This window comes from Bacillus sp. 22483 (genome assembly GCF_052044605.1).
Taxonomy (GTDB): Bacteria; Bacillota; Bacilli; order Bacillales; family Bacillaceae; genus Bacillus; species Bacillus altitudinis.
Window position 1 is genome coordinate 1 of the sequence record NZ_JBQENU010000001.1, and the last position, 45,929, is coordinate 45,929.

At 42.1% G+C, this 45,929-nt stretch carries 42 protein-coding genes and 2 pseudogenes; 18 read left to right on the top strand and 26 right to left on the bottom strand.

What is annotated here, in order from left to right; all coding sequences use genetic code 11:
* Together ACTJJQ_RS00005 and ACTJJQ_RS00010 are read right to left on the bottom strand one after the other, a co-directional pair.
* Positions 1 to 543: T7SS effector LXG polymorphic toxin (locus tag ACTJJQ_RS00005; RefSeq protein WP_440599937.1), on the bottom strand; the 543-nt coding region annotated here is incomplete at its 3' end.
* Between the two features lie 168 nt (positions 544 to 711).
* Positions 712 to 1,131 (bottom strand): MarR family winged helix-turn-helix transcriptional regulator, encoded by a 420-nt coding sequence (locus ACTJJQ_RS00010; RefSeq protein WP_046527668.1) that lies wholly within the window; start codon positions 1,129 to 1,131, stop codon positions 712 to 714.
* Positions 1,132 to 1,301: 170 nt separating this feature from the next.
* Here ACTJJQ_RS00010 and ACTJJQ_RS00015 point away from each other — a divergent pair.
* Positions 1,302 to 2,823 (top strand): annotated as a pseudogene (locus tag ACTJJQ_RS00015) (MDR family MFS transporter); the annotation flags it as partial.
* Between the two features lie 43 nt (positions 2,824 to 2,866).
* Here the strand turns inward: ACTJJQ_RS00015 and ACTJJQ_RS00020 are convergent.
* From ACTJJQ_RS00020 to ACTJJQ_RS00040, 5 genes are all read right to left on the bottom strand, one after another.
* Positions 2,867 to 3,736: a class II fructose-bisphosphate aldolase gene (locus ACTJJQ_RS00020; protein WP_440599837.1), complete on the bottom strand. Its 870-nt coding sequence runs from the start codon at positions 3,734 to 3,736 to the stop codon at positions 2,867 to 2,869.
* A 2-nt stretch (positions 3,737 to 3,738) separates the two neighbouring features.
* A complete protein-coding gene (locus ACTJJQ_RS00025) occupies positions 3,739 to 4,197 on the bottom strand; it encodes a PTS sugar transporter subunit IIA (RefSeq protein WP_254001286.1) in 459 nt (152 codons plus the stop codon).
* 15 nt (positions 4,198 to 4,212) lie between these two features.
* Positions 4,213 to 5,628 carry a PTS fructose transporter subunit IIC gene (locus tag ACTJJQ_RS00030; RefSeq protein ID WP_039167833.1) on the bottom strand — a complete coding sequence of 472 codons (1,416 nt, stop codon included), beginning with the start codon at positions 5,626 to 5,628 and terminating at the stop codon, positions 4,213 to 4,215.
* Positions 5,629 to 5,640: 12 nt separating this feature from the next.
* Positions 5,641 to 6,555, bottom strand: coding sequence for a 1-phosphofructokinase (gene pfkB / locus ACTJJQ_RS00035; RefSeq protein WP_217967094.1), 915 nt, complete (start codon positions 6,553 to 6,555; stop codon positions 5,641 to 5,643).
* Between the two features lie 130 nt (positions 6,556 to 6,685).
* Positions 6,686 to 7,462 (bottom strand): MurR/RpiR family transcriptional regulator, encoded by a 777-nt coding sequence (locus tag ACTJJQ_RS00040; protein ID WP_007499235.1) that lies wholly within the window; start codon positions 7,460 to 7,462, stop codon positions 6,686 to 6,688.
* A 160-nt stretch (positions 7,463 to 7,622) separates the two neighbouring features.
* Here ACTJJQ_RS00040 and ACTJJQ_RS00045 point away from each other — a divergent pair, with 160 nt between their 5' ends.
* Positions 7,623 to 9,029 (top strand): phospholipase D-like domain-containing protein, encoded by a 1,407-nt coding sequence (locus tag ACTJJQ_RS00045; RefSeq protein WP_024718279.1) that lies wholly within the window; start codon positions 7,623 to 7,625, stop codon positions 9,027 to 9,029.
* A 12-nt stretch (positions 9,030 to 9,041) separates the two neighbouring features.
* On the opposite strand, the gene ACTJJQ_RS00050 is transcribed toward ACTJJQ_RS00045, so the two are convergent.
* The 3 genes from ACTJJQ_RS00050 to ACTJJQ_RS00060 are packed head-to-tail and all read right to left on the bottom strand — an operon-like array spanning position 9,042 to position 10,674.
* Positions 9,042 to 9,527, bottom strand: coding sequence for a DMT family transporter (locus ACTJJQ_RS00050; RefSeq protein ID WP_024718278.1), 486 nt, complete (start codon positions 9,525 to 9,527; stop codon positions 9,042 to 9,044).
* Between the two features lie 21 nt (positions 9,528 to 9,548).
* A complete protein-coding gene (locus tag ACTJJQ_RS00055) occupies positions 9,549 to 10,235 on the bottom strand; it encodes a Crp/Fnr family transcriptional regulator (RefSeq protein ID WP_041092782.1) in 687 nt (228 codons plus the stop codon).
* Positions 10,236 to 10,248: 13 nt separating this feature from the next.
* A complete protein-coding gene (locus ACTJJQ_RS00060; RefSeq protein ID WP_008343684.1) occupies positions 10,249 to 10,674 on the bottom strand; it encodes a DMT family transporter in 426 nt (141 codons plus the stop codon).
* A gap of 212 nt (positions 10,675 to 10,886) precedes the next feature.
* Here ACTJJQ_RS00060 and ACTJJQ_RS00065 point away from each other — a divergent pair, with 212 nt between their 5' ends.
* Positions 10,887 to 12,314: an aldehyde dehydrogenase family protein gene (locus tag ACTJJQ_RS00065; protein WP_217967093.1), complete on the top strand. Its 1,428-nt coding sequence runs from the start codon at positions 10,887 to 10,889 to the stop codon at positions 12,312 to 12,314.
* Between the two features lie 65 nt (positions 12,315 to 12,379).
* Here ACTJJQ_RS00065 and ACTJJQ_RS00070 read toward each other — a convergent pair whose 3' ends face one another.
* Together ACTJJQ_RS00070 and ACTJJQ_RS00075 are read right to left on the bottom strand one after the other, a co-directional pair.
* Positions 12,380 to 13,252, bottom strand: coding sequence for a trypsin-like serine peptidase (locus ACTJJQ_RS00070; RefSeq protein WP_440599838.1), 873 nt, complete (start codon positions 13,250 to 13,252; stop codon positions 12,380 to 12,382).
* 163 nt (positions 13,253 to 13,415) lie between these two features.
* The gene (locus ACTJJQ_RS00075) at positions 13,416 to 13,793 is read right to left on the bottom strand and encodes a DUF3221 domain-containing protein (protein ID WP_061419260.1); all 378 of its coding nucleotides are present in this window, start codon (positions 13,791 to 13,793) and stop codon (positions 13,416 to 13,418) included.
* A 299-nt stretch (positions 13,794 to 14,092) separates the two neighbouring features.
* On the opposite strand from ACTJJQ_RS00075, the gene ACTJJQ_RS00080 reads away from it, so the two are divergent.
* Positions 14,093 to 15,904, top strand: a complete 1,812-nt coding sequence (locus ACTJJQ_RS00080) for an assimilatory sulfite reductase (NADPH) flavoprotein subunit (RefSeq protein ID WP_440599839.1) — start codon at positions 14,093 to 14,095, stop codon at positions 15,902 to 15,904.
* A 33-nt stretch (positions 15,905 to 15,937) separates the two neighbouring features.
* Positions 15,938 to 17,656 (top strand): assimilatory sulfite reductase (NADPH) hemoprotein subunit, encoded by a 1,719-nt coding sequence (gene cysI, locus ACTJJQ_RS00085; protein ID WP_440599840.1) that lies wholly within the window; start codon positions 15,938 to 15,940, stop codon positions 17,654 to 17,656.
* A gap of 223 nt (positions 17,657 to 17,879) precedes the next feature.
* Here cysI and ACTJJQ_RS00090 read toward each other — a convergent pair whose 3' ends face one another.
* The 10 genes from ACTJJQ_RS00090 to ACTJJQ_RS00135 all read right to left on the bottom strand — a co-directional run bounded on the left by ACTJJQ_RS00090 (position 17,880) and on the right by ACTJJQ_RS00135 (position 30,086).
* A complete protein-coding gene (locus ACTJJQ_RS00090) occupies positions 17,880 to 19,814 on the bottom strand; it encodes an AMP-binding protein (RefSeq protein WP_440599841.1) in 1,935 nt (644 codons plus the stop codon).
* A gap of 14 nt (positions 19,815 to 19,828) precedes the next feature.
* Positions 19,829 to 21,352 carry an acyl-CoA carboxylase subunit beta gene (locus ACTJJQ_RS00095; RefSeq protein ID WP_268391074.1) on the bottom strand — a complete coding sequence of 508 codons (1,524 nt, stop codon included), beginning with the start codon at positions 21,350 to 21,352 and terminating at the stop codon, positions 19,829 to 19,831.
* Positions 21,353 to 21,370: 18 nt separating this feature from the next.
* Positions 21,371 to 22,153: an enoyl-CoA hydratase gene (locus ACTJJQ_RS00100; RefSeq protein ID WP_056703166.1), complete on the bottom strand. Its 783-nt coding sequence runs from the start codon at positions 22,151 to 22,153 to the stop codon at positions 21,371 to 21,373.
* 15 nt (positions 22,154 to 22,168) lie between these two features.
* Entirely contained in the window at positions 22,169 to 23,074 is a 906-nt protein-coding gene (locus ACTJJQ_RS00105; protein ID WP_057079455.1) for a hydroxymethylglutaryl-CoA lyase, read from the bottom strand.
* Between the two features lie 12 nt (positions 23,075 to 23,086).
* On the bottom strand, positions 23,087 to 23,302 hold the full coding sequence (locus tag ACTJJQ_RS00110) for an acetyl-CoA carboxylase biotin carboxyl carrier protein subunit (protein ID WP_008346646.1): 216 nt from the start codon (positions 23,300 to 23,302) through the stop codon (positions 23,087 to 23,089).
* Entirely contained in the window at positions 23,299 to 24,648 is a 1,350-nt protein-coding gene (locus ACTJJQ_RS00115; protein WP_440599842.1) for an acetyl-CoA carboxylase biotin carboxylase subunit, read from the bottom strand. The genes ACTJJQ_RS00110 and ACTJJQ_RS00115 overlap by 4 nt, the downstream gene beginning before the upstream one ends.
* Before the next feature lie 8 nt (positions 24,649 to 24,656).
* The gene (locus ACTJJQ_RS00120) at positions 24,657 to 26,294 is read right to left on the bottom strand and encodes an AMP-binding protein (RefSeq protein WP_440599843.1); all 1,638 of its coding nucleotides are present in this window, start codon (positions 26,292 to 26,294) and stop codon (positions 24,657 to 24,659) included.
* A 42-nt stretch (positions 26,295 to 26,336) separates the two neighbouring features.
* Positions 26,337 to 27,479: an acyl-CoA dehydrogenase family protein gene (locus tag ACTJJQ_RS00125; RefSeq protein ID WP_024718287.1), complete on the bottom strand. Its 1,143-nt coding sequence runs from the start codon at positions 27,477 to 27,479 to the stop codon at positions 26,337 to 26,339.
* Positions 27,480 to 27,638: 159 nt separating this feature from the next.
* Positions 27,639 to 29,174, bottom strand: coding sequence for a glycoside hydrolase family 10 protein (locus ACTJJQ_RS00130; protein ID WP_440599844.1), 1,536 nt, complete (start codon positions 29,172 to 29,174; stop codon positions 27,639 to 27,641).
* Positions 29,175 to 29,198: 24 nt separating this feature from the next.
* On the bottom strand, positions 29,199 to 30,086 hold the full coding sequence (locus ACTJJQ_RS00135; RefSeq protein WP_440599845.1) for a tyrosine-protein phosphatase: 888 nt from the start codon (positions 30,084 to 30,086) through the stop codon (positions 29,199 to 29,201).
* Positions 30,087 to 30,176: 90 nt separating this feature from the next.
* On the opposite strand from ACTJJQ_RS00135, the gene ACTJJQ_RS00140 reads away from it, so the two are divergent.
* Together ACTJJQ_RS00140 and ACTJJQ_RS00145 are read left to right on the top strand one after the other, a co-directional pair.
* Positions 30,177 to 30,929 carry a DeoR/GlpR family DNA-binding transcription regulator gene (locus ACTJJQ_RS00140; protein WP_017359514.1) on the top strand — a complete coding sequence of 251 codons (753 nt, stop codon included), beginning with the start codon at positions 30,177 to 30,179 and terminating at the stop codon, positions 30,927 to 30,929.
* 121 nt (positions 30,930 to 31,050) lie between these two features.
* Positions 31,051 to 31,440, top strand: coding sequence for a tautomerase family protein (locus ACTJJQ_RS00145; protein ID WP_024719417.1), 390 nt, complete (start codon positions 31,051 to 31,053; stop codon positions 31,438 to 31,440).
* Positions 31,441 to 31,472: 32 nt separating this feature from the next.
* On the opposite strand, the gene ACTJJQ_RS00150 is transcribed toward ACTJJQ_RS00145, so the two are convergent.
* The gene (locus ACTJJQ_RS00150) at positions 31,473 to 32,027 is read right to left on the bottom strand and encodes a branched-chain amino acid aminotransferase (protein WP_440599846.1); all 555 of its coding nucleotides are present in this window, start codon (positions 32,025 to 32,027) and stop codon (positions 31,473 to 31,475) included.
* Between the two features lie 125 nt (positions 32,028 to 32,152).
* On the opposite strand from ACTJJQ_RS00150, the gene ACTJJQ_RS00155 reads away from it, so the two are divergent.
* From ACTJJQ_RS00155 to ACTJJQ_RS00180, 6 genes are all read left to right on the top strand, one after another.
* Positions 32,153 to 33,286 carry a CdaR family transcriptional regulator gene (locus ACTJJQ_RS00155; protein WP_440599847.1) on the top strand — a complete coding sequence of 378 codons (1,134 nt, stop codon included), beginning with the start codon at positions 32,153 to 32,155 and terminating at the stop codon, positions 33,284 to 33,286.
* 77 nt (positions 33,287 to 33,363) lie between these two features.
* Positions 33,364 to 34,773, top strand: a complete 1,410-nt coding sequence (gene glcD, locus ACTJJQ_RS00160; RefSeq protein ID WP_217967083.1) for a glycolate oxidase subunit GlcD — start codon at positions 33,364 to 33,366, stop codon at positions 34,771 to 34,773.
* The gene (locus tag ACTJJQ_RS00165) at positions 34,770 to 36,110 is read left to right on the top strand and encodes a (Fe-S)-binding protein (RefSeq protein WP_440599848.1); all 1,341 of its coding nucleotides are present in this window, start codon (positions 34,770 to 34,772) and stop codon (positions 36,108 to 36,110) included. The genes glcD and ACTJJQ_RS00165 overlap by 4 nt, the downstream gene beginning before the upstream one ends.
* A 78-nt stretch (positions 36,111 to 36,188) precedes the next feature.
* Positions 36,189 to 37,676 carry a spore germination protein gene (locus ACTJJQ_RS00170; RefSeq protein ID WP_440599849.1) on the top strand — a complete coding sequence of 496 codons (1,488 nt, stop codon included), beginning with the start codon at positions 36,189 to 36,191 and terminating at the stop codon, positions 37,674 to 37,676.
* A gap of 12 nt (positions 37,677 to 37,688) precedes the next feature.
* Entirely contained in the window at positions 37,689 to 38,789 is a 1,101-nt protein-coding gene (locus tag ACTJJQ_RS00175) for a GerAB/ArcD/ProY family transporter (RefSeq protein ID WP_440599850.1), read from the top strand.
* Positions 38,786 to 39,886: a Ger(x)C family spore germination protein gene (locus ACTJJQ_RS00180; RefSeq protein WP_440599851.1), complete on the top strand. Its 1,101-nt coding sequence runs from the start codon at positions 38,786 to 38,788 to the stop codon at positions 39,884 to 39,886. The genes ACTJJQ_RS00175 and ACTJJQ_RS00180 overlap by 4 nt, the downstream gene beginning before the upstream one ends.
* A 43-nt stretch (positions 39,887 to 39,929) precedes the next feature.
* Here the strand turns inward: ACTJJQ_RS00180 and ACTJJQ_RS00185 are convergent, their stop codons facing one another.
* Complete coding sequence (locus ACTJJQ_RS00185) at positions 39,930 to 40,160, bottom strand: excisionase family DNA-binding protein (protein ID WP_008346618.1); 231 nt, start codon at positions 40,158 to 40,160, stop codon at positions 39,930 to 39,932.
* 167 nt (positions 40,161 to 40,327) lie between these two features.
* Here ACTJJQ_RS00185 and ACTJJQ_RS00190 point away from each other — a divergent pair, with 167 nt between their 5' ends.
* Genes ACTJJQ_RS00190 through ACTJJQ_RS00200 form a run of 3 tightly spaced genes read left to right on the top strand, consistent with a single transcriptional unit; the run spans position 40,328 to position 42,277 of the window.
* On the top strand, positions 40,328 to 40,735 hold the full coding sequence (locus ACTJJQ_RS00190; protein ID WP_039167903.1) for a GtrA family protein: 408 nt from the start codon (positions 40,328 to 40,330) through the stop codon (positions 40,733 to 40,735).
* Positions 40,736 to 40,739: 4 nt separating this feature from the next.
* Entirely contained in the window at positions 40,740 to 41,621 is an 882-nt protein-coding gene (gene galU / locus ACTJJQ_RS00195; RefSeq protein WP_440599852.1) for a UTP--glucose-1-phosphate uridylyltransferase GalU, read from the top strand.
* A gap of 53 nt (positions 41,622 to 41,674) precedes the next feature.
* Positions 41,675 to 42,277, top strand: coding sequence for a DedA family protein (locus ACTJJQ_RS00200; RefSeq protein ID WP_007499192.1), 603 nt, complete (start codon positions 41,675 to 41,677; stop codon positions 42,275 to 42,277).
* 39 nt (positions 42,278 to 42,316) lie between these two features.
* Here ACTJJQ_RS00200 and ACTJJQ_RS00205 read toward each other — a convergent pair whose 3' ends face one another.
* Complete coding sequence (locus ACTJJQ_RS00205; protein ID WP_440599853.1) at positions 42,317 to 43,138, bottom strand: uroporphyrinogen-III synthase; 822 nt, start codon at positions 43,136 to 43,138, stop codon at positions 42,317 to 42,319.
* A gap of 148 nt (positions 43,139 to 43,286) precedes the next feature.
* Here ACTJJQ_RS00205 and ACTJJQ_RS00210 point away from each other — a divergent pair, with 148 nt between their 5' ends.
* Positions 43,287 to 43,907, top strand: a complete 621-nt coding sequence (locus ACTJJQ_RS00210) for an acetate uptake transporter (RefSeq protein ID WP_007499188.1) — start codon at positions 43,287 to 43,289, stop codon at positions 43,905 to 43,907.
* Between the two features lie 38 nt (positions 43,908 to 43,945).
* Here the strand turns inward: ACTJJQ_RS00210 and ACTJJQ_RS00215 are convergent, their stop codons facing one another.
* The gene (locus tag ACTJJQ_RS00215) at positions 43,946 to 44,965 is read right to left on the bottom strand and encodes an LLM class flavin-dependent oxidoreductase (RefSeq protein ID WP_024719427.1); all 1,020 of its coding nucleotides are present in this window, start codon (positions 44,963 to 44,965) and stop codon (positions 43,946 to 43,948) included.
* A 174-nt stretch (positions 44,966 to 45,139) separates the two neighbouring features.
* On the opposite strand from ACTJJQ_RS00215, the pseudogene ACTJJQ_RS00220 reads away from it, so the two are divergent.
* A pseudogene (locus tag ACTJJQ_RS00220) lies at positions 45,140 to 45,929 on the top strand (BclA C-terminal domain-containing protein); the annotation flags it as partial.

Below are 45,929 nucleotides of genomic sequence, written 5' to 3' on the forward strand. Positions count from 1 at the left end.
CTTCTCCTCAGTCTCTGACAAAGCATATTCATCTTTTAGATTTTGATCAAGTTCTATTAAATCTTTAACCGTTTTCTTCCGTTCACCTTCCGCATCTGCAATCTTTTCGTCAAAGGTTTTACTATCAAATACCTCCAGAGAAATGAGGTCGTCAATATCTTGAAAAATCGTTTTGAGTGCCTTTTTTTGATCCTTCACGATGCTTTTGGCATTCTTGATTCCCATATGTACAGCGTTGTCTAAAAAGTGTTCTTCTACAAAGGTGTCGCCGCCAAAATTTGTATCATCAAGTGTCCCAGAAACACCTTCATGAAAGGCTTTTTGTTTATCAATGAAACTAATAAACATGTCCACATTTCCGGCGAGTTCTTTGTAGAAGCTTTTAATGTTATCGGCACCTTTTCCAGTGAAGTCGTCACCGAGATTGGCAACACCTTGAAGTGCCTTTTTTAAATCTATCATTTGTTCACGGAGTTCCTGATAGTGTTTTGCCCTTGTATCCATGGCACTGGTTAGTGCTTGTGCATCAAGTATCTTGCCCAGAAGAATTCACTCCTTCCTATTCATTGACGAGGTCAATTTTACCAACACGAAGTTTGTCATTAAATAGGAATATAGATACAAAAACAGTACTTAATATGTAAATGATCAGAAGCATATCCTCACTATTTTATTTTTCAAAGAAAAGCACTCCCTTAACATTGTGCTCTCTTAAGACTTAGACTTAAGCAATTGTAGCTCTTGGTCCATAATATCTGCTGCTTCGTTAATAAATTGAATGATCAAGTCTAAATCTTCTCGTTTGTATTCGTTTGTGAGCTGTTTAGTTGATGCCGATAAAGATTGAAAGAGTTCCTTCACTTGTGATTTCCCCGCTGTTAATGGAACAATGATGACCCTTCGCTTGTCTTTTGGGTCCTTCTCCCTTTTGACGTAGCCTGCTTTTTCTAACCGGTCAATGAGAGCTGTGACCGCACCTGAGCTAAGACCGGTTTTTTCACTTAATTCTCCTGCTGTGAGAGGACCAAGTTCGTTTAATAAATCGGCTGATTTGAGATCTGTTGGGAAAAGGCCGAGCGATTGAGCGGCTGCTTGGTGAAATAGGACTGTTCGTGTAGCAAGGCGTCTCATCGTATGAATGATCAGGTCTGCTTTGTCTTCTGCGTCGTTCTTTATTGACAACTTGTTCTCCTCCCTTTAAAATCAATTTATCTTGATCATCAAGATAAATGTTCTCTTACTTTATAATTAACTTGATCATAGCAAAAAAGTGAAGAGAACGTAAGCAGGAGGTAAATGAAATGAATAACGTGGATCATAAAGGCAAGGCATCCACTCGCTTTGTTGTCATCGGTTTGCTGTTAGGGATTTTTATGGCAGCGATGGACAACACCATTGTCGCAACAGCAATGGGAAGCATCGTCGCCGATTTGGGCAGTTTTGATAAATTTGCTTGGGTGACTGCTTCTTACATGGTGGCAGTGATGGCCGGTATGCCGATTTATGGAAAGCTTTCAGATATGTATGGTCGAAAGCGTTTTTTTCTGTTTGGACTTATTTTCTTTTTAATTGGATCTGCGCTGTGCGGCATCGCACAAACAATGGATCAGCTCATTATTTACCGTGCGATTCAAGGACTTGGAGGCGGTGCTCTTCTTCCGATCGCTTTCACAATTATCTTTGATATCTTCCCGCCAGAAAAGCGCGGGAAAATGTCCGGTATGTTTGGTGCAGTTTTTGGTCTATCCAGTGTATTAGGCCCGCTGTTAGGAGCGATTATTACGGATTCGATCGGCTGGCATTGGGTGTTTTATATTAACGTACCAATCGGTATTGTCAGTGTGTTCTTGATCGCCAAATTTTATCAAGAATCGCTCGAGCATCGTAAGCAGAAAATTGACTGGTCAGGTGCCATTACACTTGTCGTTGCGGTTGTCAGTTTAATGTTCGCCCTTGAGCTTGGCGGTAAATCGTATGCATGGGATTCTGTTCAAATCTTGACACTATTTGCTGTGTTTGTTGTCTTCGGAACCATCTTCTTCATTGTTGAACGAAAGGCCGAAGAACCGATTATTTCTTTTTGGATGTTTAAAAATCGTTTGTTTGCGACATCTCAAATTTTGGCGTTTTTATATGGCGGGACGTTTATTATTCTAGCTGTCTTTATTCCTATCTTCGTCCAGGCGGTGTACGGTGAATCTGCAACAAGTGCCGGGTTCATTTTAACACCGATGATGATTGGGTCTGTGATTGGCAGTATGATTGGTGGAACGATGCAGACGAAAGTACCTTTTAGACGATTAATGACGATTTCTGTGATTTCATTTTTTGCTGGCATGCTGCTGCTTGCCAATATGTCGCCTGATACAGCAAGATTGTGGCTTACGCTCTTTATGATGATTTCAGGTTTTGGCGTTGGATTTAGCTTCTCCCTTCTGCCATCTGCTTCAATGAATGATCTCTCTCCGCGCTACCGCGGCAGTGCTAATTCTACCAATTCATTCATGAGATCACTTGGGATGACTTTAGGCGTGACGATTTTTGGAACGATTCAAACCAATGTCCTGACAAATCGTTTAGCAGATGCTTTTAGCGGAATGAAAGGAGCTTCTTCTCAAGTTGGTGACCCACAAGCCATTTTCCAAGAGGGGGCACGCTCACAAATTCCGCCTGATATTTTAAATAAAGTGATTGATGCGATGTCACAAAGTATTACGTATGTATTTATGATTGCTTTATTCCCGATTGCACTTGCGGCGATTACGGTCGTATTTATGGGAAATGCACGAGTACGTACATCAAATGAAATGAAAGAAAGCGAATAATGTAAAAAAAGCAGAGCGATGCGGCTCTGCTTTTTTTCATCTTATTGATATAAAAGTTGGGCTTTTCCTTCACTGCCAACGATCTTTATTTTAGATGTGACCATGTCTTTGGCTGCTTGTTTTGCTTTTTGTAAATACATACGCGGATCTAAGCTTTCAGGTTCGTTTGAGAAATGATCACGAATCGCTTCAGAGTATGCATTTTTCAGTTCAGTGGACACATTGACCTTTGCCATACCGAGTGCGACACATCTTTTGACATCCTCATCTGGTACAGCTGAACCACCATGAAGGACAAGTGGCACTTCGACAAGCGCTGCAATTTGTTCAATGCGGTCAAAGTCGATATCCGGCACCCCTTTATAGATGCCGTGGGCCGTGCCGATCGCAGGTGCTAAAGTAGGTACACTAGTTTCATCTACAAATTGACGGCATTCTGATGGAATGGCTTTTTGAGCATCCTTTTCATCCACGACAATATCATCTTCTACCCCGCCTACCTTGCCTAACTCGGCTTCTACATTCACACCTACTTTTAAGGCAAGGTCCACCACTTCTTTTGTGCGGCGTACATTTTCTTCATATGAATGCATGGAAGCATCGATCATCACGGATGTATATCCCGCTCGTATACAAGTAAGAATCACATCAAAATCAGTGCAATGATCGAGATGAAGGCCGATTGGTATTTGGTATTGATCAGCTGCCGCCTTTACTGTATCTGCAATGGCTTTTGCGCCAAGCGATTGGACCGTGCCAACCGTTGTTTGCAAAATGACAGGTGATTTTAATTCAGCTGCCGTTTCAAGTACCCAGTAAATACTATCAAAGGAATGTACATTGAATGCGACAATTCCGTATTTTTCTTTTTTTGCTGCTTCAAGCATGGGTGTTGTGGAAAGTAAAGGCATAGTCAAACATCCTCTCTTGTCAAAATCTCTGTTTTTAATAAAGTGAGCATTTCTTCATTTGTTCTTGTTTCGAGCAGTTTTTGCCGTTTCGTTTCATCCATTAATCCTCGTGAAAGAGCAGAAAGTGCTTGTAAGTGAGTAGTTCCTGCTTCACTTTTTGGAATGAGTAAGGATAAGAAGAAAAAGCAAGGCTTCCCATCAAAAGCGTCCCATTCGATTCCGGTTTCTGTACGGACGATGACGAGTGCCGGTTTTGTGATGGCGTCTGACTGTGTATGCGGAATGGCAAATCCATCTTGAAAGCCGGTTGTACTCAGAGCTTCTCTTTCAGCTAGTCCTTTTTTGACTGCCTCAGGAGATGTACAAATACCTGCTTCAGCGGCAATGTCAGCTATGGCTGCGAAAACGCCAGCCTGTGAAGAAGCCGTTTCATGTAGATTCATATAAATATGTTCCATCATTTCTCTTCCTCCCTATTAAACTGCGGGTTTGTCTATTTTCTTGCGGTAAAGTCCGTATAGAATCGCACCTACAAGTGATCCGATGAGTATGGAAAGCACCCACTGAAATGCCCCTGTGACGACTGGTAAGACAAGGAATCCACCATGCGGAGCAGGAACCTGTACGCCAAACAGATAGGTCAAAATGGCAGAGATGGCCGAGCCAAACATGATAATTGGCAGGACAACGACTGGGTTTTTTGCTGCAAATGGAATGGCTCCTTCGGTAATATGAGTCGCTCCGAGAATATAGTTGATCATCCCAGCATTTCGTTCTTGTGGTGTAAAATGTTTTCGGAAAATCGTTGTGGCAATCGCAATGATAAGCGGTGGTGTGATACATGCTGCTGACACCCCTGCCATGAAGTAAAGGTTACCTTCTGCGAGTAAAGCCGTTCCTGTGACATAGGCTGCTTTGTTAAAAGGTCCTCCCATATCAAATCCACACATGGCTCCAACAATTAAACCTAAAAGCAATGGATTTGTGGATTGAACTGATGAGAGAAAATCCATTAATGAATTATTTAGCCCTGTGATTGGAACTAATAGCGGGGTCATGACAGCCCCAATTAAGAAAATACCAATGACAGGATAGATGAAAATTGATTTTAATCCGTCAAGTGATGCTGGTAATTTTTGAAGCAGGAATTGAAGAAGTACGATGATATACCCTGCTGCAAAACCAGCGATAATACCACCTAAGAATCCAGCGCCTCCATCGTTTGCAAGCAAGCCACCGATAAATCCGACAACCATCCCTGGGCGTTTGGCGATTGAATCAGCGATAAATGCTGCTAAAATAGGTACCATTAAGCTAAAGCCGAGTCCGCCAATGTTTTTCAAGTAGGCAGCAAACGGATGATACGTTTCATGCTGAGGATCAGCTGAGTAAATACCGAATAGAAAAGATAAAGCAATTAAGACCCCGCCTCCAACAACAAATGGAAGCATGTGTGATACACCGTTCATTAAATGTTTGTAGATGGTGTGTATCCACTTATTCGCTGACTTTTGTTGAGCTGATGAAGGCGCAGATGTTTTTTCTGTTCCAGAAGCTCTTCCTTTCACTTGATGAACGGGAGCTTCTCCATTGATAATGCCTTGAATCAGTTCATTTGGTGTGCGAATCCCCTTTGCTACAGGCACTTCAATGAGTGGTTTGCCGTGAAAACGATCTGTATTCACATCTTTGTCAGCAGCGACAATGACCCCATCGGCCTCCAAAATGTCTTGATCCGTTAAAGCGTTTTCAATTCCTACTTGACCATGCGTTTCAACTTTGATGTCGACCCCTAATTGCTCAGCTGCGATTTTTAATGCCTCTGCTGCCATAAATGTGTGCGCAATGCCTGTTGGACAGCCAGTGGCAGCGACAATTTTCTTGCGGCTCATGTGAACTCCCCCTTATATGTTCTGAATGTGTATTTGCTCAATTAATGAATCAATGTCATGTAAATCACTTAACCCTTTTGAAAAGGCGGTAGATGCCCCTGTTGCAATGCCGTAGCGTAAGCATTCTTCATGAGGTCGTCCTTCCAGCTGTTTACTTAGGAATGCAGCGAGCATGGCATCACCAGAACAAGCCGTGTTTACGACCGTTCCTATTGGTGCATTTCCTTTTAATACGGCTTCGTTTGTAAGGAATAGTGCACCTTCTCCTCCTCGGGAAATGAGTACTTGCTCTGCACCCATCTCGATCAGCTTTCGTCCTGATTCAACGAGTTCTGTTTCTGATAAATGGTGGGTTTTTCCAAAAAATGCGGCAATCTCTTCTTCATTTGGTTTTAGTAAATATGGTTTGTATTGAAGTGTTTCTAAAACCGCTTTAGAACTTGTGTCTAAAATAAATTTCACGTTGTTTTGATGACAAATAGCGGCTATCTCTGAGAAAATGCTAGCAGGAACGCCTTTAGGCAGACTGCCTGACATAATGAAGATGCTGCCTTTTGGAATGGTCGAGATTTTTTCGCGAAAGGCATCAAGCGCTTTTGCCTCAATAGCAGGTCCTTGATTCACAAGCTTGTATTCTTCCGTTGTGTTAATAAATACATTAATGCGTGTAATCCCATCCACTGGGATAAAATCAGTTTGAATGGAGAGATCGTTTAACGATTGTTCAATATATGAACCTGAAAACCCAGCAATAAATCCTAATGCAGTGCTGGTGAAGCCATATTTCTTTAGCATAATGGAGACATTAACACCTTTTCCATTCGGCTGATAATCCTCATCTTCCGTGCGGTTGACTGTATCTGCCCGCATTTCTTTTAATGCAATATATAGGTCAATAGCAGGATTTAAGGTGCAGGTATAAATCAATTGGTTTCACCTTCTTTCTTTTCTCTAAAGAAAGTATCTCATACGATTCAGTGAAAATGTTTTCAGATTGTGTAAAGGTTTTCACGGTAAAAAGCCCCCCATCATAAAGTGTGGAAGGCTTTTTGAGTGTTTATTTCATCCGAATCACATAGGCGTCTAGTAAAATACGGGCAATGACATGAAGCGACAGGCGGGACCTGACTTCATAATCTGGGAAGAATGATTGTTCCCCTTTATATCCGACGAGTGTCATATCTGATATTTTACTTAATGTAGAATCAATTCTAGTTGTGACCGTAATGGTCGTGACCTGCTTCATACTGAGGTTTTGGCAGGCTTCCACTAGTTCTGAGGTTTCTCCATTTAATGAAACAAAGATGGCAAGCTCGTTTTTATCAATGTCACGCGATTTGAGCCGAATGATATTCGGGTCGTCATGAACTTCACATGTTTTTCCGATGAGCTGCAATTTGATGGTCATCTCTTTGGCGATCATCTCTGAAAAGCCTCTGCCAAAAATATAAATTTTGTCTGCATCATGGATCTTTTGAACCGCATCCTCAATTTGCCCAATACTTTGCAGTTGAATCGTCTTTAAGACCTCTTCTTCATTTTTTCGAATGGCTAGTTTGATGTCTTCGTCAATATTTTTTAGTTGATCACTATCATCTGTCATTTTCTTTTCTTGTTTCAATCGATATTTAAAGGATGTATAGCCATTGTATCCGATTTTCTTCATCAGTCTGACAATGGTCGCCGTCGACACATTGGCTCTTTCACTTAATGTGACGATGGATAAGGTGGAGATATCCTCTAAATGCTGGTGAATATAATGCAGTAAATAACGTTCTGTTTCACTTAACGTTTGATACACATCACTTGGTATATTAAATAATGGTTCATTCAATGCGATTCCCCCTTACTCATTTCATACTATAATTAAATGCCCTATGAAAACAAGGTGATTCTTTTATCCTGTATTTTTCATTAGAAAGCTGGATGAGTGAAATTTTGTTTTTAACATAAGCTAAGAAAAAGAACGGTTTGTGTGAAAGGAGTTGATCACTGTGCTTCAATTCTTATTTTTTCTGATCCTTTTATATGTGGTGTATGTATTTTTGACCGCATTTGTCTTGTTTTATTTACCGTTTCAAAAAACATGTAAAGAACATTGCATCTATAAAGCCTCTTCCATCTCAGGAGACGACCAAGGCATAAATCAAGTCATGCTGCTTGATGACGGGTTTGAATCAGGTCAAGTGAGAGTTCAAATGATTCGAGAGGCTAAAAAGAACATTCGTTTGAGTTATTATTCCATTCAAAAAGGAAAAACCGCCGAATGGGTGCTTGGTGCTTTAATTGAAGCTGCTGATCGAGGAGTAAAAGTTCAGCTGTTGTTAGATGGCATTTGCCATAGCCTGCGTGGACCGCTGAAGCATTTGCGTTATGCTGTGGCGAATCACCCGAATATGGCGATTCGTTTTTATGAGCCTTTTCGTTTGTTCAAGCCATGGACGTGGCATAACCGCCTTCACGATAAGCTTCTTTTGGCAGATGGCAGGGTCGCTGTCATGGGCGGCAGAAATATTGGTGATAAATACTTTGCAGATCAGCCGCCGAAAGACTTTGCATATGACCGAGATGTGCTGCTCTACAACGCCAAAAAAGGAAAAGTATTAGATGAAATGGAACAGTATTTCGTTTATTTGTGGAATCATGATTTTACGAAAAGAACAAAAGATGTATTTTCCAAGGCAAAAGCGAAAAAAGGAAAAAAGCTAAGAAAACAGCTGCTTCGATCTTATCAGGAAGCCATTCGTACAAAAGAACCCTTTGTCACGTCCACATATGATTGGGCAAAAGACGCCATTCGTGCAAAACAGATTGCATTTTTCACAAATCCAGTGGAACGCTTAAATAAACGTCCGCTCGTCTTGAAAAAGTTAAACGATCTCGCACAGCGGTCAAAGCGTTCGGTTCTTATCCAGACGCCTTATGTCATACCGACACGGCCAATGAAAGACGGACTCACGCCATTACCAAGTGATATTCAAACGACGATCGTGACGAATTCTCTTACAGCGACACCAAACCCTTTAGCATTTGCAGGATATTTAAGCACGAAAAAGGAACTCATGAAAACAGGTGTTCATTTGTATGAGTATCAAGGTCCGTATTCAATTCACGCGAAATCAATGGTCATTGATGATAACTTAAGTATTATTGGAACATATAATCTAGATGCAAGATCCAGCTTTTTAAATACTGAATCGATTTTGGTGATTGATAGTGCACCATTTGCGTTATCTCTTACGGAAGCAATCGAACGAAAAATCGCTTATAGTGTTCTCGTAGCGAAAGATCGAACAGAATATAAAGCAAGCGACTATGGACAGAAAAAAAAGCCTTTCATGAAAAGGCTCCTTTTAACTGGTTTATCTACCATAACGGTTTTATGGCGGCGGTTGATTTAAATAAAAGGGCAGCTACTTTTGTGGCAGCCCTTTTTCTCTTGACTGCTCCTCTTCTACTGGTTCCAGCTTGGTTAACTTAAATACGAGGATTCCTGCCACAATGACAAGTACACCTAATAATTTTGTAAAAGAAAATGTTACTTTTTCTAACCCAAGCCAGCCAAGCGAATCAAATAGAAGCGCACAACCTAGCTGGGAGGTGAGAACAATCGAGATTCCATAAGTGGGACCGAGACGTTTGATGCTCTGAACAAGACAGATGACAACGCCTACCCCGATGGCCCCGCTTATCCAGTACCAGGCTTCCATATGCCTTAATTGAAACATGCCGGTTCCTTCTAACAAAAGACCCATCAAAAGTGAAGCGATAAATCCCATTCCTAGAACTAGCGTCGTTGTTGACCAAGAGCCTGTATGCTCATTGACTTTACTATTAAAAATGGTTTGTAAGCTGACAAGTGCCCCAGCAGTGACAGCTAATATTATTCCTATGATCATATATAAGTCCCTTCGTTTCTTCTATTCATAAATGTTGTGTTCTGCTATTTCTAAAAGCCCTTTTTGATCACAAATCGTAATCTTTCCTCTTCGTCTTTCAATCAGCCCTTTTTCTTGGAACTGCTGAATGACCCGATTAATATGGCGGTAGCTTGTTCCAATTAAGCTCGCTGCATCCGTGAGGCGAAGCGTGCGTGCGTGCGCGTCATCATCACCTGTTAAAACAGACAATAAATAGCTTGCTAGCCTGACCTCTACAGGGTATAAAAGGTGGAAGCTTAAATCATTTGATTTTGTATAAAATTTGTTTGTGATGCCCTTGAGCAAAAAGGTTAAAACTCGAGGATCGTCCTTTGCATGCCGCATGAGGGCTTGATGAGAAATCCTCAGCATATGTACTTCTGTAACGGCTTCAACTGTATTGACCATATCTGTCTGCTGAACGTATTCAATATCTCCAATCGCTTCAAGTGGGTTTTTAAAGCAAAGAATAAATGTTTTTCCTTCCTTTGTGGTGGTGAAAATCTTTAATTTTCCTTTCACCAGCAAGTACATATACTCCCTTTTATCCCCTTTTGAACAAATCAGCTCACCTTGCTGATAGCGCCACAAGCTCACATGTGAGATGAGTTTTTGATGAAAGACATTCTGTAACTGATGCGTCTTCATATAAGAGGAAAAAAGAGATTCATCATGCAACTCCTCCATCTGATGCCCTCCTTTATAGTTTTAAGATGATGACGCCTGCAATCATTAAAAAGATGCCTGCATAATGGGGCCATTTCATTTTTTTCTTCTGAACACCAAACCATCCTTTTGCATCGATGGCAAAGGTAAACGCAAGCTGTGCGATAAGTAAAGCAGCGATGGTGAGTGTCACGCCAATGATTTGAATGGCAGTGACCTCATTAAAGATAATAATGGCTGCAAATGCACCTCCAATTAAATAAAGAGGCTGCACTTTTTTGTATTCCTTAAAGTGGCCATCCCGTACGATGAGTAAAATGACGAGAGAGATGATAAACCCTGTCAGCTGCGTGATCGTTGCCGCCTGCCACGTCCCGATATCTTGACTAATTCTGGCGTTGGCTACGCCTTGCAGTGTAATACAAGCGCCTCCTAATAATGCGAAAATAACACCTTTCATTCGTTCAAAAGCTCCTTCTTTTTTCAGTCTAGTTCCATTAAATGATAGATGCCCTCATGTTGAAAAGGACATATGTCCCACTTTGCGTATTATATCAGAAACTTTTTCTCATGCAGTTTCTCTGTTTTAGATTTTTCATAGTGGGTACAGTTTTATATCAGCTGAAAACAGAATATTGGATTGAATCACATATAAAAAGGAGACATGTCAGAATGAGAAATCAAGAGAAACACTTTATTAATGGAGAATGGGTCGCATCAACAGGAAACGAAACGACGGAGGTCATTAACCCTGCGACAGAGGAAGTCATTGGCACCATTAGTTTAGGAACGAAAGAAGATTTAGATCAAGCTGTCAAAGCAGCTCGAGCCGCCTTCCCTTCTTTCTCAAAAACATCTCGAAATGAACGAGTAGAAATGCTGGAAAACATTGTGCGCGGGTACGAAAAACGCAAGGATGAACTTGTAGAAGTGATGACACAAGAACTTGGTGCACCGCTGAAAGTGTCCGAAGAAGTTCATTACAAAATGGGTTATGAACATTTTTCTAAAGCAGCGGAAGCACTGAAATCTTATACATTTACCGAAGACCGCGGTGGACATACGATTATAAAAGAGGCGATTGGTGTCAGCGGATTGATTACACCGTGGAACTTCCCGACGAATCAGACATCTCTTAAAATTGCGGGTGCCATTGCGGCAGGTTCACCAGTTGTCTTAAAGCCAGCGGAAATTACCCCTTTTGCTGCGATGATTCTTGCAGAAATTATTGATGAAGCAGGTGTACCGAGAGGAGTCTTCAACTTAGTAAACGGAACGGGTGACGTGATTGGTGACGGCATTAGCTCACATCCTGATATTGACTTCGTTTCATTTACAGGATCAGGTGCCGTCGGCTCTAAAATTATGGAAAACGCAGCGGACAATGTGAAGAAAGTAGCACTTGAGCTTGGCGGAAAATCCCCTCTTATCGTCTTAGACGATGCAGATGTGGACGAAGCAGCAGAAACAGCCATTCATCATATTGCGATGAATACAGGTCAAGTGTGTTCTGCAGCTACACGTGTGCTAATTCCAGAATCAATGAAAGACAAGTTTGAAAAAGCGCTGCTGAACGCCCTGCCGAAGTTTACAGTTGGTGATCCGAGAGAAGATCACGCTACTGGCCCGCTTGTTTCTAAAAAGCAGTGGGATACAGTGCAATCTTATATTGAAAAAGGAATCGAAGAAGGTGCTACCCTTCTTGCTGGGGGAACTGGAAAGCCAGACGGAATCGATAAAGGATATTTCGCCAAGCATACCATTTTCACTAATGTGAAAAATGATATGACCATTGCGCAAGAAGAAATCTTTGGGCCAGTCATGAGTGTGATCACGTATCAAGACCTCGATCATGCCCTTGAGATCGCCAACGATACAGTGTATGGTCTTGCCGGGTATGTTGTTGGTCAAGATGAAAAAACATTAAAATATGTCGCTGAACATATTCGTGCCGGTCAAATCACCATTAACAATGCAGAAACAGATTACTTTGCCCCATTTGGAGGCTTTAAGCAATCAGGTATCGGAAGAGAATGGGGAGACTTCGGTATCGAGGAATATTTAGAAGTGAAAGCTGTGATGGGACTTCCAACGGCGTAATTTGAGAAGGGAGAAAAACACTGAAGTGTCTTTCTCCCCTTTTTAAGAAGTTAACAAAAAAATTTCTATCCTTTACCGTAAGATACAAAGGTCATAACCGCAGAAGTCATTTTAGGTCCCCCATTTTCACCTGAAGAATAAGCTGCATTATGGACTCCTACGATTCTATTTTTTGTATTTAACATTGCTGACCCCGATTGTCCTCCTGCTGTATCTATTTTATAAAAAGCTAAATCAGAACTTTCGGATGTCACTTTTCCTGACATTGTATATTGAGATATTTTTCCTTCTTTTGTGTTTAAGTCTCCTGGATAACCCGTAATACTTATTGTTGATCCTTTTAATTTTGAAACTTGTGATATTCCAAAGCTTCCTGTTTTATCTGCAATATTGTATCCAGGCATTGATTTTAACTTAATAATAGCATAGTCATAAATTGATTTTCCTTCTTTGATATATCCACCTGGTATTAAATAGTCTTCTACCTCATAAGCACCTAAAGAATAATGAGAATCTTTCATTTCTGGAATAGCGAATCCATATTTAATGTATTCTTTTCTATCTGAATCGTAAACACAATGAGCATTGGTTAAGATTTTATTTTTTGCAATGACGTTTGCTGTACATGAATAACCGTACTTACTGTTTTCACCATAAAAATAAGCAATTTTGTTATAAGGAGAAACTAGTGTATTGCTAACTTTTTTCCTGCCGTCTCCACCAATAACCGCAAATGGTTTTATTGTATTAGAATAATCATTTTTTAATGGTAAAAATGTATTTTTATCATAAATTTTTTCTGGTTTTAATTTGCTGGGTGTAAAATCTGCGATGTCGGATTCTTTCAATGTAGTTGCTGTTATAGGAGGAGTTCCTTCTTGATGGGAGAGATCTTTCTTATCTACCTTAGTTTTATATTCTGAAAATGGAATTTCCACTCCACCTTTGGATATTATGTCATAGGGGCTATAGGATTTTGCATTAATAGGCAGCAACAATAAACTTAAAAGGCTTACAAAAAACAAAACAAGTTTTTTATATCAATACCTCCAACATAACATTTACTATATAAAATTATGATAATTGGAAGTTTAATGGAAATCAAGAGATAGTTTTGTATTTCTTCACTGTAGTTTTTGGAGGATTAGATTCTTTTAGTTCTTCAAACCAAATTTCTATTTTTTGTCCCGGTTTCAATTTCTGCTTATTTACTTTTGATAGATCAATCACTATAAGATCAGAACTATACTTATCAACAAGAGTAGCCGATTCCAATAGATAATCATTTTTTTTAGGGGTTTTATTGTTAATAAGAAGTAAACCAACGTTCTTTTCTTTGTGTAACAGTATACCTTTAGCAGAGAAAAGCGTTTCTTTTTTTTCACTACTAGGTTCCGTATTAATTTTTTTTTCATTGACGTGAACACAACCTACTAAGAAGAGAGTAAAGATTAAGATTGAAACTTTATAAATATTCAATGTTACTTACAGCTCCTATGATTTAATAAAACTTTGATATTAACATTTTAATCTATAAAATCAATTTTTTGTTAAAAAATTTAAAATGAAGATATTAAAATCACGTTCTTTTTAGCGCCCAAGCTTTTCGAAAATTAAAAAGCTTTATTCATTTTTAAGAGTATTAGAAATCTTAATCATGACAATCAATATTATATATTTTACTTAATGGCAAACTTTCGGTAAAGTTCAAATTGAACCTATATATATAATTCCTATCGAATTAATCTATGTTTATATTCCTTGTGAGGTGGATATTGTTGCAACTTCATGTATTGAACAGTCCGTTTAGCCAGGAGCAGGCAGAGTTACTCAATCAGCTGCTTCCGACTTTAACAGATCAGCAAAAAATTTGGCTTACTGGTTATTTATCAGCGCAGGCAGCGCTTGCCGGCTCAGAAGCTGTCACTCCGGCGCCTTCTGCCGCAGCATCTGCCCAGCCTGTGAGCAAAGATGTGACCGTGCTTTATGGGTCGCAAACAGGCAATTCCGAAGGGTTAGCAAAAAAGACAGCCCAGCATCTTGAAGAGAAAGGCTTTCAAGTGACGCTCTCTTCTATGTCCGATTTTAAACCGAATAATCTGAAAAAAATAAACAATTTACTGGTCATTGTCAGCACACATGGCGAAGGAGATCCGCCGGATAATGCCCTTTCGTTCCATGAATATGTTCACGGCAGACGAGCGCCAAAGCTCGATCATTTAAGCTTTTCTGTCCTTTCATTAGGTGACAGCTCATACGAATTCTTCTGTCAGACAGGAAAAGAATTTGACGAACGCTTCCTAGAGCTTGGCGGTACTCGCCTGTTTGACCGAGTGGATTGTGACCTTGATTATGATGAGCCGTTTTCAGAATGGCTTCAAGGTGTTGCCTCTTCTTTGAGTGAAGGTGAAGCTGTATCACTGCCGCAAGAATCAGCGGGAGCCAACAGTACGGCCGTTTCTGAATATTCCAGAACGAATCCTTTTTATGCTGAAGTTCTTGAAAATATCAACTTAAATGGGCGTGGATCTAATAAAGAAACACGTCACTTAGAGCTTTCGCTTGAAGGTTCAGGTCTCGTGTATGAGCCAGGTGACAGCCTTGGCATTTATCCGACAAATGATCCTGCGCTTGTCGACGAACTGATTCAAACATGCGGGTGGAATGCAGAAGAATCCGTCACCGTTCATAAAAATGGAGACACTCTTCCTTTAAAAGAAGCACTCACCTCGCATTTTGAGATCACGGTTTTAACAAAACCACTTCTTCAAAAGATCGCTGAACTGACAAAAAGTGAATCCTTGCATGCCCTTTTAGAAGAAGGAAACGAAGAAAAACTGAAAGAATATATCGCAGGCCGGGACTTAGTAGATGCAGCTCGTGATTTCGGTCCTTTTGAAGGAACCGCCGCAGACTTCACGTCCATTTTAAGAAAAATCCCTGCACGCCTTTATTCCATTGCAAGCAGTCTCAAAGCAAATGACGAAGAGGTTCATTTGACGATAGGTGCTGTTAGATATGATGCGCACGGAAGAGAACGCCAAGGTGTCTGCTCGATTTTATGTGCAGAGCGCTTGCAGCCAGGTGATACGTTACCTGTTTATATTCAGCACAACCAAAACTTTAAGCTTCCTCAAGATCCAGATGCACCGATCATTATGGTAGGACCAGGCACAGGCATCGCCCCTTTCCGTTCATTTATGCAGGAGCGTGAGGAAATGGGTGCAAACGGAAAGTCATGGTTATTCTTCGGTGATCAGCATTTTGTGACGGATTTCTTATACCAAACGGAATGGCAAAAGTGGTTAAAAGATGGCGTCTTAACGAAAATGGACGTGGCTTTTTCAAGAGATACTGAGGAAAAAGTATATGTCCAGCACCAAATGAAGAAACAAAGCAAAGAATTATTTGAATGGCTTGAGCAAGGTGCTTACGTGTATATTTGCGGAGATGAAAAGCATATGGCGCATGATGTCCACAATACCCTTCTATCCATCATTCAAGAAGAAGGTGCGATGAGCAAAGAAAAAGCAGAAAGCTATCTTGCCAACTTACAGCAGCAAAAACGCTATCAGCGTGACGTTTATTGATTTGATGCTTGAAAGAAAGGAGCTTTTACTTACATGGTGAAGACAGCATTAACAGCGCCGGATGGACCTCCGAGCGACGTAGAGGAAATCAAAGAAAAAAGTGATTATTTACGGGGTACGTTAAAAGAAGTGATGCTTGATCCGATCTCAGCGGGAATTCCGGATGATGACAACCGTCTGATGAAGCATCACGGCAGCTACTTACAAGATGATCGTGATCTGAGAAATGAACGACAAAAACAAAAGCTTGAGCCTGCCTATCAATTTATGCTGCGTGTCCGTCTGCCTGGCGGAATCGCCACATCTAAGCAGTGGCTTGTGATGGATGAGCTTGCTCACAAATACGGAAACGGTACGTTAAAGCTGACTACTCGTGAAACCTTTCAGCTTCACGGTATTTTAAAATGGAATATGAAAAAAACCATTCAAGACATTCATTCTACTATGCTTGATACAATCGCTGCTTGCGGAGACGTGAACCGGAATGTCATGTGTACATCAAACCCCTATCAATCAGAAGTGCACCATGATGTATACGAGCTGGCGAAAAAATTAAGTGATGACCTGCTCCCGCAAACAAGAGCTTATCACGAAATTTGGCTTGATGAGGAAAAGGTTGCGGCAACGCCAGATACGGAAGTTGAACCGATGTATGGTCCGCATTATTTGCCAAGGAAATTCAAAATTGGCGTGGCGGTCCCTCCTGCTAATGACATTGATGTTTTTTCGCAGGATTTAGGCTTTATTGCCATTATCGAAAACGATCAACTGGTCGGTTTTAATGTCGCAATTGGCGGCGGAATGGGTATGACGCATGGTGATACAGCGACTTATCCGCAGCTTGCAAAGGTCATCGGCTTTTGTACACCTGAACAGGTCGTAGAAATTGCCAAACAAGTCATCACCATTCAGCGTGACTACGGAAACCGTTCCGTGCGAAAAAATGCCCGCTTTAAATATACGGTGGACCGCCTTGGTCTTGAGAATGTAAAAGAAGAGCTTGAGCGCCGTCTTGGGTTTACTCTTTTAGAGGCAAAGGATTATCACTTTGATCATAACGGTGACCGTTATGGCTGGGTAAAAGGCATTAATGGCAGATGGCATTATACGATGTTTGTAGAAGGCGGACGCATCACAGATTATGATGATTATCCGCTGATGACAGGCATCCGCGAAATCGCCAAAGTTCATACAGGTGACTTCCGTTTAACCGCCAATCAGAATTTAATCATTGGGAATGTGACAACTCATAAAAAGAAACAAATCGAACAGCTCATTCAGAAGTTTGGTTTATCAGACGGCCAGCAGCACTCCGCCCTGCGCCGCAGCTCAATGGCTTGTGTATCTTTGCCAACTTGCGGTTTAGCGATGGCTGAAGCAGAGCGCTACCTTCCTCGATTGATTGATAAAATCGAAGACATCGTTGAAGAAAACGGATTAAGTGATAAAGAAATCACCATTCGAATGACTGGTTGTCCAAATGGCTGTGCTCGTCATGCGCTTGGAGAGATTGGATTTATCGGAAAATCACCTGGTAAGTATAATATGTATCTTGGTGCCGCATTTGATGGCAGCAGATTAAGTAAATTATACCGTGAAAATGTGGGTGAGGAAGACATTTTAAAAGAACTTGGCTCTATTCTCCCCCGCTACGCAAAAGAACGAGAAGAAAATGAACATTTCGGCGATTTTGTCATTCGTGCAGGGATTGTGAAAGAGACAACAGATGGAACGAATTTTCATGTGCAATAAAAAGAGACAGGAACCATCCTGTCTCAGATTGTTGACAAAGGGCTAAAATGAACTTTATTTTAGCCCTTTGTCTTCTTTTCAGCGTGATAGAAAACCTTTGCAGCCCTAGGAAGGACGAGCATCGGCGCGGAGCGAATTTAACATTCGTGAGCACCGAAGCGCAGGACTGACACCGAATGCGAGGGTTTGCCTACACGCTGAGACAGGAACCATCCTGTCTTTTTTATTTTTTCTGTTTCTTATTCAAGTATTCGGTCAGACTCTTATATACATCTGGATTGTCTAATGAAGATAGATCTGGTGAAGGCTGCTCTTCAAACGCCCCTTTAAGTAAACGTCGTACGATTTTTCCATTCCTTGTTTTCGGCAAAGCTGAAATGAGATGAACTTCTTTTGGTGTGAGCGCTTTTCCGGCATGTGAACCAACATGGGCTGAAAGCTCTTGGATAAGGGCTGCTTCTTCAAAAGCATGCGGACTGGTCACGATGAAACAGACGAGCGCCTCCCCTTTCACCTCATCCTTTACCCCAATCACAGCGGCTTCATGCACGGCAGGATGCCAGGTAAGGATGGATTCAATTTCAGCTGGCCCGATGCGTTTCCCTGCTGTATTAATGACATCATCCGATCTGCCGGTGATGTGGAATTCTCCGTCCTCTGTTTGCATGACCCAATCTCCATGTGTCCATACACCATCAAATCGTTTGAAATACGTATCTTCATAACGCTCCGGTTCGTTCCAAAAACCACATGTCATGCCGACCCATGGCTTTTTCACCACAAGCTCCCCTACCTCATTCATCACGCTTTGCCCAGCTTCATTGTATACATCTGCCGCCATTCCTAAGATCGCCGCATTAAAGAGAATCGGTTTGATGGGTCGAAGCAGCGTACTGCCTACAATGCCACCAGAAACCTCGGTTCCTCCTGAATAATTTAAGATGGGAATGTTCTTTTGACCAATGGTGTGAAATAACCATTGCCACGGAGCTTCATTCCACGGCTCCCCAGTAGAAATAATGGCTTTGACATGCGGTAACTCGACCCCATCAATCGATTGCTGCATCGCAGAACGAACAAATGTAGGGGAAAGTCCAAAATGAGTGACTTTCTTCTCGTGGATGAATGACCAGAGCTGCTGCTCATCTGGATAATCGGGAGCGCCGTCATATAAAACGATGGCAGCGCCATTGATCAAGCCGCCAAAGACGAGGAATGGCCCCATCATCCAGCCCATATCAGTCAGCCAAAACAACCGGTCTCCTTTTGCCACATCCATACATAGCCCGGCATCAAAAGCTGCCTTTATCGGAAAGCCTGCGTGTGTATGAACGGCTCCCTTTGGTGTGCCGGTTGTGCCTGACGTATACAAGATCATCAGCGGGTCTTCATTTGTGACATAGGTCGCGCCGGTGATCGGCTGTTCTTTTAACAAATCATTCAGCAGGACATCGCCCTGATATCCGGTATGAGAGGAAGTGTGCACAATCACTTTTTGCACAGTTGTGGTTTTGTTGATGGCATCAGCCACACATTCCCGCATGTTGATCGTTTTCCCTCGCCGCATCATTTTATTCGCTGTGACGACTATGGATGCGCCTGACGCACGTATGCGTACAGTGAGTGGCTCGCTTCCATAGCCTGAGAAGACTGGGCTGAAAATCACACCAATCTTTGCAAAGGCAAGCATGACGGCGACCGTTTCTGGAAGCATTGGCATATAGATGATGGCTACATCCCCTTTTTGAAGTCCTTCTTTCAAAAAGCCAGCTGCAAGACGGCTCACTTTCTCTTGAAGTTCGAGAAATGACCATTTCTTTTCTTCACCGGCTTCATTGCTCCAAATGATGGCGGGCTGATGCTTCGTCTCTTCTTTTTCTGCCCATTTTTCCACAGCCGTTTCGGTGATGTTTAGTGTGCCGCCCTGATACCATTTCGGCCACATCAATGAGTGGTGACCTAATGCCGCTTCATATGGTTTTTTCCACTGAATGCCGACCGCCTTCTCCGCTTCTCTCCAAAACCAGTCTGTGCGATCAATACTGGCTTGATAGAATGAGTCATACGTAGAAAAACCAAGAGATTTCATCCACTGATGCAAACGTGTTTTTTGGCTCTGCTTTTCTTCCGGTATCCATTCTGGTTTCAGGTTGATCATGAGATCTGCCCCCTTTAGACCGGATAGACCGGATGTTTTCGTTTCGTAAATGTCATGTCTTTCGATGAATAGGCTACTAATCTATGACAAAGTTCCGTTCTTAGACGGTCAAATGGGATGACGCCATCGACAATCATTTCAGAGGCAAGCTCATAGATATTCATATCTTCCTGGTATTCCTTCCGTTTCTCTTGTATAAATGAAGCCCTCTCTTCGGGCGGGAGTTCTGCAATTTTATTTGCATAGACGGCATTTACAGCGGCTTCTGGACCCATCACAGCGATTTGCGCCGATGGAAGAGCGAGACAGCAGTCTGGCTCAAAAGCAGGGCCTGCCATTGCATATAGTCCTGCTCCGTATGCTTTACGGACGATGACGGATATTTTCGGAACGGTCGCCTCTGACATAGCGGAGATCATTTTTGCCCCATGACGAATAATGCCGGCTTGTTCCACTTTTGTTCCAATCATAAATCCTGGTATGTCCGCAAGAAAGAGCAGCGGGATATGAAAGGCATCACAGAGCTGAATAAACTTGGCGGCTTTATCAGCTGAGTCGTGGAATAATACGCCGCCTTTGACCCTTGGCTGATTGGCAATGAGACCGATAGGCTGACCGTTCATTCTGCCAAAGCCGGTGATTAACTCTGCGGCAAACAGCTTTTTGATTTCAAAAAATGACCCTTCATCAATCAGTAAATCGATGAGTTGATACATATCAAATGGGGTATTCTGGCCTTTAGGGATTAAGTCTTGGATGGTAATTTCAGATGGTTTAGGTGCTTTTGCTGCTGTCATTTTTGGTTTTTCTGTATAGTTGGCAGGCATATAGGTTAAATAATCACGTGCAATTTGAATGGCCTCTTCCTCTGTTTTGGCTAATATATCTCCGCATCCAGAAATGCTGCAATGCATTTTCGCACCGCCCATTTCCTCAAGTGATACTTTTTCACCGATCACCATTTCAGCCATTCGCGGCGAGCCTAAATACATAGAGGCATTTCCTTCGACCATGACGACAATGTCACAAAAAGCAGGGATATACGCACCACCGGCTGCAGATGGACCGAAGAGTAAACAAATTTGTGGGATACGCCCAGACAGCTTGACTTGGTTATAAAAAATGCGCCCTGCTCCTCTTCTGCCTGGGAACATGGCGATTTGATCAGTGATTCTTGCACCCGCAGAATCGACTAGATACAGCATAGGACAATTGAGTTTCTTGGCCGTTTCTTGAATTCGAATGATTTTTTCTACTGTTTTGACGCCCCACGATCCTGCTTTAACCGTAGAGTCGTTTGCCATGACGCAAACAGTCTGCCCATTCATACGCCCGGTTCCTGTGACGACACCATCTGCTGGTAAATGTTCATCTTTGCACTCTGCAAACATGGCATCTTCAATGAAAGAATCCTCATCTAATAACAAATGGAGGCGATCACGGACAAATAATTTTCCTTTTTCTTTGTTTTTTTGATGGTAGCGTTCTGCCCCGCCCTTTTCAATTTGTTGTTTTTTTAATTCATATTCTTCGATCATAAACATACCCCTCTCTTGCTATTTCCCTCTGTAATAAGGCGTTCGTTTTTCTTGAAAAGCCTTGAGACCTTCTAGTCGATCTTCTGTATGAATTAGCCGAAGATAGGCTTCGTATTCTTTCGTCAGCCCTGTTTGCAAATCGTGATCAAGGCTGGATTGAATGGCTTGTTTTGCTTCTTTTAAAGCAATCGGTCCATTCTTGGTGATTTGTTTTGCGAGTGTGATGGCATCATTCATCAGTGAATCGGCTGTAGAGATACGTTCAATCAGTCCGATTTGAACGGCTTCTTCTGCTCGTAAAGAAGTGCCTGTGAAGATCATTTCTTTCGCTTTCCCGGGTCCGATCAGGCGCGGAAGTCTTTGTGTGCCCCCTGCTCCCGGCAGGATAGCTAGTCCTGTTTCCGGCAGGCCGAGCGCTGCACCCGCTCTTGCGATGCGGAGATCACAGGCGAGCGCGAGCTCAAGACCTCCGCCAAGTGCGTGTCCGTTTATCACGGCAATGACAGGAACAGGCAAAGATTCAATGTCTGTAAAGGTTTGCTGAATGGTCAGAACGGCTTCTTTGGCTTCTTGTTCTGTCATTAATCGCCGTTCTTTTAAGTCTGCTCCTGCGCAAAAAACTTTAGCGCCAGCTCCTGTCATGAGCAAAGAGCGAATGTTTGCATCATGTTTGATTTCTTGAATCGTTTGATTGATTTCCTCTAGCATAGCAGCTGATAGAGCATTGGCTTGTGCTGGTCTGTTTAAGGTCATGATGCCAATGTGATCATCTTGTATTGAAAAATTGACCAATGATGTCATGTGATTCACCCTTTATCAAGTAGTGTGAGACTGAAAAGCGCGTAAACAGTGACTTGGCAGGGTTCGATCCACTTTTGCTTCAATCCATTCAGCCGCTTTGATCAAGCGAGGGAGGTCGACATTTGTTTCGATCCCGAGTTTGTGAAGCATGTGTACCACGTCTTCTGTCGCCACGTTTCCGCTGGAGCCAGGTGCATAAGGACAGCCGCCAAGCCCCCCGCTAGAGGCATCAAACATGGTGATGCCGGCTTTTAATGCTGTATAAATATTGGCAAGCCCCATTCCTTTCGTATCATGAAAATGAAGCGCGATTTTATCAGCAGGAAAGCGTTCAAGTAAAAGGTCTAACCGTCTTTCTACTTGCAGCGGATGGGCTTCCCCAATGGTATCCCCAAGTGATATTTCATCAATGCCGAAGGACAGCAACTGTTCCGTTAATCGCAGCACTTGGTCCATCGGTACTTGTCTTTCATAAGGACATCCAAACACGGTTGAAATATAGGCCCGCGTTTGCCGTCCTTCTGCTTTTAAATCGGCTGTCATTTGTTTGATCACAGGCAATGTTTCCTGTATAGATCGATTCATATTCTTTTTGTTATGTGTCTCACTCGCTGAGATAAACATAGCCCCTAGCTCAAGGTTTGCTTCAAAAAAATGAGCTAACCCCTTTTCATTTGGGATGAGTGCGGCATAGGTAATATCCTCTTTTTTGTTTAATGATTGGGCTAATTCTTTGGCGTCTTTTAAGGCTGGAACCCATTTCGGATGAACAAATGAGGTGACTTCAATATAAGGAAGATGGGCTTCTTCGAGTAAATGGATCCATGTTCGCTTCTCCATTGTGTCCAGCCAAACGGATTCATTTTGCAGGCCATCGCGCGGGCCGACCTCTCTAATGAGCACGTTTTTTGGTAATGCCATGCGGCTTTCCCCCTATTCTGTCAGCTCTAAAAGTACCTCTCCCTCGTCAACAAAGTCCCCCTCCGCCTTATACACTTTACTGATCACACCTGCTTCTTCTGCAACAATGGGAATCTCCATTTTCATCGATTCTAAGATGGCGACTTCCTGTCCTTTTTGCACATCATCACCCTGTTTCACAAGAAGCTTCCATAAGTTTCCGGCCATTTGTATCGTGACAGTTTTCATGAACGGTTTTCCTCCCTTTTTTTCATCAGATAATCGGTTGTGATGCTGCCATGTAAAAAGGCAGTTGATTCGGCCATTTCCTTTAAAAGCGGTACATTGGTTTTGATCCCTTCTATTTCATATGCTTGTAATGCTGCTTTTAATCGTTCTATGGCGAGTTTTCGAGTATCACCGTACACAATCATTTTCGCAATCATTGGATCGTAAAATGGGGTAATGACACTTCCGCTCGTTACGCTTGACTCATGACGGATATATGGGGCATCAGGTGTAGAAAGCCGAGTGATCGTGCCTGGCGAAGGGTAAAATGTCACAGGGTCTTCAGCGTATATTCTAACTTCAATCGCGTGCCCAATTTGATGAATATCCTCTTGGCTGAAGGACAGGGGCTCTAATGCTGCAATTTTTAGCTGCTCCTCGACAAGGTCAATCCCGGTAATTTCTTCAGTGACAGGGTGTTCTACTTGCAATCTCGTATTCATTTCTAAGAAATAAAATTGCTGGTTTTGATCGACTAAACATTCAATCGTGCCCGCATTTTCATACCCAATCGCTTTGGCAGCTTTGACGGCCATCTGTCCCATTTGCTGTCTCACAGTTTCTTCAAGACAGACGGCTGGTGCCTCTTCAACAATTTTCTGATGTCTTCTTTGGAGTGAACAATCTCTTTCAAATAAGTGAACGCCGTGACCGAACGAATCAAAAAGAACTTGAATTTCGATGTGCCGTGCGTGTTCAATCACCTTTTCCATGTACAACGTACCGTCTTGAAAGAAACTTTGTGCTCTTTTTTGATTTCCTTCAAACGCTCGATGCAGTTCTTCGTCATTGCGGACGAGCTGCATACCAATCCCACCGCCACCACTCGATGCTTTTAGCATAATGGGATAGCCGAGTGTCTGTGCTTTATGAACACCTTCGTCTGCATCATGGAGCGGGGCTGAAACACCAGGAACGATTGGAATGCCCGCTTGTTCCATCGTTTTTCTCGCTTCAATTTTATTTCCCATCTGCTGAATGACTTGTGCAGATGGTCCAATAAAGGCAATGCCTTCGCTCCGGCAGCGTTCAGAAAATGCCGCATTTTCTGATAAAAGACCATACCCTGGGTGGATAGCATCAGCATTTGTTTGTTTGGCAACCTTAATGATCGCTTCCATGTTTAAATAGCTTTCAGAAACTTTAGCGCCGCCGATATAATAAGCGCTGTCTGCTTCTTGCACATGAAGTGCATGCTGATCAGCCTCTGAATAAACGGCAACGGTTTTGATTCCGAGCCGTTTACATGTCCGAATCACTCTACGGGCAATTTCGCCTCGATTGGCGATCAATACTTGTTCAAACATCGCTGCCTTCACTCCTTTATTAGATCAAGCGCCTGCTTTTTCAAGCGGAATTTCTGAATTTTGCCTGAGGCGGTCATTGGGTACTCATCTGTAATGAAAAAGTATTTCGGAATTTTGTAGCGTGCCATTTGCGACTGACAATAGCTCGTTAATGTCTCAATTGAGACCGACTTCCCTTGTTTCAGCCGAATGAATGCGGCTGCTTCCTCGCCGTATGTCTCGTCAGGAATACCAACAACCTGTGCGTCAAGAATGGCAGGATGAGTGTATAGGACATCCTCAATCTCTTTTGGGTACACATTCTCTCCGCCTCTGATGATCATATCTTTGAGCCGACCTGTGATTTTCACATAACCGTCATGATCCATCTCAGCTAAATCCCCTGTATGAAGCCATCCGTCCTCATCAATGACTTCATTTGTTGCTTCTTCGTTTTTATAATAGCCCTTCATGACATGGTAACCTCTTGTACAAAGCTCTCCTTGCTGTCCTCTAGGCACTTCTTCTGATGTCCCTGGTAAAGCAATTTTGACTTCAATTTGAGGAAGCGCACGTCCGACCGTTTGAACGCGTCTTTCAAACGAATCATCCGTTCTTGTTTGGGTAATGACGGGTGAACTTTCGGTTTGACCATAGGCAATCGTGAGCTCTCTTAGTCCCATTTTTTCAATGACTGCTTTCATGACGTGGGATGGGCAGAGTGAACCGGCCATAATCCCCGTTCGTAATGTGGACAGGTCATAAGAGTGGAAATTTGGATGATCGAGCTCTGCGATGAACATGGTTGGTACACCGTGAAGAACCGTGCATTTTTCTTTTTCTACTGTTTGAAGGACTCGTTCTGGATGGAATGATTCAAGTGGAATGATCGTTCCCCCTTTTGTGAGACAAGCAAGTACACCAAGAACAGAGCCGAAGCAATGAAAAAATGGTACTGGGATACACATACGGTCCTGCTCTGTTAATTTCATACAATCTGCGATCTGACTCGCATTACAGACGATGTTTGTGTGGCTGAGCATGACGCCTTTTGGATAGCCGGTTGTGCCTGAAGTGTACTGCATATTAATAACGTCATCAGGCGTGAGCTCATTCATTCGCTTCTCCCATTGATGATCTTCGGTTCTTTTGGCTGCCACTTGAAGACGATCCCAGCTGAGCATGCCGTTTGGTACATGCTGACCGATATAGATACATCTTTTTAAATAAGGAAATTGTGTGGAAGTGATCTCCTCTTGATGAGCGGTTTGAAGTTCTGGAATCAGCTCTTCAAGCATGTTGACATAGGACGTTTCTTTAAAGCCGTCTACAATAAACAACATTTTGCTGTCAGAATGCTTGAGTAAATAGGCGAGTTCCTGTGATTGAAAATTGGTATTCACAGTGACAAGAACAGCACCAATGGAGGCGCAGGCAAATTGAAGAATGAGCCATTCAGGTATATTTGGTGCCATAATGGCGATGTGATCTCCCTTTTGAACCCCTAATGCCATGAGACCTTTACCTGTTTCCTTGACCTCTTGATAAAACGCTTCGTACGAATAACGTAAAGAACGTTCTGGGTAAACAATGGCTTCATGTGCTGGATGCTGTTCTTTTTTTTCTCTTAATAGGGAGCCAATCGTTTGCGGGTGAATCGACATCATTGCTTTCCTCCCTCATATATAGTAAGCGTTTTCATTGAGGTATTACGCTAATAACTGTCTTGCGATCACGAGCCGCTGAATTTCAGAGGTCCCTTCTCCGATTTCCATGAGCTTGGCATCTCTCACAAGTCGTTCAACACCGCATTCTTTCATATAGCCTGTTCCGCCATGAATTTGGACAGCATCAAGACTTGCTTTTGTAGCCATTTCTGAAGCAAACAGTTTGGCATAGGCTGCTTCTTTTGTAAATGGTTTGCCTTGATCTTTCAGCCAAGCGGCTTTCCAGACCATTTGTCTTGCAAGCTCTATTTGCATCGCCATATCCGCCAGCTTAAACTGAATGGCCTGGAAGGATGAGAGCGTCTTTCCAAATTGCTTTCTTTCTTTTGCATAGGAAAGTGAAGCATCAAGTGCAGCTTGTGCAATTCCGACAGATAAGGCTGCAATGGAAATTCGTCCACCGTCCAATGTATATAAAAATTGCTTGAATCCTTTCGATTTGTCTCCCAATATATGATGCGCTGGTACACGCACTTCGTCTAAAATGATTTCAGCCGTATCTGAACCGCGAACCCCCATTTTGTCATATGGGTTTGTAATCGACAGTCCCTTTTGCCCTTTCTCTACAATAAAGGCGGAGATGATCGGACGTCCGTTTTCATCATGATCTGTCACAGCGGTGACAATAATCGTTCTGGCATAATTGGCATTTGTGATCCAGCACTTTTCCCCACTGATGACATATTCTTGTCCGTCTTTAATGGCTTTTGTTTTTGTTCCTTTTGCATCTGATCCGGCATTTGGTTCTGTTAATCCGAAGGAGCCAAGCGCTGTTCCAGAGGCTAATGGAACAAGATGGTCCATCTTTTGCTCCTCCGTGCCGAAGTAATAAAGTGGACTTGCGCCTAAGGAAACCGCTGCGGCATAACTTAGACCTGTACTGGCACACTGCTTGCCAATTTCCTCTACTGCCAGTGCATACGAGATCGTATCGCCTCCAGAACCTCCATATTTCTCTGGAAAGGGTATACCCATAAAACCGAGCTCCCCCATTTTTTGAAATGTGTTCACCGGAAATACTGCCTGTTCATCAACTGTTTGGGCGTGTGGTGCAATTTCTGTTTTTGCAAATTCTTTGACCATCTGACGGATCATTTGCTGCTCTTTCGTTAATTCAAAATCCATTTTGCTTCCTCCTTTGGCGCTTTTCTATCATATTTATTATTGAAATAGCTGCTTCATGCCAAGCTTGATTGAATTCAGAAAATTAAAATAAAAATAGTAGAAAAATAGAGAAAGCAAAAAAGCATAAATGGAGGAAACCCCTCATTTATGCTGTCTTTGTTATTTTACTGTTTTTGTAGAAGGTTTGCTTTCATGATGAAGGCGATTGAGTGCTGTCACTTTATAGGTATAGCTCTTCTTTTGATTTGCTAAAATGTCTTTCGTTTGTGTGAAGGAACCTGTTTCTTTTCTGACCGTTTGCACAAATTCGTATGTCCCTTTATTCGACAATCGATAGACTGCATAATAGGATGCACTAGAGCGCGGATCATTTTGTATCTGTAAAACTGCACCATCCTCTGTCTTTTTCACAGATTGAATGATTGGTTTTTTTGGCGCTTTTTGATGAAGCCATGGCATCTCTGGTATGAGAGCCGGTTTACTATAGGTTTCTTCTATTAATCGTTTCTTTACATTCAAGGGATTCCGATTGATATCTTTCAGACTAAAATGCATGCTTCCTTGTACGAGCTGTGACTGCCTGTTCAGCTCGATCTGGCGAAAATATTCCTCAGGATCAGACCAAGCAGGATCACTGTTTTGATTGATTTTATACGTCGCTTGACCAATGTACAAGTGAACAGGCTGCCCCTTCACTTCATTTGACCACCATTTCGTCAGCACATCATAGGCAGCGGGCTGAAAGCCGATACTCCAATAAATTTGCGGGGTGATATAATCAATATGGTGCTGCTGTATCCACTCTCTTGTATCAGCATACAAATCATCATAATTGGTCATCCCTGCAGTTGTGTTTGAACCGGTTGGGTCATCTTTTATGTTGCGCCATACACCAAATGGGCTAATGCCAAATTTCACATACGGTTTTTCTTTCTTAATGGTGTTATTGATCTGCTTCACTAGCTCGTTCACATTATCCCTTCGCCAATCTTCTATATGAGTGAACTTCTTCCCGTAAGTTTCATACGTTTCTTGATCTGGAAATGGCACACCAGCGATTTTATTCGGGTAAAAATAATCATCCATATGCACCGCATCAATATCGTAGTTTTTCACTACTTCCTCTATCCCGTCAACAATGAAGTCCTGAGCATCAGGAATGCCTGGATTAAAGTACAGCTGATTTCCGTAGGCGATGGTCCACTCAGGGTGTGCTTTTGCAGGATGATCGTCTGATAACCGGTTGAGATCGGTATGATTCATGGTGATTCGATAAGGGTTAAACCAAGCATGAAATTCAAGGCCGCGTTTATGTGCTTCTTCTATCATAAATTCAAGCGGGTCATATCCAGGGTCTTTCCCTTGTGTACCAGTCAAATATTCAGACCATGGACCAAATTTTGATGGATAAAAGGCATCTGCTGTTGGTTTAATTTGCATGATGACGGCGTTCATATTCATCGCTTTGATGTCGTCTAACAGTTGAATGAACTCTTGTTTCTGCTCATCTCTGGGCAGTCCTTTCTTTGAAGGCCAATCTAAGTTATAAACTGATGCGACCCACACTGCACGCATCTCCCTTGTGCTCTCAAGCTTCCCTTTTGGCATCGAACGAGCTAGACTGCTAGACGGAATCAATAAGAAGACACCCATGAAAACTAGTGTCAGAACCGTCATACTGATCTTTTTCAGCATGTTTTGCATCACCTCATATTAAGTTTATTCTGCGTTTTGTGATGGAATGCCAGCAGATGGTGTAAGCAAGATGTTTTTTACTTTAAGCAGCTGAGCTTGCGGGACGTCGCAGGCTTCTAGTAAATACCGCTCTGCATTTCCGTATGTATCCATCATCTCATTCAGTACATCTTCAAGATAATCTTGCTGCACACCGAGCAGGGGCTGAATTTGTTCTTTTGACACCCGATATAAACTCATCATGCGAACAAATCGTTCTTGTCTTTTCACTAGCATTTTCACGCCTTCATTGGAACGCATGTATTCACTTAAAACGGTATGCACCGGCACACCCGTTGCTAATTGAATAAGAGCAGATAAAAAGCCTGTACGGTCTTTTCCGCTTGTACAGTGAAGCATAAGCGGATAATTTTTTTCATCGGACAGTAATGTAAACAATTGCTGAATCTCTTTTTTTCGCTCATAGAGCATGCTTTGATATACTTCTTTCATGATCGGTGTAAAGGATAGAGATTTTCCTTCTGCTATTAGCATACGAAACATGGTCCATTTGCTAGGCATCATGCTGTCAGGCTGCATAGGGATATGAACAATTTTGTCATGTTCCATGATCTTTGGCGGGTGTGATTTTCGTTCTGAGCTTGTACGTAGGTCACAAATCGTTTGAATTCCAAGTGTTGAGAACGTCAATATGTCTTGCTTCGTGAGACGTGATAAATCGGCAGAGCGATAAATCATTCCTTGTTTGATGACCATCTGATCCGTTGTTTGGAGTCCCCCTACTTCTCTAAAATTTGCAAGCTTTGAAAATTGTATGTTGTGTTGATTCATAGAAGTGAAAATCCTTTCTATCCTCTTTTCTCTATCATACGCTTTTATGAAAAATGAGAAAAGATAAGAGAAAAAGATCATTCGATTCTCCCATGTTGATCAGTGACATCTTTTACGTGGAATTATTGTTATAATAGAATCAGCATATTCGTATTGATTGGAGATTGTAGCATGATAAAAACAAAACGTATTCAGCAAATAAAAGAGTATGTATTTGACCGGGAATCTGCCTCTCTTGATGAGCTTGTGACGCATTTTGGCGTCTCAAAAAACACCATACGCCGAGATGTACAAGCATTGGTAGAATCCGGCGTGCTAAAGAAAGTGTACGGCGGCGTCGCTGTGAATCACTCAACATTGGTGGTGTATCAGGAGCGAAAGACTCGTCAGCTGAGTAAAAAACAATTGATCGGACAGGCAGCCGCTGCTTTTGTTGAACATGGTGATATGATTTTTGTTGATTCTGGTACAACGACACTGGAGATGCTTCCCTATTTGAAGGAGAAACGGATTACCGTTGTGACAAATAACGTGGATTTCATTACACAGGCTATGCCTTATGAACACCTCACCATCTTTTCAACCGGCGGTATGCTAGAGCGAAAAACAAATTCTTTCGTTGGTTATCAAAGTGTTGAGCGCCTAAAAGCATACAATGTCAATAAAGCATTTATTGCATCAACTGGTTTATCCATTGATCATGGCGTCACGAATTCCTCCCCGCTTGAGACAGATATTAAAAAAACGCTCGTTGAAAAAAACGCCAAAACCTTTTTATTAGTCGATGATAGTAAGTTCGACCATTATGCCTTAACCACGTTTTGTGACTTAAAAGACATAGACATCGTCGTGACGAATGAACAACCAAATGAAGATTACCTTCAATATGGAAAAGAGCATGATGTGAAATTTGTCACGCCTTAGTCCAGAGCAAAAAAGCCAAGCGTCAATGTGTGGGCTTTTTTCTTATGCGCAAAAGAGTGAAACGGCGAAGTGTTGGTTACATTATGATTGTATATTAAACACATATTTGGAGGTTGACCTGATGCCATTGTTACGATTTGACGTGATAGAGGGCCGTTCAAAAGAGGAATTAAAGAAACTGCTGGACACTTGTCATGAAGCAATGGTTGATGCCTTTGGGGTACCTGAACGAGATCGCTATCAAATTGTTCATCAGCACCGCCCTGAAGAGATGATCATTGAAGACACTGGGCTTGGTTATCCGAGAACAAAGGATCTGGTTGTCATTAGTGTTGTCAGTAAACAGCGGACGAAAGAGCAAAAGGAACAGCTTTATGCACAAATCGCAGAACGTATAGAAAAAGAATGCGGGATTGCCAAGACGGATGTGATGATCTCGATCGTGGAAAATGGAGACGCCGATTGGAGCTTCGGAATGGGTGAGGCTCAATTCATCAGAGGATGGCTTTAAAAACGGCTCAGGAGTGTGAGCCGTTTTTTGATTCATTCATTTTCAAGCTGCATGAGCAAGTTGAATAAATAGCGGTACACTGCTGAGATCACACCAATTAAAGGCGTATCTTCTTTGATGTCTTCTAGTTCAAGAAGCGGAATGTTGATATCAAATAACCCGTCTTGTCCATTAAATTGAAGCTGAGCACCATTTAATGTTGAGAGCATCTCTTTTAGTAATCCAGTATCTTTTTTAGGACGCTTCAATCCGAATAACACGGTATACGTCTGAAATACTTCATCCCATTCTATGGCAAGTCCGTCGGCTCTCACCACATCAAACCACTTCGACTCGATATAAATGAATTCTTTTTGTTGTTTTTTTACGTATGTAAGAGGTGTATTTAAAAAGGAAGCATTTTCTGTTTGAATCATTTCCTCCGATTCCTTGTCTACACGTTCTATATAAACATCAGCAAAGCGTGCTTCTTCTGTCATTTTTGCCCCTTCTAGCGGCCAATTTTGACTTGTGGCTTTGTTATATTCAAAGTCGGTGAGCGCCTGCCCTTCTTTCAATAAATCTTGTAAGCGATTTTGCAGTGACATGACTGTATCTCCTTTCATCTACTTCATATGCGCTTTTTATTTTAGCATAACACATGAAAAGAAAGATATGCCTGAGCATATGATGGTATGATAGTGTAAAAAGAAACATCTCGGAGGGGACCGTTTTGCTCACAATGACACTGGCAGAAAAAATCGTAGATGAGGTCAAAAAGGTACTGACGGAAGAAATCATCATCACACAAACAAACGGTACCATTATTGCTGCAACAGATCCAGCACGCATTGGCCAATTTCATGAAGGAGCATATGTCACATCCTTAGAAGGGCAGAAACGAATTCTCACAAAGGATGATGTGCTGCAGATGAAAGGCGTCAAAGCCGGTATCAATCTGCCTATTTATTTTAAACAAGAAGTCATTGGGGTCATTGGAATGACAGGTGATCCTAGGCATGTCTCCCCTTTTGGCGACATTTTACGTAAAATGACGGAGCTGCTCATTCAAGAGCATGAATTCTTTCAAGAAACGGAAACAGATGAACGGCAGCTTGAAGCCTTTGTATTCGACTGGCTTCACCTGCCAGAGACAGCGGTTGGTATGACCGAGAAGGCGCAGCGGCTTGGCTTTGATGTCAACAAGCAGCGTGTCGCTATTCTCATTGATTGTCAAGACGAATCGTTTATGAAGCAGGATCAATACAAACTGATGAAGGACAAATTGCAACTCACCAATCAGGAGATCATTGTGCGCTGGGGGCATGCACGTTTTTTGCTCATGCTACAAGCCACACCAGATGGTCGAGAAACATGGCACAAGCGCTTGTTCCATATTCATGCTGCGCTCACAGCGCTGTCACCATCGAGGATTTTAATGGGGGCAGGAAAACCAGCAGCTTCTCATGTCATGAAGCAGTCCTTTCATCAAGCTTTTCGCGCTTTAAAATTGGCGCATGCTGAAACACCCATTGTGTTTGATGAAGATTTGACGCTTGAACTTTTTATGGAGGAAATCAGTCAGGAAACAAAAGATGCGTTTCTTGATCGAACGATTGCGTCCCTTTTCCCCTATCCTGAACTAGTGAAAACATTGCGGGTTCTCATCGCTTCGGATTACTCATTGAAACATACAGCAGAAACTATGCATGTCCATATTAATACACTTCATTACAGATTAAAACGGATTCAGGATTTAACGACACTTGATCCAAAGCGCATGCAAGATGCGATGCTTTTTTATTTGGCCTTGCTGCTTTTAGATCATGATACAAAAAATACGATAAAACAGCCTGATATTTTGTAGAATCGTCTATAGTCATGTGGCGGTTCTTTTTTTATACTTGTAGAAACGAGACGTTAAATGAGCGGGAGTGATTGTATATGCTAGATTCAGAATTTTCAAATCAATTAAAAGAGATTGTCGGTGCGCCCAATGTCCAAGACAGCAAGGCGGATCGTCTTGCCTACTCTTATGATGCGACACCAAATTTTCAACAGATGCCAGATGCCATCGTGACACCTCGCACGGCAGAAGAAGTGCAGCAAATTGTGAAACTGTGCGCCTCTTACAAGGTGCCGATCGTCCCAAGAGGCTCAGGGACGAATCTGTGCGCAGGAACATGCCCTACTCAGGGCGGATTGGTGATTCTCTTTACTAGAATGAATCAATTATTAGAAATAGACGAAGAAAATTTAACCGCAACGGTGCAGCCTGGCTTAATTACGCAGGAGATGATTCATCAAGTAGAGGAAAAAGGTCTCTTCTACCCGCCTGATCCAAGCTCTATGAAAATTTCCACATTAGGCGGCAATATTAACGAAAATTCAGGGGGACTGCGGGGGTTAAAGTATGGAGTGACAAGGGATTATGTCCTTGGGCTTGAAGTGGTTTTGCCAAATGGTGACATCATCAAAACAGGCGGAAAGCTTGCAAAAGATGTCGCTGGCTATGATATGACTCGATTGTTCGTTGGTTCAGAAGGAACACTCGGGATTGTCACAGAAGCGGTGCTAAAGCTCCTGCCGCTTCCAGAAACGAAACAAACAATGCTTTGTTTATACGAAAGCCTTGAAGAAGCTGCGACTTCTGTATCGGCCATCATTGCTGAGCGTATCATTCCTGCTACATTAGAATTTATGGATCAGCCGACCCTTGAAGTCGTTGAAGATTTTGCAAACATCGGCCTGCCTACTGACGTTCAAGCTGTGTTATTAATTGAACAGGACGGCAACCCTGAAGCTGTTTCTCGTGATATCCAAAAAATCGCAGAAGTCTGTGAGCAGCACGGGGCTAAAAGCGTCAAGATTGCACATTCAGAAGAAGAGGCAAGTGCGCTCTTAACAGCGAGACGCTCTGCTTTATCTGCCCTCGCTCGATTAAGTCCTACAACGATTTTAGAAGATGCGACCGTTCCCCGGTCTGAAATTGCCAATATGGTTCGTGCAATCGAAGACATTGCACGAAAGTACGAGGTGAACATTTGTACGTTTGGTCATGCAGGTGATGGCAACTTACACCCCACTTGTGCGACAGATGCAAGAAATGAAGAAGAAATGAAACGTGTAGAAGCTGCCTTTCAGGCCATTTTTGAAAAAGCCGTTGCACTTGGCGGCACGATTACAGGCGAACATGGCGTAGGTCTCATGAAAGCGCCCTATTTGGAGCTGAAGGTCAAAAAAGAAGGAATCGCTGCCATGAAGGCGATTAAACAGGCACTTGACCCAGCAAATATCATGAACCCAGATAAAGTGTTTGGAAAAGCCTCAAGAAAGCGAGTGGTGGTCTCATGAGTTCTTCTTCTAAGCAAAAAGAGATCCAGCAGCAGTTTCAGGAGCAAATGGATGAAAAGGAGCTGCTTAATTGCATGCGCTGCGGATTCTGCCTCCCTTCCTGCCCTACCTATATTGAATCTGGACAACAAGAAACGCACTCTCCTCGGGGCCGAATTGCGTTAATGAAAGCTGTAAGAGATGGCGTCATTGAGCCAGATGAAGATGTTGAACATTCCCTTAATCTTTGTCTTGGCTGCCGTGCATGTGAACCAGTCTGCCCTTCTGGCGTCAAGTATGGACAGTTGCTAGAAGATGCCAGAGACATTATTCAACAACATAAAAAACAATCATTTCCTGTCAAATTGATGAGACGTGTTGTGTTTAAAGGTCTCTTTCCGTCGCAAAGTCGTATGCGACAAGCTGCTAGTTTTCTTCGATTTTATCAAACTTCTGGTCTGCAAACAGCCGCCAGGAAGACGCGCATACTGAAGCTGCTTCCCTCCCATTTACAGTTGATGGAACAGGCACTTCCAAAGGTGCCGCCTCAAAAGAAAAAACGTTTGAATGAATATAAAGCCATTGGTCAGGCAAAAAAACGGGTAGCGTTTTTTACTGGCTGTTTAATGGATACAGTTTTCTCAAACACAAACAAAGCGACCATTCATCTCTTACAGCTGGCAGGCTGCGATGTGATCGTTCCTCCTATACAAACGTGCTGCGGCGCGCTACATGGTCATAGCGGAGAAAAAGACCAAGCAAAACAGTTAGCCAAGCGGAATATTGAAGCATTCGAGGAAACAGATGCCGATGCGATCATCATGAATGCAGGCGGCTGCGGTGCCTTTTTAAGTGATTACGATCATTTGCTTCAGGATGACCCAGATTTTCAAAAACGAAGTAAAGCCTTCTCACAGAAAATAACCGATATATCAAGCATCCTTGTGGAGCTTGAGTTTCACCGCCTCATGCCACTGGTTTTGCCAGCGCAAGTAATCACCTATCAAGACTCCTGTCATTTACGAAATGGGATGAATGTACAACAGGCGCCGAGGGTGCTCATGAAAGCCATCCAAGGGGTAACGTTTAAAGAAATGAAAGATGCCGGCCGCTGCTGCGGATCTGCAGGAATCTACAATATCTTGCAGCCAGACATGTCGATGCAAATTTTAGATCATAAAATGACGGAAGCGAGCAACACAGCTGCAGCTGCCATTGTGACGTCGAATCCAGGCTGTCAATTACAAATGGCAGCAGGCGTCAAAAAGGCAGGACATATGCCTAGCATGAGAGCGATTCATCTGGCAGACTTTTTATTAGAAGCCGTTCAATATGGAAAAAAAGCGTCCAGTTCATGAAGCTGAACGCTTTTTTTATGCATATCTTCAGAAGATCGGTTGGATAATAGAGGCAAATCACGGAAGGAGATGGTTCAAGTGCTGAAGAAAAACAAATCAAAACAGAAAGACCCGAATTCAGTATTTGAAGCATTATCGCGCTCTTCTGATTTTATCAATGAATTATCAAGTTCCGGAGGTTTTCTTTACAGAATTTCTTTTTTTCGTTCTTTAATTAATGGAAATCTCCTTCATGAACAAATCTTGCCTTTTATTCAACAATTGCATCTAACACCCACCCTTGAAGAGCTGAAAGAACACATCCCAATTGAACAAGCTGTGATTACGAAGGACCTTCAAAAAGTGGAAGAAGCTCTTCATCGGGGCAGTATTGCTGTACGGATTGAGACAGATTGGGGCAATACGCTTCTCTTGCCGATTGAAGAAAAGAAAGGCAGACAAGTGGGCCCGCCTGAGATTGAATTCGGAATCATTAGTGCGCAAGAAGCGTTTGTAGAAGTGCTCGATACAAATTTAAACTTGCTCAGACGCAGGCTGCCCACTCCTGACCTTAAAGTAGTTGAACACACAGTGGGTACCCTTTCTCTAACGAAAGTAGCCGTTGTATACATAGAGAATATCGCCAACCCGCAGAACATTGAAACCGTTCTTCAGCGGATTCAAGATGTTGACTATGACCAAATTCTAGATTCTAACTATCTTGCGCAAATGCTTTATGATGTGTCCAATACAATCTTTCCATTGTTTTTAAATACAGAACGGCCAGACAGGGTTTCCTCAGGTTTAACGGAAGGAAAAATAGCCATTATGGTTGACGGTTCGCCTCATACCCTGCTTGCACCTACAATTTTACTCGAGTATTTTTCTACAATGGAAGACTATAACATGTCTTGGATCGCAGCATCCTCCTTTCGGCTGTTACGCATTTTTGCTGTAATTTTTTCTATTTTTGCAACCCCTTTGTATGTAGCTGTTTTAACGTTTCATTACGAACTGATTCCTAAGGACTTATTAGAAACGATTGTCGCATCACGCTATCTCGTGCCCTTTCCGCCTATTATTGAAGCTTTATTTTTAGAGACATCGATTGAGCTACTTAGGGAAGCCGGTTCTCGCCTTCCTGCAAAAGTCGGACAGACGCTCGGGATTGTTGGAGGTATTGTGATCGGACAGGCTGCCGTTGCAGCGGGATTAACAAGTAATATCCTGCTCATTATAGTTGCATTATCAGCTCTTGCCTCTTTCGTCACTCCTATATATAAAATGGGGACAACCATTCGTCTCTTACGTTTCCCATTCCTTTTTGCTGCACAAGTGTGGGGAGCGCTAGGGATTTCGCTGATGGGGGCTTTTCTTCTCACACATTTAATGAAATTAACGTCTATAGGACAACCTTACTTAGAGCCAATCTTTCCACTTCGATTGGCCGATTTAAAGGGGAGTTTGATTCGGCCCCAGCTCCGCTTTTTGAAAAAACGTCCAGAAAATTTACGGCCGCAAAATGAAACGATACACCGCCAAAAGCCAAAGCAAGGTCGTAAGGGGAAAAATGATTTTTATGAATAAGGAAGTGAAGGCATGAGCTCGTCTTCTGTGAAAGAAAAATTTCAAGTATCCCCTTTTTTTGTGTTTTTTCTGATCAATGCCAATCAAGTTGGTGTTGGTATTTTAAATTTCCAGACGAATCTTGTCCGGACGATTAATAATGATGGGTGGATCGCCATTTTAATTGCTGGTGCAAGCGTCAATTTGATGATTTTCCTCATTTACTTTTTGTTTAAAAAAGCACCTACTGACGAATTTAGTGACATTACGCAATCTGTGTTTGGTAAATGGCTTGGACAATTCATCAACATTCTCTACATTTTGTATTTTTCTTCATTATCTTTGATCGTGCTTGTTCATTATATGGATGTAATCCATGTTTGGCTGTTTAAAGAAATTCCTGGTCTTTTATTTGCATCAGTGCTGCTCATCCTCGTCTATTACATTCACACAGGCGGATTTAGAACAATCGCTGGCTGGGCATTCTTTAGCATTGTCCTAACGTACTGGATGACCTTTATCTGTTTTTATGTCATGAAATATAGTCACATCCGGTTTATGTTCCCAATGTTTGATCATTCATTTTCACAACTCATGATGGGGGTCAAAGATGCCTCTTTATCCATGTTTGGTTTTGGAACATTGCTTGTCTATTATCCCTTTATTAAAAAAGCACAAACGTCGCAAAAATTTGCACATATGGGAGTGTTGCTAACTACATGCCTGAATTTGCTTGTATTTCTCGTCTCTATAGCGTACTACTCAAGTGCTCAGCTCGAACTAACGAAATGGCCGACATTGACATTAACCAGCATTGTCAAACTTCCGTTTATCCAGCGCTTTGAATTTATTGAAGTGTCGCTATGGCTTTTGCTTATCGTTCCAAATATCGCTATTCCATTATGGGCAGCCAGCAGAATGGCAAAACAAGTGTTTCACACGAGCCAGTGCACCACGTTAATAGTTCTCAGCCTTCTCATTCTCGTCATGTTTTCATTTTTTATCAGAGCTACCTCATTTGAGACATTTAATAAATGGGTGGAATATAGCGGATACATCCTCGTCTATGGATTGATTGGATGTATGATCATTGTGCTGCTGCTGAAAAAAAGGTGGGTGAAAAAACGAACATGAAACATTCTATTCTGATATGTATCATGTTATTGAGTCTTTTCTTAACGAGCTGTGCACAGCCTCGTCTCTTAGATGAATTAAGTATCTCGCAGGCGGCGGGATTTGACTTATTGGAAGATGGAGAAATGAAGGGCTTCTTTGTTTTCCCTGTTTTTAAAAGCGAAGAACAAGGAAGCTATCAAATTGTAAGTGCTAAGTCAAATACCATTAGTAATATTCAGTTTCTTGTTTCGGAAAAATCGCCTTTCCCCGTTGTCATGGGACAAGTACTCGTGATTTTAATAAGTGAAAAGCTGGCGAAAGAAGTGGGTATGATTGATTTGATGAATTACATCTATCGTGATCCAATCATTGGATCTCGTCAAGTATTTGCCATAGTAGACGGAGAAGTTGAAGATTTATTGCATACAAAAATGAATCAAACCAACTTAAATATCGGTGTATATCTTTCAGATTTACTGGCTCAAAACATGCGAAACGGCAATCAACCTGTGACCAATCAGCATATTTTTATGAATCAGATGATGGCAAAAGGCGTGGATGCCTACCTCCCTTACATTAAAAATACAAGCAACTCTATTAAAGTGTCAGGTGTCGCTCTTTTTGATCAAGAAAAAATGGTTGGGCATATTCCAGGGGAAGATACGTTTACGTTTAAAGCGATGCTTGAAAATCATAAAAATGGGATTTATGAGTTTCGATTTAATGACAAAAAGAAAACCCATGTTGTCATTGAAAATATCAAATCACATGTGTCTTATCACATTAAACCAACTGAAAACCTTTCAAAAAAGCCTCATATCACCATTGATATCAAGCTGAAAGGTGAGTTAAAAGAATTCATGAAATCAAAAAAAATCGATACGCCTTCCATCTTGCAGCATGTTGAAAAAGAAGTGGAGAAGCGTGTGGCCCAGCAAGGAAAAGACCTTGTTCAATCCTTTAAAAAGCAAAAAATTGATCCACTTGGACTTGGTTTGAGGTATCGCTCTAAAGATAAAGCCATGACACCGGAGAAATGGCAAAAACTCTACCCTGATGCAGATGTCCAAGTGAATTGTCATATGAACATTGTCCAAACGGGTGTCAGCCAATAAAAAAGACTGTATGAAAAGGTTCTCCCTTCTCGTACAGTCTTTTTTAATCTTCATCTTTTACGTCCGGGTCCTCAGGGATTGGTTCATTTAAGATGTCTTGAATGAGCTCTTTATATTGTTCTAGCTGTTTCATATGGGTTTGAAACTGCCCTTGATAAATGAGATACGATTCCCCGTCAAATACGTAACGAATCTTTTTTTGCTGGATTAATTTTTCAACATATGCTTCTGATACTTCTAAGTATTCAGCTGTTTCTCCAATTGTTAAATACATGCATGTGCACCACCGTTCGTTTCATCTTACAAATTATATCACGAGCTGGTGAAAAAACAGATATCGCTTGTTCATGTTTTTTTCATCTTTTCTTCACTGAATCGTCAACTCGCTTTTGTACAGTATTCATACACCCACTCAAACACTAGGAGGTGATGATCCTTCGCATGACAAAGAAAAATATTCGGACCTATGCCACATTTTTAACTGTAGGCGCAAGCAATACGATGATTGACTTTCTGTTCTTCTTTTTTTTCACTGCTTGCTTTGTTCCCTCTTTTCTTGCACAGTGCCTGTCCTATACAGCAGGAATGCTGAACAGTTATGTTTGGAATCGAAAATGGACGTTCCAAGTAAAAAAGAAAGCGGACAGGTGGGAATGGATCAAGTGGGCCACAGTCAACGGCGCAGCGTGTCTCCTCACCTATGTTGTCTTATATGTCATGCAGCAAGCAGGTTTCTCATTATTCATTAGTAAAGCGATTGGTACCCTTCTTGGCATGATGATCACTTTTACTGGAAGCCGCCTATGGGTGTTTCCATCAGAAAACAAACGATCAGAAATGGAGCGATGATTCAATGAACATCAAAAAAGCCGTTATACCAGCAGCCGGATTAGGCACACGTTTTTTACCCGCAACGAAAGCACAGCCAAAGGAAATGCTGCCGATTATCGACAAACCCGCCATTCAATACATAGTTGAGGAGGCTGTTCAATCAGGCATTGAAGATATACTGATTATCACAGGAAGAAATAAAAAATCGATTGAAGATCACTTTGACCGTTCGATTGAGCTAGAACAGAATTTGCTTGAAAAAGGAAAAAAAGAACAGCTGGCTGAAATCAAACATATTGCGGATATGGCCAATATTCATTATATTCGTCAAAAGGAGCCCTTAGGTCTTGGACATGCGGTATTATGTGCACGTCATTTTACTGGCAATGATCCTTTTGCGGTGCTTTTAGGTGTTGATGTCATGGTGTCAGAAAGACCTGCACTCTCTCAGCTCATGGAAGTCTTTGAAGACAAACAAAGAGAGGTCATTGGCGTCCAGCAAGTGGATCGTCTAGATGTCAGTAAGTATGGTATGATAAGACCAGCTAGAGTAGACGGCCAAGTGTTTGAAGTCACAGACTTAGTGGAAAAGCCAGCTATTCATGAAGCTCCTTCCGATTTAGCCGTGATGGGCAGGTATCTGTTAACACCATTGATTTTTCCTATTCTACAAGGAATCGAGAGAGGTGCTGGGAACGAAATCCAGCTGACAGATGCGCTGAAAATCATTGCACATGAATCACCCATTTATGCAAAACAATTAGATGGGATGAGATTTGACGTTGGTGATAAGCTGGGCTCATTTAAGGCAGCGGCTGAAATTGGATTAATGCGTCATGATATGCGGCCAGCCATGCTAGCATATATGCAAAGCATACTCATGAGAGAAGCAAAACAAGCATAGGCTCTTATAAGGATGCTTGAAGAAAATTCGTATTTAAAGGCAGAGTGAAATGAATGGGAACCTTGTTTAATGAAATTTTAACCTGGCTGACAAGCCTTGGTTACGCAGGTGTTGCACTCGGACTGATGATTGAAATTATTCCGAGTGAAATTGTACTTGCCTACGGCGGATATATGGTGTCAACAGGAAGCATTGGGTTTGTTGGAGCCGTCATCGCTGGGGTTATTGGAGGAACACTTGCCCAGTGCTTTATTTACTGGATCGGCCTTTATGGCGGAAGACCTTTTTTAACAAAGTATGGGAAGTATTTATTCATCCATGAGCATCATATTGCCACGGCAGAACGCTGGTTTGACCGATATGGAACGGGTGTCGTATTTACAGCTCGTTTTATCCCAGTCGTGCGCCATGCGATCTCGATTCCAGCTGGTATTGCAAAGATGCCATTTCTCAAATTTGTTCTATTGACCGGATTAGCCGCCATCCCTTGGTCCATTCTATTTATTTATCTTGGAATGCAGCTTGGGACAAAATGGGACCACATTCAAAGTGTCGCTCACACGTATACAACACCAATTATGGTCATTGCCATCGTTCTGATCGTACTGTATTTCGTTTTGAAAAAAATTCGCACAAATCGAAAACGGACAATCTAACGAAAACGCCTTTCACTCGTCATGTGAAAGGCGTTTTTTCTATGCGTGCGTCGATTGTTTTTTCATATATTGAGATAATTCCATAATCATTGCACCCATTCTTTCAAGTGAAGGGGCTAGAATGCGGCTTATCCCCTGTTCTTTTAATGCTTCAGCTGTGACTTTTCCAACAGCTACAGCTAATACATGCTGCTCGAATAGATGTTGCAATTCTTCTTTTTTGCCCCATTCTTCTGCTAGTTTGAAAAAGGCATGAACCTGAACAGCGGTTGTAAAACAAACGGCATGGACCTTCCCTTCTTTCATTTCTTGAAGCAAAGTGTCCGCCGCCTCTGGTTCAGGGGGTGTGTGCTGATATGGCATGAGCTGCAAAACGTCTGCTCCTTTGTGATGTAAAAAATCAATGAGAGCTGGTGCATTTTCGCCGTGAAGCTGCACCATGACCCGTTTACCTTGAAGTTCTTTGTCTTCTAACTTTGAAATGAGGTCACGAACGGTTCCATCTTCATCAGAAACATCTGGCTGAATGCCGTGTTTTTTTAGAGCCGCGAACGTTTTGTATCCTCTTGAAGCGATATGGGCACTTGATAAAATGTTCATAAAAGCTTCTCCAAGCTGCAGCTCTTCTGCACTTTCAATTAATGTGTCTGTGCCGATACCCGTTGTTAAAATGACCCAATCAGCTCCCTTCTTTACAAAGATTTCTATGCCTGGCTTCAATTCCTCTTTGGCTAAAAATACAGTGCCCTGAAGAGAACGAATAACAGCTTGTCCTCCTTGCTTTTCAACAAGTGTACGCATTTCTTCTGTTTTTCTTGTTCCGCATATGGCAATGGTCTTTCCAGCTAAGCCTTTATTCATTCTCATCCCTCTTTTTCTATCACATGTATGATGTATTGTATTAAATATAGATTTATTTGGAAGACGTTGCAAGTGTCTACTAAAAAAGAGCTTGACGTTTCTATCGAATTCGAGTATCTTTTGTAAGTGCAAATTGTAGGAGGTCATTATGGAAAAACAGAATGTTCAAGCAATTCGATTATCAATCGCAGACCCAACACCACTTGGTTTGTTTGGTTTAGCAATGGTGACGCTTGTTGCGTCTTCACAAAAACTAGGAATCACAGATGGCACATCTCTCATTTTACCTTGGGCTATCTTCCTTGGAGGAATCGCGCAGCTGATCGCGTCCATACAAGATTCAAAGCATCATAATATTTTTGGAGCCACTGCCTTCGGCGCATTCGGTCTTTTTTGGATGGGCGTTGGAACCACTTGGCTCATTCAAGCTGGCGTTTTTGGGAAAACGCTTGCGGGAGCTGCGGACCCAAAACAACTAGGTTTTGCTTTTATTGGTTATTTGATTTTCAGCTTATTTATGACGATCGGTGCAATGGAAACACATAAAGTATTGTTTTTGATTTTCGTCTTTATTGATTTCTTATTCATTGGCCTGTCCCTAAGCTCGTTTGGTGTGATGTACGATGTGACTCATACGATGGCTGGTATTGCAGAATTGATTATTTCTCTTCTTTCATTTTATGGTTCTGCAGCTGTTGTGCTGAATACACATTTTGGTCGTACAGTACTGCCAGTTGGACAACCATTTCGCGTGTTTACTAAAGCATAAATAAAAAAGAACTGCTCTTGGCAGTTCTTTTTTTATTCTTATTTTTCTTGTTCCTCTTGAAATATCTCTGCAATGATTTCATAGGAACGCATTCTTTCTTGATGGTCAAACATATCAGAATTAATCATGACTTCATCTGCTTGAGTCGCCTCAATAAAGGCTTCTAACTCTTTTTTCACCTTTTGTTTATCCCCGATCATCGTCGAACTTAATTGTTCGTCCACCATCGCCTTCTCATATGGACTCCATAGCCCATCCATACTTTCAACAGGGGCTTTGAGTTTTCCTGGTGTATTGCGAATGAGGCTCAAGAAGCGCTGATAATGAGACGTCGCCAAATATTCAGCCCGCTCTGTTTGATCAGCAGCAAAAACCGTCACACCAACCATCGCATAAGGTTCTTTTAACACATCTGAAGGTTGAAATGACTGTCTGTATAATTCTAAAGCAGGAATGGTATTTTTAGGGGAGAAATGTGCCGCAAAGGCAAATGGCAGTCCCAGTTCTCCTGCAAGCCTTGCACTAAAACCACTTGAACCAAGAAGCCAAATCGGGATATCCAATCCTTCTCCCGGAACGGCTCTTACATGTTTTTTGACCTGACCAGTCGGTTTGAAATATTGCCGAAGTTCTTCAAGCTGCTCAGGGAAATCCTCCCCATTATGAAGATTACGTCTAAGTGCCCTTGCCGTTAACTGATCTGTTCCTGGTGCCCTGCCAAGACCTAAATCAATTCTCCCTGGATACAAAGTCTCCAGTGTTCCAAATTGTTCTGCAATGACGAGTGAAGAATGGTTTGGAAGCATAATCCCCCCAGAACCAACGCGGATCTTTTCAGTCCCTCCAGCAATATGTCCAATCAAGACGGATGTTGCTGAACTCGCAACCCCTTCCATATTATGATGCTCCGCAAGCCAATATCTATGGTAGCCCCACTTCTCAGCTTTTTTTGCTAAATCCATACTATGTTCAAATGACTCTTTGATTGTGCCACCTTCTGTTACAGAGGATAAATTTAACACGGAATATGCTGCACGTTGTAAAACTGATTGACTCATACATGATGCCCCATTTCTTTCAAAAATCATACTAGTTTCATTCTTTCAACACCATAACATAAAACGATTTAACTTTTAAATGATTTGATTCGATGATTTTCGAAATGATGAATTTTCTAGGTTTTACTTCCGATTTAAAAATTCGTACATAGAATGAAATATCAATTTTAGGAGATGGGCAATTTGTACAATCAATTCGATCACAAATGTCCCTTTTGCGGTAGATATCATGAGCAGCCTCATTACAAAAGATCACGTCATGACCGTCCTCAAAGAAGAGACTGTCCTTTTATTAAACAAGAACATTCAAAACAAAACAGACCTCAAGGGGATCCGTCTTGTGCAAAAGGAGAAAAACAATCAAAAATAATTCAAAGGGTTGGACGAAGAGGCCCAGCAGGTCCGGTTGGGCCTACCGGACCAACCGGACCTGCTGGCGGATTAACCGGTGTCCTCCCTTTTAACCCCTCACAATCACAAGATTACGAGGCTGGTCAAGTTGTCACGTATAATGGCAGTACTTATATTGCTAAGGTAGATGCTCCCTCAGGAATACCTGGACTTTCCCCCGACTATACCCTTTTGGCGGCTTCTGGGAAAACTGGCCCAACTGGCCCTACAGGGGTAGGATTAAGTGGTATTGAAACATATGATCCAGAAAGAGCATCAATGTATTCAGTCGGTCAAGTGGTCACTTATGAAGGTGGTACGTATATTGTGAACTCTGCTCCACCTTTAGGTACGCCAGATACGTCCCCGGATTATACGCTTTTGGCAGCACCTGGTGCTCCAGGTTCTACTGGAGTAACGGGCAGCACTGGAGCTACAGGAATTACTGGTGCAACCGGACCTACTGGGGCAACGGGAATCACAGGTGCAACTGGATCTACTGGTGCTACAGGTATCACAGGTGCTACCGGAGCTACTGGTGCTACAGGTATCACAGGTTCAACCGGTCCGACTG

What these genes read in the sequence shown, in the direction of transcription:
- ACTJJQ_RS00010 (WP_046527668.1), bottom strand. Translation starts at nt 1,131, where the DNA reads ATGAGACGCCTTGCTACACGAACAGTCCTATTTCACCAAGCAGCCGCT.
- ACTJJQ_RS00020 (WP_440599837.1), bottom strand. Translation starts at nt 3,736, where the DNA reads ATGCCTTTACTTTCCACAACACCCATGCTTGAAGCAGCAAAAAAAGAA.
- ACTJJQ_RS00025 (WP_254001286.1), bottom strand. Translation starts at nt 4,197, where the DNA reads ATGATGGAACATATTTATATGAATCTACATGAAACGGCTTCTTCACAG.
- ACTJJQ_RS00030 (WP_039167833.1), bottom strand. Translation starts at nt 5,628, where the DNA reads ATGAGCCGCAAGAAAATTGTCGCTGCCACTGGCTGTCCAACAGGCATT.
- ACTJJQ_RS00050 (WP_024718278.1), bottom strand. Translation starts at nt 9,527, where the DNA reads ATGATCATAGGAATAATATTAGCTGTCACTGCTGGGGCACTTGTCAGC.
- ACTJJQ_RS00055 (WP_041092782.1), bottom strand. Translation starts at nt 10,235, where the DNA reads ATGGAGGAGTTGCATGATGAATCTCTTTTTTCCTCTTATATGAAGACG.
- ACTJJQ_RS00060 (WP_008343684.1), bottom strand. Translation starts at nt 10,674, where the DNA reads ATGAAAGGTGTTATTTTCGCATTATTAGGAGGCGCTTGTATTACACTG.
- ACTJJQ_RS00065 (WP_217967093.1), top strand. Translation starts at nt 10,887, where the DNA reads ATGAGAAATCAAGAGAAACACTTTATTAATGGAGAATGGGTCGCATCA.
- cysI (WP_440599840.1), top strand. Translation starts at nt 15,938, where the DNA reads ATGGTGAAGACAGCATTAACAGCGCCGGATGGACCTCCGAGCGACGTA.
- ACTJJQ_RS00090 (WP_440599841.1), bottom strand. Translation starts at nt 19,814, where the DNA reads ATGATCAACCTGAAACCAGAATGGATACCGGAAGAAAAGCAGAGCCAA.
- ACTJJQ_RS00095 (WP_268391074.1), bottom strand. Translation starts at nt 21,352, where the DNA reads ATGATCGAAGAATATGAATTAAAAAAACAACAAATTGAAAAGGGCGGG.
- ACTJJQ_RS00100 (WP_056703166.1), bottom strand. Translation starts at nt 22,153, where the DNA reads ATGACATCATTGGTCAATTTTTCAATACAAGATGATCACATTGGCATC.
- ACTJJQ_RS00105 (WP_057079455.1), bottom strand. Translation starts at nt 23,074, where the DNA reads ATGGCATTACCAAAAAACGTGCTCATTAGAGAGGTCGGCCCGCGCGAT.
- ACTJJQ_RS00110 (WP_008346646.1), bottom strand. Translation starts at nt 23,302, where the DNA reads ATGAAAACTGTCACGATACAAATGGCCGGAAACTTATGGAAGCTTCTT.
- ACTJJQ_RS00115 (WP_440599842.1), bottom strand. Translation starts at nt 24,648, where the DNA reads ATGTTTGAACAAGTATTGATCGCCAATCGAGGCGAAATTGCCCGTAGA.
- ACTJJQ_RS00120 (WP_440599843.1), bottom strand. Translation starts at nt 26,294, where the DNA reads ATGATGTCGATTCACCCGCAAACGATTGGCTCCCTATTAAGAGAAAAA.
- ACTJJQ_RS00125 (WP_024718287.1), bottom strand. Translation starts at nt 27,479, where the DNA reads ATGGATTTTGAATTAACGAAAGAGCAGCAAATGATCCGTCAGATGGTC.
- ACTJJQ_RS00130 (WP_440599844.1), bottom strand. Translation starts at nt 29,174, where the DNA reads ATGCTGAAAAAGATCAGTATGACGGTTCTGACACTAGTTTTCATGGGT.
- ACTJJQ_RS00135 (WP_440599845.1), bottom strand. Translation starts at nt 30,086, where the DNA reads ATGATCTTTTTCTCTTATCTTTTCTCATTTTTCATAAAAGCGTATGAT.
- ACTJJQ_RS00140 (WP_017359514.1), top strand. Translation starts at nt 30,177, where the DNA reads ATGATAAAAACAAAACGTATTCAGCAAATAAAAGAGTATGTATTTGAC.
- ACTJJQ_RS00145 (WP_024719417.1), top strand. Translation starts at nt 31,051, where the DNA reads ATGCCATTGTTACGATTTGACGTGATAGAGGGCCGTTCAAAAGAGGAA.
- ACTJJQ_RS00150 (WP_440599846.1), bottom strand. Translation starts at nt 32,027, where the DNA reads ATGTCACTGCAAAATCGCTTACAAGATTTATTGAAAGAAGGGCAGGCG.
- glcD (WP_217967083.1), top strand. Translation starts at nt 33,364, where the DNA reads ATGCTAGATTCAGAATTTTCAAATCAATTAAAAGAGATTGTCGGTGCG.
- ACTJJQ_RS00165 (WP_440599848.1), top strand. Translation starts at nt 34,770, where the DNA reads ATGAGTTCTTCTTCTAAGCAAAAAGAGATCCAGCAGCAGTTTCAGGAG.
- ACTJJQ_RS00175 (WP_440599850.1), top strand. Translation starts at nt 37,689, where the DNA reads ATGAGCTCGTCTTCTGTGAAAGAAAAATTTCAAGTATCCCCTTTTTTT.
- ACTJJQ_RS00180 (WP_440599851.1), top strand. Translation starts at nt 38,786, where the DNA reads ATGAAACATTCTATTCTGATATGTATCATGTTATTGAGTCTTTTCTTA.
- ACTJJQ_RS00185 (WP_008346618.1), bottom strand. Translation starts at nt 40,160, where the DNA reads ATGTATTTAACAATTGGAGAAACAGCTGAATACTTAGAAGTATCAGAA.
- ACTJJQ_RS00190 (WP_039167903.1), top strand. Translation starts at nt 40,328, where the DNA reads ATGACAAAGAAAAATATTCGGACCTATGCCACATTTTTAACTGTAGGC.
- galU (WP_440599852.1), top strand. Translation starts at nt 40,740, where the DNA reads ATGAACATCAAAAAAGCCGTTATACCAGCAGCCGGATTAGGCACACGT.
- ACTJJQ_RS00200 (WP_007499192.1), top strand. Translation starts at nt 41,675, where the DNA reads ATGGGAACCTTGTTTAATGAAATTTTAACCTGGCTGACAAGCCTTGGT.
- ACTJJQ_RS00205 (WP_440599853.1), bottom strand. Translation starts at nt 43,138, where the DNA reads ATGAATAAAGGCTTAGCTGGAAAGACCATTGCCATATGCGGAACAAGA.
- ACTJJQ_RS00210 (WP_007499188.1), top strand. Translation starts at nt 43,287, where the DNA reads ATGGAAAAACAGAATGTTCAAGCAATTCGATTATCAATCGCAGACCCA.
- ACTJJQ_RS00215 (WP_024719427.1), bottom strand. Translation starts at nt 44,965, where the DNA reads ATGAGTCAATCAGTTTTACAACGTGCAGCATATTCCGTGTTAAATTTA.